Origin of the sequence: Janthinobacterium violaceinigrum (assembly GCF_009208555.1) — a bacterium.
Taxonomy (GTDB): Bacteria; Pseudomonadota; Gammaproteobacteria; order Burkholderiales; family Burkholderiaceae_D; genus Janthinobacterium; species Janthinobacterium violaceinigrum.
On sequence record NZ_WFLI01000003.1, the window covers coordinates 109594 to 165830 of the forward strand.

Consider the following 56237-nt stretch of genomic DNA (forward strand, 5'->3'; position numbering starts at 1 on the left):
CGTCGGCAACTACATGATAAGCAAGGTCTTCGACGGCGTCGCTGGCGAGACGGGCCTGGCCGGATTGAACACGGGCCAGGCCTTCGCCTACAAGCGCGCCGCCGTTGTGCCAGGCGATACGCCGGGTGACGTGATCTTTACCTTTGCCACGGCCAGCATCACGACGCCGGCCGGCAACGATCTGGCCAATGGCTGGTCGAAGAACATCCCGGCCGGTACGGTGCCGCTGTACGTGCGCGTCGCGTCGGCCAGCTCGCGCAATGCCACGGACAACATCGCTGCAAATGAATGGTCGGCAGCAGTGCAGCTGGCCAAGGACGGTGCCGACGGCTTAAACGTGGCGCCCGTGCGCATCTACCAGCGCGGCGCCACCAACATCGCGCCGTCGCTGCCGAGTGCGGCATGCACGTTCACCTTTGCCACTGGTGCGCTGACGGGCCTGAATAATGGCTGGTCGACGCAGGTGCCGACGGCGGGCGGCGCCTATCTGTTCACATCGGGCGCCACGGCAGCGTCGCGCGGCGCCACCGATGACATTCCGGCCAGTGAATGGTCGGCGGCCGCGCGCCTGGCTGCCGATGGCGCCACCGGCCAGCGCGGCACCGTCACCGTGACGGCGCCCGGCTATTCGACCTGGTCGGATGCCTCGGCCGTTTATGAGCTGGGCCACGCGGGCTACGGCGCGCCGATCAACCGCGACACTGTCACGCTGTACGACGCGACGCATGCGGTGACGAAGTATTTTGACAATGGAGCATGGCTGGTGCTTGGTACGGTGCTGAACGGCAATTTGCTGGTGGATGGGTCGGTGGCGGCCAGGGCGATGGCGGTGGACAAGCTGTCGTCGATCATAGCGGATTTGGGCAAGGTGACAGCTGGCGATCTCTACGGCACTACGCTGCACGGGGGCCCAGGCTACCCAACCAACACCTATGGTTGGCCGACAAACGGCGGCACTGGCTTTCATCTGAGCGAACGAGGCCTTTTGCTCGGGAATGCACGCACAGGTGGCTACGTCGAATTGGGGAGTGGGGGCTATGTGTCCATGCCTGGGTTGTTGATAGAAAACGGCAAGGCCTCGTTTTCAGGGCAGCTGTCGGCTGTTACTGGAACGGTTGGCCTGCTTCGCAGTCGGGACACGGGCGGACGAGTTGAAATAACTAGTGACAAGATCACGGTGTTTGACGATGCGGGTCGACCGCGCGCAATTATTGGGAGGCTCGACTGATGGCGTACGGCATTTTGCTCAAGAAAGAAAGTGGTGCCGTGCTGGTCAGTTCAGTGAGTTTCGGCATCGTTTTCGTAGATTTGATCAGTGTGGCACCCAATGCATCCACCTCAAAAAGTTATCCAGCTTTCGTCGGCCGGACCTTCAAAACCTTGAGCGGCGCACTGGCGGTCATCAGCTATCCAGGGGGCATCCCGACAGTTTCAGTCGATGCCAGCGAATTTGCTGAAACGAAAAAAATATACATATTCTCCTTATGACCTACGGTTTGCATATTGAAAACGACCTCGGGGGTTTGCTTCTGACCCCGGAAAGTCCCGGGCTTGCGTATATCGGGACTGCCGCATTTGTCGGGGCGGCCGACCCTGTGGGCTCGCCCAGCACCGCGAAAGTCCTCGGGCGATATCGGGTCACGTCGACCAAAGAGCCGCTTGCCTTCATCGAGCTACGAGGGGACCTATTATTTTCCGTCTATTCCGTCACGCTGTCGGCAGCCAGCACCTGGGATATCCTGGTCTATTGCTCGGACGTCTCTGGCGGAAACGGGGCTACTCCCACCGCCCGAGTGGCAGCGGTTCATTGTTTCGCCCCGCTGGCCGCGCCTGTTGGAGGTGGCTACGGTTTCCGTTTATTGGATGCCGCTGGTAACTGCACTTTTGATCTTGGCGCCAAGATGATCATGCCGCGCGCCATTGGTGAGTTCACCGCAGCGACTCCTCCGACGGGCTCGTTTGATTTGCAAAGCTATGCTCTCCCAAGTATGTCCCGACCGGCAATTTGCGGCCTTGCTGATGGCGTCGGCTCCCGAGGATTAGTTAATTCGCCCGGATCGGGAACCTCTACGGAACTTGATTTTGCTGGAGCTTTTTTGTTTCGGGCGCCAAGCACTTTGGACCGGACGCAAATGTGTGTCCGTGCGGAGCCTGTTGATATTCCGCCATTTGCACTGCGCATGCGCTATCGCGCCAGCACCGTCCTGCTTATTGATATGGCAGATTATTGAAACTGAATATCGGGAGATCGAGATGCCCCTCAAACAGCCGGCAACACCATGAGTAGCCTGCGCATCATTTATGACAACGCCGCTGACCGAGCGGTGCTGACCGCATCGAGCCAGACCGGAGATCTGGGCCCGGCCAACCTGCAGCTTGAAGACAAATTCTACCTGCTGCGCTCGATAGGCTTGGCGGTGACCATCACGGCCACTTGGCCGTCGCCGGAGATCGTCGGCTGCGTGGCCCTGCCATTTTGTAACCTGACGCCGACGGCAACCATCCGCGTGCGCGGCTACGTCGAGCCAGGGGATGCTGTGCCCGATTTTGATACTGGCACCGTGCCGGCCTGCGAGTACGCCAGGCTAGGTATGTGGGACTGGGGCGCACTGCCGCTGGGCGTGAACGCTTTCAGCTATGGCGGCGGGACGTATGCGCGCTGCTGGTTCCCCATGGTCAGCATCAAGAAACTGATTATCGAGCTGGCGGACCCGGACAATCCGGCCGGCTACATCGAGGCGGCGCGCCTGGTGGCCGGTCCCTACTGGAGCCCGGAGCAGAACGCCTCGTATGGTGCAGGCGTCACGTCGTTCGATAGCAGCACCCAGTACCGCACCGGTGCCGGCGGGCAAATGGTCGAGCGGGGCGCGATGTATCGCAAGCTGTCGCTCGCGCTCGAACATATGACGCCGCTGGACCGGGCCGAGTTGTGGCGCATTGTGCGGGGTAATGGCCTGACGCTCCCCTTGCTGGTCAGCCTGTATCCAGACAGCGACGACGGCGAGCTCGAGCAGGCGCACCAGGTGTATGGCCGCATCGCCAGCAATTCTGCCATCACTACTCCGTATTACCAGGCATATGCCACCAACATCGAAATCGAGGAAATCTGATGGGCGACTTTTTCTACTATGGCCAGAAGGACGCAATCCGGCGCCTGAATGAACTGGCCGGGCGCGGCGCTGTGGTGTCGTCGTATGCACCTGCCGTGGGGCGGTCCCCACTGGGCGGGCCGAATGGATATATGAATCCGGCGTGGCTTGATCCGAACTTACCGATACGCATGAACGCATCGATTCAAACGTCCCGCAGGCTTTGTTCAGGGCCAACTGCCAAGTACGCCTACTTATTCTCAAGCGCTGTAGGCCAGCGGAACTGGTACAAGCTGGCTACGTTTGCGCCGGATGACGCAGGGACGCAAGAGAATCTGCTCATACGCGGTACGATAAATGACTCATGGATTTCATCGCAAACGTCTGCAGTGACTTTGCTCATGGGTGTAAGGAACGGTTTGTATGTGGATTGGCATCTTGAAGGTATGGCACGTGGAAATGCACGCATCATTGTGATGAAGCACCCGGACTTATCTTATGGTGTCTACGCATTTTTGGATGGCTTTGCAAATGCATCATTTGATTTAATCGGGGTAAATACAGAAACATATGCTGATCCAGTATCCATAGGTTTCGGCCCACCGGCAGGAACATTGGTATTCGACACCTCTTCCGTAGTCGGAGCTCCATCTTATATTGCCCCTCGCTGGCAGGGATACGGCGTTGGCGGAGCCAGCACGCTATTTAAAGAGCTGGTTGGCGTGGGTGACGGGACGATAACAACTTCATTCTTGTCTCCAGGGGGCGCTGCTATGGCGCCCGGGCAGGAGCGGGATAGCTTGCGACTTGGTGTTGGTGGAGTGTCAGGATCAACCGCTGCGGGATGCTTCAGCTGGTTCACGTCTGCGGGAAATAACAATGGGACACCTAATAATCTGTATAAAACCAGTTATAAGATGACTCTGAGGGCATATGACACCCAATCAAATCAATTTACAAATAACCTAATTGAAATCAAGGGAACTGGCACAGTAGTGGTGCCGGAGTTTCTTGAAGTGGGCAGAGTTAATACGCAGCCACAGGGCACTAGAAAATTTAGCGTACCCAACTGCTTAGACGCGGTTGTCGTTAGTGGAAACTTTGGAAACATTGCCGGGTCGGCATTGAATGTGGCGACGCATACCGTAACAGGAAGTAGCATTCGAACTGGAGGAACGGTAAATACAAGCGGGAATGACTATGCTGAATATATTTCCAAATCCCTCATATGCGGAATCGTCAAACCAGGACAAATTGTCGGCATCACCGCAAACAACAAGATCACTGACCTGTGGGCGGATGCCGTTATGTTTTCGATCAAATCGACCGCACCCTCGTTTGTCGGTGGTGATTCCTGGGCTGACGATGTGGGGCCGCGGCCGTCCCCGCAGGCAGGCGCGGCCCCAGTCCAGCCCGTTCGGCGCGAAGACGTCGTTGCGCAGCAGGCAGTTCCCGACACCGACCCACAGGAATTCGAGGAAGTGGTTGCCGAGCCCGGCGACACCGACGACGAGTGGGCCGAAAAGCTGGCTGCCTTCGAAGCTGTCCTGGCCGCCCACGCGGCCGCCGTGCAGCAGGACGCCGATGCCATGGCCACCTTCGACGCGGCGCTGGAAGCCGAGCGCCAGAAGGTCGACCGTATCGCCATTTCTGGCCGCGTGCCGGTCAACGTGCTGGGCGCCCAGGCAGGCGATTACATCGTGCCGGTCCAAGACGGTGCCGGCATTAAGGGCATTTCCGTCCGCAAGGCAGACCTCACGCAGTCGCAGTACCTCGATGCCGTCGGCCGCGTTATCTCGATTGAGCCCGACGGCCGGGCGTATGTGATGGTCAAGGTCGTGTGATGAGAGCTCTAAGCACAGCCACTGGCCGAAGCTGCAGCCAAACCATCTCGGCCTCTGGTGCTGATTACGCGGAGTATCTTTACCCTCAATCAATTCTCATTGAGGCAGGGGGATTGGAAAATGCTCAATTTTCCGATCCTGAACCAGAAATCGAGACAGGCAAAACTTATCCATCGGAAGCTTTGAAAAGCGAAGAAATGTAGCGAGGCAATACTCTTTGCTCGGTAAGTTTAATTGAATTTTATGCAATAATTTATTGGCCTCGTCAAGGTAGCCACTTTCTCGTAAAACAGCCGAGGCTTGGGTAGTACCGTTCCATTGTGGCAGGCAAAAAGAGGTGACCATCCATAACCTCAAAAGATTACTTCTGCGAGCCAATATGTCCATATCATTGTCAATGCTTGAATTTGCTATTTCAGTAAGTTTTTCATCATAATATGAATGCCAATAATTGAACGACTCCGCTGAAAAGCTAGTTTCTTGAGGGATGATAAATAGATGTTCAATATCGTTTTCAATGGATGCTGCCAACCTGAATCCCGCCGCATCATCTTTGATCGGTTTCAACTGGGGAACGGCTAAGCATACGTTTCGATGCGCATGCAGGAGTTCGTGAAACATAATATGCATGGGAATTTTCTTATTTTTAGGCAGTGCAATTGCAACACTGGTAAACCCATCAATCATGCGACAGTCACATAGTGCAAGTCCCTCAGGCACATTCAGAGGATTGTCTGCCGCATTCCTAGTTTGTATCTCAATCGGTTTTCCAAGAACGGATTCTATCTCGTCTATCAATACAGCTACTTGAGGAGGAAAAGGTTGAAGAGGCGGATAGTTCATATTATTGCTCCGAAAAAATGTTAACAATACCACTACTTCACAAACCCGCTTCGGCGGGTTTTTTCATTTCCACCACCTGAAAGGCATCCATGGCCATCGAAACGACCGCCGCCGGCGGAGCACTGATTAAAATTTTTGGCATCCCGGTCCTGGCCGGCGCTGCCGCAACCTCACTGGGATTTATGTTCATGTGGCCAAAAACCGCCAAGGAAGCGGGCGTGCGCTTCTTCGTCACCATTCTCTTTTCCGCCTTGATGGGCCCGGCTCTGGTCGTGGTCGTGCGCAACTGGATGCCGGGACTGTTCGATAGCGCGCGCGCTGTCGCCGTGTTGTACGGCAGCGATCCGGCCCTGGGCTTCCTCTTTATCGCCACGCCGCTGATGGTCGCCGCCGGCTTGCCTGCCTGGTGGGTGCTGGGCGCCACGGTGCGTTGGCTCGACAAGCGCAGGGACAAGGACATTGGCGAGCTGGCGCGCGACGCGGCCGCTATCGTCAAGGACGTGCGAGGCGGCCTGTGAGCGCCGTCACGCTGGCCCAGCTGCTTGCCATCTTGCCCAATGCACGTGCGCGCGCGGCGGCCTTCCTGGCGCCGTTGAATGCGGCCATGGTGGAATTCGGCATCACGACGCCTGCGCGCCAGGCATCGTTCCTTGCCCAGGTGGGCCACGAGTCCGGGAGCCTGGTGTATGTGCGCGAGCTGGCCAGCGGCAAGGCCTATGAAGGCCGGGCCGATTTGGGCAACACGCAGGCCGGCGACGGCGTGCGCTTCAAGGGGCGCGGCCTGCTGCAGGTGACCGGACGCGCCAACTACGCCGCCTGCGGCAAGGCCTTGGGCCTGGACCTGCTGGCCCAGCCTGAGCTGCTCGAGCAGGCCATCAACGCCTGCCGCTCGGCTGGCTGGTTCTGGCAGACGAAGGGGCTGAACGCCCTGGCTGATGCTGGCGACCAGGTGAAGGTAACGCGACGCATCAACGGCGGCACGAATGGCCTGGCCGAGCGCCAGGCGCTGTTTGCCGTGGCGCAGCGGGTGCTGGCGTGATCGCGCTGGCCAAGCTCGCCGGCAAGGCGCCGGGCTGGCTGTATGGCGCCGTGTTGGTATGCGCGCTGGCCGGTGCCGGCATGCTGTACCAGCGTGCGCTGGGCGATGCCCAGGGCCGTGCAGCAGTTCGGGCTTTGTGGAATGCCGACAAGGAGATCCGCACGGCGGCGGAAACGAAAGCGGTGGCGCAGCGCGCCGCCGAAAACCTGGCGCAAGCCAGGCAACAGGCAGCCAAGGTGGCAGCCATTAAGAAAGTCTACGATGACGAAATCAACGATGTGCGCGTTCGTCTTGCTGCTGCTGAGCGCATGCGCAAGCCCGCCTTCTGTGCAAGTGGTGGACCTGCCGCCTCGGCCGGTGCCGGTGGCGCCGAAGGAGGCGCTGCAGCCGATCCCGCCAGCGGGCTACTTTCTGACGCGGTGGCGCGAGATATTCAAGCCTTGATCCTGCAGACGGAAGTGGTGGCAGCGACAGGACGCGCTTGCCAAGCGTTCATATCGGGGCGTTAAGCTAGAGCGGCGCCGTTGTGCCTGCAGTGGTTGCAGCAGGCACAACTGGCATCCTTGTCGATCAGGAGGGAAATACGGGTAGTAATTCTAGGAAATATGCGCCGAGTTCGCTGTAGTTTCGGCTGGGAGCAAGACGCTAATGGCGCCGCTATTGATTAGCTCGTAGGCCAATGCTGCAGCCTCAAGTTGTGCTGCGTGCGCTTTTTTGAAAGTTGAAGGTGTGGGGATTTCCACGGGAGGGATGTATAACGCGTTGTCGTGCGCAACTATTGTGATTATGCCTTGGTACTCGCCGGAGTGGACGGGGCGAGAGATCGCCTGATAGTGGTAGTTGCCATGGTGATGCATCGGTACAGTGTCCATGATGGCCTTCAACTTTCGTTTGTTATCTTGCTTTTAATTAAGTTTTCATTGTGAGTATAGGTCCTTAGAGGTCGATCGGTTTATTTAGTTCAATCGAAGCAGGTTGTTCCGGCAAAAAAAACTGATTGTCGCTGCGCTAACAGCGGCAATCAGCATCGGCCTTGGTGAAGCCATCGAACCAAGTAGGCTCGCGCTACCTCGGGGAGGTAATTCGACTCTAACACTAGGAGGTACACATTTTGGCATTACCCATCATCCCCTGGATCGGCGGCAAACGACGCCTGGCCGACCGCATCATCCCGCAATTTCCGCCGCACACGTGCTACGTCGAAGTGTTCGCCGGTGGCGCCGCGCTGTACTTCATACGGCCGCCGGCCGAGGTCGAGGTGCTGAACGACGTCAACGGAGAGCTGATCAATCTGTACCGCGTCGTCAAGAATCACCTGGAAGAATTCGTGCGCCAGTTCAAATGGGCGCTATCGAGCCGCGAGGTGTTCAAGTGGCTACAGGACACGCCGCCGCATACTCTGACGGATCTGCAGCGCGCGGCGCGCTTCTTTTACCTGCAGCAGCATGCCTTCGGCGGCAAGGTCGACGGGCAGAGCTGGGGCACGGCCACCACCGCGCCGCCGCTCAACCTGCTGCGCATCGAGGAGAATTTGTCGGCCGCGCATCTTCGCCTGTCTGGTGCCTACATCGAGAATCTGGACTGGTACAAGTGCATGGAGCGATACGACCGGCCGCATACCTTTTTTATCTAGATCCGCCGTACTGGGAGACGGCCGGCTATGGCGTGGAGTTTGAATTCGAGCAGTACGAGAAGGTGGCGGAGCTGATGGCCAGGCTGAAGGGCAAGACCATCCTGAGCTTGAATGACCATCCTGACATCCGGCGCGTCTTCGCGCGCTTCCAGATGGATACTACCGGCATCCAGTACAACGTGGGCGGCGGTGGTAGATCGGTGGAGCGCAAGGAGCTGATTATTTATAGTTGGGATAAGGTTGCCGAGCCAGTTGGCCTCTTTTGAGGTGATCGGCAACAGGTAGTTGTTGTATCTATTCAAATTTGAGTGACGTATACATCTCGACATCATCTAAATGGCGCGCAACCGGAAATACAAGTGTCTGAGAGCGCGCCCTTATATTTCGATTCAAAATTTTTATAATTTTTCGGCATTAAAAAAATAGATATTTTTGAAATGCGGTTTGATTTTTTTTAATTAATTTTTCAGTGTTTTTTGCTATCCGCTGTTGCTTTTATCGCTTTCATACGACTCTCTCTTTCGGCGCGACCAACATACCATTCAGTTAGCAAGGTTTCGATAAGAGAAATTAATAAATGGGCTTCTTCAGGGTCCACATCAAGGATGATATTTATATCTTTCTCCATATGAGCTCCGATATTTCCAATCTTCCTTATCGAATCTATTGCATCCCAGGTTAAACCATCCACCCTATCTTTAATTGATTCAATTTCCATATTTAGATTTTGTGGCTTTACCTTCCAAAAATCCCTTAGGATTCCTTGGAGAGCACGTCTCGATAGCGTGGCGGATGCCTTAGGGCTAAGCTCAACAATGGAGAATGCTTCTTCGTAATCCTTTATAATTACGGTCGGAATATAATCTGGAAATTTTTTTGCCTTTCCTTCAGGCACAAGATTCCAAGTTTGCAACTCCTCTTTTTCTTGAATGTATCCAAATTCCTTGAATGTGCGTGAAAGCTTGGCTTTAATGGTTATTTTCTGACATTCTTTATTTGGGCAAAGAATGAAAACTGAATAAAGGCCGAGCTCCCCAGCCGGATTATCGATATTAAAAACATGTACAGAATTTGATTCTCGCTCTCTCGATACTGTAATCGCTCTTTGGCAATGCGGGCATTCCATATTATAGTTATAATTTTCCATTTATTTACCTTTCTTTTTAATTTGTAAGACTGCAAGACTCTAACTACACCTTGTACAAGTATGTAGAAAAATGATATTGTGTTGCCGGTAATACTGACATCTTTAATGTGATTTTGTCAATGTGACTTTATGTGTTTTCATGCATAAAAGTGAGTTGAAGAATGTGCGCCGACTACACTCCCAGCCGTAACGATCAGATCGAAGAACGCTTCGGCGTTCGATCACCTCAGCTCGACCTGCCGCTTGAGGCATGGCCTGGCTATATGGCCCCAATCCTACGCGGATCACACGAAGCTCCGGGCGAACTGGAAATAGCCCCCGCGATGTTCGGAATGGTACCTCACTGGGCTGACCACAAGCTGGCCCGTCAGACCTACAACGCGCGCACGGAGACAGTAGCCAGCAAGCCATCCTTCCGCAGCGCCTGGAAGCGCAAGCAGTTTTGCATCATTCCAGCATGCAACTTCTTCGAACCCAACTACGAAACGAGCAAGCCTGTGCGCTGGCGCATCGAGCGCGCGGACGGCGGGCCGGTGGCTATTGCTGGCATATGGGAATTCCGGCCGGCAGACCAGCTGCTGTCGTTCTCGATGTTGACGATCAACGCCGACGGGCACCCGCTGATGCAGCGCTTCCATAAGCCGGACGATGAAAAGCGCATGGTGATGATCCTGGACCCTGACCAATACCAAGGCTGGCTGGATGGCTCGCTGGTGTTCGAAGAGGATGTTTATCGGCAGTATCCTGCTGACCTGTTGATCGCGCAGCCTGATCCCTTGCCCCCTCGAACAAGAGCGAAACCGGCTGCGAAGGCTGACTTGGCGCCGCCAGACTCACTTTTCTAGAAACAATTTTATACTTCCTGTTTCTTGCTTCGGCCGATATACTGTATAAAAAAACAGTATATCGGCCAGCCATGAACGCAACATTATCAGTATTTCAATCTAGCCAGCCCGGTGTATCGCAGGTGCCATTGCCTCTTGCGCAGTACCCGATCCCCAGTGCGCGGCCGGAAATTTCGCACCGGATATCCGCTGGGTTCCCGTCGCCGGCCGCCGACTACACAGAGGACGGCCTGGACCTGAACGCGCTGCTAGTGCAGCACAAAGCTGCCTCGTTCTTTTTCACCGTCGAGGGCGACTCGATGCGCGACGCCGGCATACTGGATGGCGACAAGGTGGTGGTCGATCGTTCCGTCGCCCCTTTGCACGGCCACATTGTCATTGCCGTCATCGATGCCGAATACACCCTCAAGCGCCTGTATTGCCAGCGGGGCAGGGTAGAGCTGCGTCCAGACAACCCGGCGTACAAGTCGATCTGCCTGGCTGAAGGTAGCGAGCTGCAGATATGGGGCGTAGTGACGGGCGTCGTGCGGAAGTTACGGGTGTGACATGGGCGACCCGACCAAGCAGATTTTTGCGCTTGTCGACGTCAACAACATGTACGTCAGCTGCGAGCGCGCTTTCAACCCCCGTTTGCGCGACCGCCCGGTAGTGGTTCTGTCAAACAACGATGGCTGTGCCGTGGCCAGGTCGAACGAGGTGAAGGCCCTAGGCGTACCGATGGGTGCGCCCTGGTTCCAAATGCGCGACCTAGCGCGCCAGCACGGCATCGTGGGTTTGTCCTCCAATTACACCCTATACGCGGACATGAGCAACCGCATCATGGCCATCCTGCGGACTTACAGCCCAAATGTCGAGGTCTATTCGATTGATGAGTCATTCCTCAGCTTAAATGGCCTGGGCGGCCTGTGGGCTTCGCCGACGGCGATGGGGCAGGATATCCGCGCCAAGGTGGCCCAGTGGACAAGCCTTCCTGTCTGCGTGGGCGTAGGCCAGTCAAAGACGCTGGCCAAGCTCGCCAATCACGTGGCAAAGAAATTTCCGCTGTTCGATAGCGTAGCTGACTTCACGACCATGTCGGATGCCCGCACCGCCTGGCTGTTGCAGCGCATCGACGTCGGCGAGGTGTGGGGCGTCGGCCGGCGCATCGGCGCCAAGCTGCGTGCCATGGGCATCAACACGGTGCAGGATTTGAAGGATGCGCCACCCAGCACCATGCGCGCGCACTTCGGCGTCGTGCTCGAGCGCACGTGCAATGAGCTGCGCGGTGTTTCCTGCCTGGAGCTGGAAGAGGTGGCGCCGCCGCGCAAGGAGATTGTGTCGTCGCGTTCCTTCGGCACCATGGTCATGACGGCGGCCGAGCTGGGCGAATCGCTATCCACCTATGCCGCGCGCGCCGGGGAGAAGCTGCGCGGCCAACATGCCGTGTGCGGCGCCGTCCACGTTTTTGTGCAAACTAACAGGTTCCGTGACCAAGACGACCAATACTCCAACGGCATCACCATCCCCTTGGTCGAGCCAAGCGCCGATAACCGCGTGCTGGCCGGCGCCGCACTGCACGGCCTGGCCATGATCTATCGGGAGGGGTTCAAGTACAAGAAGGCCGGGATCATGCTGATGGATCTGCAGCCGGATACGCAGCGCCAGGGCGTCTTATTTGATGCGGGGCGAGACCGGGCGCGATCGGTGGCCGCCATGGCCGCCTTGGATGCGCTGAATGAGCGATTCGGCCGGGACACTGTGCACCTGGGATCGGCGGGCCTGGTCAGGCGCTGGGCAATGTTGTCGGAAAACCGCACGCCGCGGTACACCACGAACTGGCTGGAGCTGCCGAAGGTGAGGGCGCAATAGCATCCACGGTTCTGGATTGGCGTTATTAATTGAAAATTTGGCAAAGGTGAAGGGGTATGAGCAAGCATCGAAAACCGCTAAGTAGTGCGGAGTTGACGGAAATCCGGATAAGAAGCGACTCGCCAGATATTCGCGCGTTGCTATGGGAAATTCATCGCCTGAGACAGGTGGCAGGAAAGGCGGACCAGTTAGATCGTAGCCTCGGGCCGCGTGTCGGTGCTTTGGGGCTTATCCGCGCGGAACTACGAGTGCTGCTCGATGACGAGCCGTGCATCGTGGAAATGCCGCGTATTGACCTGAGCACGAGGTAGTAGCGTTAAGGTGCCCAGTTCGCGCACATAGCGCCTGACGATGTCCAGCCGATCACATGCTGGGCCTGGTCGACCAATACGATGACCTTGCAGCCTGCCGCCTCGCTCCCGTAATTTAGTTGCAAGTACTCGTCCTGGTGCTGGTAACTGGCGGGCGTGCCGTAGCGGGCGGCGAGGGCGAAGCTGTTCATGCCAACTATTTCAACAGGTACAGGTGGGCTCGGTGTACGGCATGAGCACAATAGCAAAACCACAATCCAACTCGGTAGAAGATTCATATCCAAGGCCTCGCTTGGTGCATAGTGCTTTAACAGCAACATACACATTTATTGAAGGCCCCGTGCTGCGCAAACGCATACTTGGACCTTCGATGTTTCAGGCGAGATCGCCAAAGCGGGTGTAATTCCGGGTGTAATCGGGTGCAATTCAGCGCCATTTAATGATGGCCAGCAGTTAATTTCCCCTATGAGAGCACTGCAAAAACGTGCTGCCAATGGCATTCACACTGCAGGGGTCGCAAGTTCGAAACTTGCACTTCCCACCAAAATTTTCGTTTGTATTCAATGACTTAGGATTTTGCATCTGGTCGAAATACGAACTTGGGGCAAACTTGGGGCAATGGGATTTTTCTTCCGCCGCCTAGCCTCAGCAATACGGCCGCTTCCTGCGGCCGTTTTCACATCACGCTGGCGTAGGCCGCGCCTGACATTTTTCTCATTTGCTTTCTCAGCAATGGCCTCGTACACTTCGCTATTCTGATTGTCCTCTATCGGCCAATAGCTGACGTCACGGACAGCGTCGCTACTGATTAACATTGATGTCAGCGTGTACCGCTATGCCTTTACCTATCGAGCAACGTTACTACCAAGAATTCGAGTATTCGACCGCTGACGGTTGGCACTATCGGCTGTCGTTCGAGAAATTTGATCAACCGATTGATCAGTACAACCGGTTTCGGCGCCTGAAAGTCGAAGTGTCTACTGATGACAGACGTGCCTGGAGTGCTGTGCCGCTTGCTATCAGCTTAGCTTCAACGTTGCGATTGTGGTTGGGCGCGCAGCCTGAGTGGCCGCCAGAAATAGTGATGGCACTAGGCGGAGAGCAATCAACGGTTTGGTTCGACTATGAAGACGACATTGACGAAGGAAATTGGTTGGGACGAGCGTCCCGATGGCGCGCATCGTTCGACAGCCGCAAACGGCACTGGTGTTTGAAGCGGCTCTACATACTCGACAAGGACGCTAAAAAATTGGGGCATCGCCGCCATCCCAATTCGCCTATTTAGGGGCGTAACTTGTCAATGACGGCAACCGGCCAGAAGCGGTCTTTCGACAATTTCTAAATACATGAGTAAAGCACTGTCAAATGCGATTTTCTAATTCGGAGGCCAGAGAGCTGGCGATTGCACTTGCTAAATCGTTTCTGGAGTCACAACCGTTCAGACCAGGCTGGAAATGGAAAGTGGTCGACACTACTCCAGACCTGCAAGCCCCCCATGCACGAGACCGCAAAACCGCAATCGCTTGGGCGGTTGTTGTTGAGTGGTCGCTTAAAGGTAGTGTTTGCGACGGACCCACGATTTTGCGTGTAAACGTCGCTACGAAGGAAGTGTCAACTTAGAGGAATGGCGGCTTTGGGGTGCAGATTCAATCGTTCAACGCAACACTTTAACTTAAATGTATCGTAGCAGAGTGGAAATGATGCGAACGAGAACTCGAATTGATTGTGCCGCACCTCGCGAAACCCGAGATTAATGTCACAAGGCGTTTTGCGATGGGAACATCGCTAATGCAGTAATCCGCCGAAGCTTAAGCAGCTCTCTCTTGAGCCCGGCAGGAGTCTCTGCAGGGCAGGGAATAGGCAGGTCAGCCCTATCTTATCGTTGGATCAGGCAGCTATGAGATCGCGTACCAGGAGCCTGACAGCGCACCTAGGCTCCTGCTGGTAGCAAAGGCTGAATCAGCGCCCGCAGGTAGTCAGGAAGAAGTGCTTTGGCCATGTGATCGGCTCCCGAAAACGATGTCAGGTGAATTTGACCTGCATCGCGGCCGTTTGTTTCTCTGGAATACATTTTGTCAGGCGCTTTTATTCGCTGATCGGCATAGCCAAGCTGAACGGGATCGATCCCGACGCTTGGTTGCTCCCTGTGCTGGCGCACATCGGTGATCACCCCGTCAACCGCGTGGACGAGTTCCTGCCATGGCATTTCCTTCGGCATTCAAACCTTGCCTGACCAACACCCGCCTCCCAATGCCTGGTGAATGACTTTTCAAGACGGTTATGGTCCGACGCTTATACGACGGAAAGGACCGCCGGATCCCCAGAACGCCAGACGTTGTCGACAGTGGTCCGCGTGATGACCCAGACGTCGTCGCTTCTTTTTAGCTCAACATCGTAGCGGTTCTTCATCAGATAGTGGCGAGTCGGATCTTGCCGTGGGACATGCTGGGCCTCTACGAGCACATCCAATCGCGCTGTGTCGCCGTCGATGGTGACACGTGGGTTGGTCACGGAGTGAGTCGTATCCAACGTCGCGAGAGAGGCGGTGAGGGCAGCAACGATATAGTCTCTACCCTCAATCACCGGATATTCAAACCCGGCCTTGGCGGCAGCTGGGCGAAAGTCCGAAATGGCATTTTCTGCCAGTGCGGACGATAGCAGGTTCTTGTCTCGAAGGTCGATGCCAGCGGCGAACCGGTACAGGGTATCGACTACCGCAAGCCGGTCTGCGACCTCGTTGGCAAGTGATGGTGACATGGTCATAAGTAATTCCTTTGCTGAACCGGCGGCTTGCGAAATGCAGCCAGTCCCGGCATCGGCACCCTTGAAGGCGCCAATCATTGTTTTCTCTAATGGTTACTCGAGATCGGCGTCGATGCGTTCGATCAGACCGGCGGCGTTGGCCTGGATTCGGAGCGACCCAATCTCGTGGCCAAAGGTGCCGGTGAAGTCAACGCGAGCAAGCGCCACCAGGTTGTGTGGTTGCTCTAGCGACATCAGCTTGCTCGTGGTGCTATAACCAACGAAGAATTGTTCGAGGTAGCGACGAATACCTTCGATGCCGGCGAAAGCACTGCCAACCGAAACGTCTTCAATGACCGCATCGGGCGTGAAAAGAGCCAACGTTCCCTCGACGTCAAAGGCATTGGCGAGTCGTATAAATTGATTAACCAGCTTTTCCATGGAGTCCTCCTCAAGCATCGACGATCGTGGTGTCGGCAATGGTCTCGGCAAAACCATTGCCGAAAAGCATGGCGGGGGTTTGAAAACCAGAACGGTGCTCGCCGGCAAGAACGCGCCTTCCTGCCTCGGCGGCAGCGGTAGCGGTGAACGTGTAGCCGTTGACCGTGTCAAGCATCGAGCGGACAACACTGCCATCTGAACTGGTGACCTCGGCGACGGCCTGATAACGATGGTCCAGCCGTTCCTGCGCACTCGGCCCATCCGGCAGTGCCGAGAGATCACCTTGAGGGAATCCGTCACCGGTAACGTGGACGAACGTCTCAATGTCAGGAATGCCAGTTGATTTCCAGATCGTAATCAGATCGGGAAGGGTAACCTGAAAGCAATCCACTGCCCCCTTGCCAAAGTCGAGTTTTCGGACCGTTCCGTGCGGCCGCACAACCAGCCCTCCGCGGTGGCGCGCAAGCGTCTCGGCGGTGACGCTGCCCATGGCGCTGACGGCCGAGCCTCGCGACAAGCCACCTGATACATGCATGGCCACTTGAATGCTCGATGGATGATTTGCCTTTGCGACGGCGTGTCCGGCAAGGCAGCCGAGCATGGCCACGCTGCCGCCACTGCCCGGCAGTAGCATCACACCTGCGGCTTTAGCCTCGCCGTCGAGCATTTCGGCCAGACGATAGCTGTCAAGTTCTGCGGCGACGTCAAGATAGTGCACGCCTTGGCGGATACAGGCTTTCATCAGGACATTGGCGGTCCTTGCGAACGGACCTGCGCAATTGAGGAGGACACCGACATCGCCGAGTGATGAATCAACCACTGCGGTGTCTTCGAGTGCGAAGACCCGGTACTCCAGGCTGAGCATCGCGGACATTGAAACGAGCATCGCCTCATTACGTCCAGCAAGGATGAGCGGCGTTTCAGCCGCTGCGGCGTACTGCGCCGCCATGCGGCCGGTGTAGCCGGTCGCGCCATAAATCATTAATTTCTTCATATCAGTGCTGCCATTCTTTGTAGACGAATTCCAGGCTATAGCCATCCGGGTCGCGTACCTGCGCGGCGTAATAGCGTGGGTCATAGTGCAACTGCGGTCCGGGCGGATGGATTTCGGTGGCGCCGGCGGCCATCGCCGCCGCAAAGGCCGCGTCGACCATGCGCTGGCTATCGGCGACGAAGCCCACATGGGCGGCGCGGCCATCCACCGTACCTTCGCGCAGCCAGAAGAACACGCGGCCGTTGGCGCCGAAACCCTTCAGGTCCGGGTGGCCTGCCGGGCCTTGGCGGCCGTCGTAGTCAAGCGCATGGGCAATGCCCAGCGGCGCCAGTGCTTTTTCGTAAAAGGCAATCGAGCGAGCGATATCGCTGACGCAGATAAAAACGTGATCGAGCATGATGCGTTCTCCTTGATTCAGATGATGTAGCCACCCGCGACTTCGATGTTCTGAGCATTGATCCAGCGGTTCTCATTGGACAGCAAGCTGGCGATAACGCCTCCGACTTCTTCCGGCTCACCGACCCGGCCGAGCGCCGTTTGGTCCGCCAGCATAGCCTCGAATTCCGGTGTCAGTCCGCCGCCCAGCTCAGTGCGGATCGCACCCGGCGCGATCGAGTTGGCCCGAATGCGGCGCGCGCCAAATTCCTTGGCCATGTAGCGCGTAAGCACCTCCAAACCACCCTTGAAAGCGGCATACGGCGCCACGCCCGCCGTAGCCACCCGGCTCGTTGCGCTGGTGACGTTGACCACGTGGCCGCCGTCCTCGATGAGCGGCAGCAGCGCCTGAGTCAGGAAAAACGGCCCCTTGAGGTGGATGTTGAACAGACCGTCGAACTGTGCCTCGGTGACCTCAGCGATCGGCGCATACAGCCCGTGGCCGGCGTTGTTGACAAGGAAGTCGAAGCTGTTTCGGTCCCAGACGGCGGCCAGCTGGCCAGATAACGCCTGGCGGAAATCGGCGAACGATTGGCTGTTGCCAACGTCCAGCTTCAGCGCAACCGCCTTTCCGCCCGTCCCGGTGATGGCTTGCACGACCGCTTCCGCCTTTTCCGGATTGCTGTTGTAAGTGACGACCACGCCCATGCCGCGCTTGGCGCATTCCAGTGCAGTGCTGGCGCCGATACCACGGCTGCTGCCCGTCACGATGACAATCTTCATTCGATTCCTCCAGTAGATTAGTGAGATCCATGGTAAGACTGCCGCCAGCAACGGACTCACCCGATCCTCCTCAAAACTTGCCTATTTCTGCTTTCCCATTGCATCTGGGGATGGCCCCTGTTAGGGTTTCAACATGGAACAGCAAATGCAAGAATTGAGAGCACTGGCCGCAGGGGCCGAGAATCGCCGCACCGAAACCGGCATCCCACGTGTCGCTATGGTGCAGGGCGAGATTCCGGAGCATCTGCTTGCTGCTGTTTACGATCCAATGGTCAACTTGATACTGACGGGATCGAAAACGATGACGATTGGCGACCGCACTTTTCATTATGATCCGGCCACCTACTTTGTCATGTCAGTGGATCTCCCTGCCGTGGGGGCTGTACATCCTGCCGCGACAGGCGAACCGTATCTGGCTGTCAGCTTGACGCTTGATCCCGCTATCGTCGCTGCGCTTATCCGTGACTTGCCTGTACAAGTATGCAGCACGATGTTGGGTTCAGGATTCTCGGTTGCGCCGGTCAATGGGGAGCTGCTCGACGCGTGGATCCGTATGCTGCGCCTAATGGAACGGCCGGACGAGATAGCAGTGCTCGCTCCTGCTTATGAGCGTGAGATATTGTTTCGTGTGCTTCAGGGGCCTCTCGGTTGGATGCTACGAGACATTGCATCGCCTGACACGGCACTTGCACGTATTAGCGTGGCAATCAACTGGATACGCCGTAACTTTACCGAACAGATAAAGGTGGAGGCACTCGCTGAGATGGCGGCGTTCAGCGTTTCGGCATTCCATCGCCATTTTAAAGCGGTGACGGCATTGAGTCCGTTACAGTATCAAAAACGCATCCGTTTGTTACACGCGCGTTCACAACTGATCTCCGGCCAAGGCAGCGCGACTTCGATCGCGTTCAGTGTCGGCTACGAGAGCCCTAATCAGTTCAGCCGGGAATATGCTCGCTTGTTCGGCCTGCCACCTTCTCGAGACCTTGTGAAAGCCACTCGAGAGCTGCGGGGGGAATAGTAATCGAGCCAACACCCCTGGACGGTTCGCAAGCTTGGTCTATCAGGTGGTGATTTAAAATTGCTCTCACCAGGCGGTTAGTCTGGCACCAGCCATTTGAAGGCCGGATCAATACGGTGCTGGGCTGACGCTTTCGGTTAAGCGGCCATGGCAAGCTTCTGTTTTGGCGTGATACCGTCAGGTGCCATGGCGCGCGGGCCGTGATGGTAACGCCACCGCCAGCGTGCAAAGTCCCCGATCTGGCCGAGCGCACGAAGCAGATGATGGGCTAGTTTATCGTAACCAACTGTGCTGCTATAGCGCTTATAAGCAGGTGTTCCTTAGCGGCTGCCTCGGCCAGATACGACATCCCTCACCATTCATTGCGGTGGAGCAAGGTCAAACTTTGTACCGCATGGCTCAACAATCAATTCGCAGACATTCGTTTGCTATGCCAAGCGCAAGCAGATTATCAACGCCTTCTTGGTCGTCACAGTCAATTAATAGTTCGCCTGAATCGAGCACATCAATGATTGGAATCGTCATTTCAAATGTGGCGCTGAACTGGATACAGAGCGACATTCCCGGTGAAACGGACCCTGTCTGTAGCGAGCCTCGAACAATAGCCGCGTGTTGATTATCATAATTTTCAATCGAGGTGCAATGAAACTGGAGACTCATAAGGCCTTTTGAAGATAAACATCAGTAACGCGAAGGGCAGCTACTTGCTGCGGACTCAATCGATCAACGCAACACTTTAACTTAAATGCATCGTGGCATCATAAAAATGATACGAAAGAGAACTCGAATCGATTGCGCCGCCGCACGCGAAACCCGAGATTGCCGTCACAAGGCGTTTTGCGAGGGGAACATCGCTAATGCAGTAACCCACCGAAGCCCAAGCGACTCTTGCTTAAGCGCTGCCGGAGTCTCTGCCGGGCAGGGGATAGACATGTCAGACTCGATCTCGTCGTTGGATCAGCCAGCTACGAGTTTCGCACACCATGTGCTAGGCAGGGCGCCCGGGCTACTTATGCGATCCATCGGATTCTCATCTTCCAAGAACTATGGATCAGGAGAGTAAGCTACTGGCAGCGCCTCAGAGCACTAATCGGCTTCGTCCGCTTCCTCCCCAAAGCGGACGTCGTCGACATCAAGCTCGGCGATGTCAAGTCATATCCAGACATCATTCTGGGCCGTTTTCTCCCCGCCCTCGTGCCCCGTATTCAAAATGCCTCGTGGTTCGATCATCATCAATTTAGCTTCGCCCTGTGCAGCAGTTCTGTGCTCCACGCCACGTGGCACCACGTATAACTCCCCCGCATTCACATGGACGCAGCCTTCTGGCAAATCGATACGCAAAATACCTTCCAGCACAAGAAACGCCTCGTCGGTCTCCGGGTGAGAGTGCCATATGAATTCGCCTTCGATCCGCACAACCTTAATTTGGTAGTCGTTCATTTCCGCGACAACTCTAGGACTCCACTGCTGTTCAATAAGCGAAGCTTTTTGCGCCAGGTTGACGGGGAGCGATGCGTGTTGGTGACGGGTTTCAGACATGATAAAGCCTCAGTAGTTGAAGTTATCATGGTATCGAACTGGGAACCGCAGGTCTTGTACGATCCTGCAAGTTAGCGTGCGGCACGCAAGCGTTCCAACCAACGTACAGGCGATACGCCGTAGCAGCGCTTGAAGTGGCGGGTCATGTGGCTTTGATCGTGGAAGCCAGCAGCAAGCGTAGCATCAACCAGTTTGAATCCGGCCAGGAGTAGCCTGCGGAAGCGGTCCAATCGCCGTTGGGTCACGAAGCGGTAGGGGCTAGTGCCGTAGAGAGCCCTGAAATCTCGTGACAGGCTCCAGCGTTCACGCCCACTGGCATGTTCGAGCATCTCCAGGGTAATGTTTAGGTGCAGATGTTCCATGATGAACGCCCTAGCACGTTCGGCTGAGCGGTAATCCAGGTGTGTCCGGCCAACGTGCTTGCCCCCGACGGCACGCAAAGCCATTGCTAGGTCATAGAGAGCATCTTGTTCCTCCAGCATTTCCAATGGTTTATCCACCGCCTGCACGAAGGCTTCGCTGGCATGGTACAGGCGTGGATCGTTCGAGAGCCCACCCGTGATAAAGGGCAAAGGTTGCCCACCCAGAATGTTCTGAATTAATGCAGGGTCAACGTAAGCCATGCGGTAGCGAAAGCCTGACTCGGTACCAGCCATTCCGTCATGCAGTTCGTCAGGGTGAAGCGCGAGCGTGTTGCCAGGCACGCCATGGCACAGCGATCCTTTGTAGTGAAAGCTCTGCACGCCAGCAAGAGTGCGACCAATCGAGTAGGTGTCGTGGCGGTGCGGGTCGTAGCCATGGCTGCCGAACCACGCTTCGATACGTTCCACGCTGCCGGGTTGAGTGCTTCTGATTACCCAGTCGGTGACAGGCTGGTTTTGTTTTTTGTCCATAGTGCTTTTCCAGTATGGGCTACCAGTTGCGAGACGACTCCGGGGATTTACAATTACCAAGACTCCAATGCCCGCAGTCGGCTGCTGTCGTTGGCAGGATCCGCCTGCGGATTCAATCGATCAACGCAACACTTTAATTTAAATGCATCGTTGCAGAACGGAAATGATGCGAAAGAAGAAGCGAATCAATGGCGCTGTGCCCCGCGGAACCCGAGATTACCGTCGCAAGGCATTTTGCCACGGGAACGTTAATGCAGGAACCCGCCGAAGCTCAAGGAGCCAGTGCTAGCGCGCGGTAGGAGTCTTTGCGGGGCAGGGGAGGTAGACAGGCCAGACCCGATCTCGTCGTTGGCTCAGGCAGTGACGAGATCGCACACCAGGAGTTTGGCAGGACACCCAGACCCCAATGCGATCCATAGGTTTTTCATTTTGCAAGCACTATGGATCAGGAGAGCCTAAGCTACTGTCGGCGATTCAGTCCGAAAATGCCCGGTTCGCTCAGTAGTGAGGCGTCTCGCGGCCGGAGACGCCATGCGGTGTCTACATTGGCACAGTCTTTCAGAGGCGGTACAGACTGCCGGAGCCAACGCTGTCCACCGGCGTGCCGTCCGTGCAGCCGGCCATCGGCAAACCCTGCGCCCATCCTGCTGCCAAGGCATGCACGTCACGCAAGGGATCGGACGCCTTGGCGCGTTCATTGCGAATGCGGCAGGTTTCAGGATCAGTAGCGAACAGGCCGCGCGCGAAAACGCGACCCTGCTCGGCCAGCTTCGCGGTCTTCGGCCCGCGGATTTCGGCGAAGCGCAGCAAGGCTGCATCGAGGCAGCCGTCCGTCCCAACCAGACACCGCGCCAGATGCCAGGCGTCTTCCAGCGCCTGACAGGCGCCCTGGCCAGATGTCGGCAACGGCGCGTGCGCCGCATCCCCCACGAGCAGCACATTGGCCCGGCTCCACGTGTGCAGCGGCTCCAGGTCGTGCACGGCAATCAGTCGGATGGCATGCGCCGGTGTCGCCTGGATGATGCGGGTGACAGGCTCGGGCCATCGCGCGAACAGATCCTCAATCTCCTTACGCATATCCGCTGCGGGCGAAGCCACCGGCAATGGCCGTGCCTGCGCCGCTGCCCAGTAGACCAAATCCGGCCGGACGGCCACGCAACCGAAGCGATCACCTGAACCCCAATAATCCTGAATCGCGATATCGTCCACCAGTGCACTCTCTGCCTGCGCCACACCCACCCAGTTCACAAAGCCCTGATAAACTGGCGTGTTGTCCCCCGCGACGAACCGGCGTGCCACCGAGTCCATGCGGCCATCGGCGCCGATCAGCAGATCCGGACGAATGTTTGCCCCGTTTTCGAACCGCGCCACGGCTTTGCCGCCAGCATCGAGGTCGATCGCCACTGCCCGATGTCCGAATTCTACCGGGATCCCGGCCTGTGCCGCATGATCCAGCAGTACCGCCTGCAAGTCCCGGCGCAAAATCGTATGGGTCGGATGTCCCATCATCTGGTCCAGCAGCGCAATATCGATGCCCCCCAAAGAATTGCCTGCGGCATCCTGACGGTGCATTGCCACTGGCCGACCTGCCACTGCAGCGATGTCTTGCAGCAGCCCGAGTTCCTCTAGCACAAAGCCGGCGTTGGGCCAGAGCGTAACGCCAGCCCCCATCGTCGCAGGCCCCGTCCGGCGCTCATATACCCGGGGACTGTACCCCCGCTTGCTCAATGCAAGCGCCACGCTCAACCCTGCAATGCCGCCGCCAAGTATTCCGATTTCCATGCTGAAGCTCTCCTATTCAATCCGTCCCGACGCGCCGCCGACGGCGATACATCGGACGAGACGGCATCTTAAATTCCGCCACTGTGGAGCACTAGTATGTGAAAATGGGCGGCTTTCATACCTTAATCGGGATAATCATGCGCAATGCCCTCGACCTGAATACAGTCCGCGTTTACGTGGCGGTCGTGGATGAACAAAGCTTTGCCGGCGCGGCTCGCCTGCTGACCCTGCCATCCTCTAACGTCAGCCGCCACGTCGCCTCGCTGGAACGCATGCTGGGCGTTCGCTTGCTGGAACGCAGCACCCGCCATCTGCGCATGACGGAAGCTGGCAGGCTACTCTACGAACGCGCAAAACCCTTGCTCGACGCCTTACTCTCCACTGAGGAAGAGCTTGGCGCAGTGCAGCGTGAACTGCGTGGCCCCCTAAGGATGTGCATGCCAGGCGAAGCGCCAAGGCTGCTGGCTCCTATCCTGGCCGAATTCTGTAGCCTCCATCCCGGCATTGAACTGGAATGCGACACGCGCCTGACCGGTCTGGAAGCTCTCAGGGAAGACATGGACCTGTCCATCGTCTTTCACCGTGGGCGCCAAGACGACAGTACCTTCATCACCCGCGAACTCGCTACGCTGCCCAGCATCGTGGTCGCGGCGCCCGCCCTGCTGGCCAAAACTGGAATGCCGCGCCACGTGCGTGAACTTAGGTCATTGCCTTGCATTACCACCTTGAGTGCGTTAAAAGGCCAGCCCTGGCAGTTTCTCGACGCCACAGGCGAAATCGTGAAGGTAGCTGTGCGTAGCCGCTATCGTGTTAACAGCGGAGAACTGGCATTGGCGGGCGCGCGGCAAGGCATCGGCTTCGCGATCGTGGCGGCCTATCCATGCCAGGAAGATCTTGCCGCGGGCCGCTTGCAGGAAGTGCCGCTGGACCTGTGCCCTGCGCCGCTGCAATTGCTTGGCGTGTACAGCCATCGGCATTCCGTGACTGCGCGGGTTCGGGCTTTGCTTGAATTGATACAGCTGCGGTTGGAAGGAGTCGGGAGCGGCTCAAGATGAAAATCGAATTGAAGAACGCGGCCGAATAGCCGAATGTCTGCTCCGCAACTGCGGATTCAATCGGTCAACGCGACACTTTAGCTTAAATGCACCATTGCTGAGCGGAATTGATGCGAAAAATAACTCGAATCGATTGCGCCGCGACACGCGAAACCCGGGATTAACGTTGTAAGAGGTTTAGCCAGCCCAGCGTGCATTCGACCACCCAGCGCCATTTGCCCAGGCGATCGCGCGACTCGATGTGATTGCGCAACAACGCTTTACCCGAGTCCTGCCTCACACACATAAGCGATAGCAAACGATTCGTATGGCTGCAGGCTGAGGTGGTCGGTCCAGCTGTCACGCTGGGCATAGTTGCTGATCAAGCCTTGCCCGGCAACGCCGTGCAGCGTTGCCGGCAGACCCAGTTCGACGTGTTCGCCGGAGAAGTTGTTGACGACAACCAACTGCTGGCTACCCAAGCTGCGCCGGTAGGCGAATACCTGCGGGTGCTGCTCCAGCAAGGGCAGGTACTTTCCGTAAACCATGACGTCCCAGTGCTTGCGCAGTTCGATCAGCTTCTGGTAGTGGAAGAAGACTGAATCGGGTTGTTCCAGCGCGGCCGCGACGTTGATCTCGCGGTAGTTTGGATTCAGCTTCAGCCAGGGCGTGCCACTACTGAAGCCGGCGTTGTGTGTGCTGTTCCACTGCATGGGGGTGCGTGCATTGTCCCGCCCGTTGGCGTGGATGCCGGCCATCATCGTCTCCGGTGACACGCCGGCGGCCGTGCGTTCGTGATAGAGGTTGAGCGATTCGATGTCGCGATAGTCGTCGATGGAATCGAAACGGACATTGGTCATGCCTATTTCCTCGCCTTGATAGACGTAGGGGGTGCCCTTGAGAAAATGTAGCGCGGTGGCCAGCATCTTGGCCGACTCGACCCGGTAATGGCCGGGGTCGCCGTATTTGGATACGGCGCGCGGCAGGTCGTGGTTATTCCAGAACAGCGAATTCCAGCCGGCATCGGCCAGCGCGGTCTGCCACTTACCGATGATCTGCTTGAATTCGATCAGATCGAACGGCAGCGGCTTCCATTTCCCCTCCTTGGTATCGTGGGTCATGGTGATGTGCTCAAATTGGAAGACCATCGACAGTTCCCGACGCGCCGGGTCGGAATACAGCTTGGCGGTGTCCGGGGTGGCGCTCCACGTCTCGCCCACCGACAATACATCGCGTGCCGCCAAGGTCGCTTGGTGCATTTGCTGCAGCAGCGGGTGCAGTCGTGCGCCGTTGGCGATGATCTGCTGGTCGACCTGTTTGCCGATAAGATCGATCACATCCATGCGAAAGCCCCCGATGCCCTTGTCCAACCACCAGTTCATCATGCGATGCACTTCTTCCTGTACCTGGGGATTTTCCCAGTTCAGGTCCGGCTGTCGTTTCGAGAACAGATGGAAGTAATATTCCCCGCTGGCGGCGTCGTATTCCCATGCACTCCCGCCAAAATACGAACGTTGTTGGTCGGGCGGGGAGCCATCGGCGCCTGCCTTGCGCCAGATGTAGTAGTCACGGTAGGGGCTATCCTTGGATTTCTTCGCCTCGACGAACCAGGCATGCTCGTCAGAGGTGTGGTTGACCACGAGATCCATCAAAATACGGATGTCGCGCCTGGCCGCCTCTGCGATCAACTGGTCCATTTCGGCCAATGTGCCGAATTCAGCGGCGATATCCTGATAGTCGGAGATGTCATAGCCGTTGTCGTCCATCGGCGACCGGTACACTGGCGACAGCCAGATCAGGTTGATTCCCAGATGTTGCAGGTAGTCCAGTCTGTCGATGATGCCGGCCAGATCACCGACCCCATCGTGATTGCTGTCTTGAAAACTACGTGGGTAGATCTGATACACGACGGCGTTATGCCACCATTTCTTATCCAACATGATTATCTTTCTCGCTTATGGATTGGCGGCACTGTCTTGCAACGTGTCAAGGGATCGCCAGGGGGAGGGACTATCCGACCTCGTCGTTGGATCAGAGGCTACGAGATCGCACGGTAGGAGCCTGGTAGAACACCCAGGCCTCAACACGATCTATCGGTTTTTCATCTTCCAAGAACCATAGATCAAGGACCATGAGAGTAAGCTACTGGCAGCGCCTCAGTGCGGTAATCGGCGCCGTCCGCTTGCGCCCCAAAGCAGCCATTCGGTCCGGTAAAACAGCGCCTTTACCCGGTGAGAAGCATGACCGAGCATGTTAGTGCGTGAGGCGGCTTCTCGTCTGATTACAATCTTCAGTAACTAGGGCTGAGACGTTTGAAATCCAGGAAGGCTTTTTCGAATTGAGTGCGGTCAAAAATTGCACGCTGCTCTAACTCGGACCAGCGGACTGAAGTGACCACTCCATTGATGTGATTAATGGAGAGCCCAAATCGCCGCCACTCGACAGTTTTTTTATCAACAATTTGTTCGACAACAACGACTGTGCAGTTTAAATCCATGTCGTCGGGACAAACGAGCAAGGGTGCGACCGTGGCCCCCTCATGAGTAGGCTCAAGCAATTCCCAAGCGATCCTACTTTCATCTTGGTCGTAGAGCCACGTTTGCGCTGGAACTAGAGTGTGAGTGTCATCGTTGCCGTCTTCGTCAAAAATCTGCGACTTTACCCATTGATATACCGGGACACCGTCAATCGCTAACACAGGTTGTTCTGTCGACGCAAACTTTGGCTTTGAGATTATTGTTGAGATCGTGTTCATTTCTTTAAGTCACATGTTTTAAAGTTCGCGTCCGAAGTTCCACATTCGTCTCCTTAGAACATTACAGCCAACAATTCGCGCCACGGGCTGCTCTTGGCCGAAACCGAGCAGTCAACGACCATTTACCCAAATTGCGTTGGAGATGAGGACTACCGCTTTAAAGTCTGTAGGCTGCTTCGCACATCCAGACCATGGTCCATCAGCCCTAGGAGTTTTCACTGAATATTGCAACTCATTGTATTCGCCTTTAATGGTCCAGGTGTAGCTTTGGCCATCACTGTTGGTGGCGGGTGGCCGACCAAACTGAGATTGATAGAACTGCACTGTTCCCTCAGCCTCTTCATTCAGCCCAAACGCCTGCCAGTCGATGTGTACAGGCTTGCCGGAAGCTTCACCGACTACATGCTCGCCGCACATTAGCACAGCACCAGCGGGTAGCTCCTTATTGCCGATTCCATCCGAGCTTCCAGCGGCTGACGCGCATTCGATATAGGCAACAATGGACAGGAGTAACAGCTTTTTATTCATTCGGAAAATTTAGTAGGTTTGCTGAGCGACTGCTTGTGGCCGGTTGGCGACAGCCAGTTATGCTAAGTTACTGCGGAGCAGCGAATTGCAATACTCGTTACGATTTCTAAAAAATCTCATATTCTTTAGTGCGAATGCGGATTTGCATGCAGGACAGCTTCTGGCTATTTCATCAGTATATGTTTCATCGTCGCTGACTTCGTTGCATTCCTTGCACTTCCAAACCTGCGGAAATCTTGCTGGTAAGTCCATCGCATAGAGCTCTAAAAATTGGGATGCTGTTTTACGGATTGATTCAGAAGAATTTCTAAGGTCGAGCACATCGTTAAAAACAATCTCGTCCGGCGGATTCGATAGGTCTTTCGCTAGGTCGGTCCACACCGAAAAAATGAACGAATTCTCATCGTCTTCCGCGAACTCTATCATCTTTGATAGGCAATCAAGCGGCTGTATCTCGCGTTGCAAGACACGATTGCATATGTCGACGACGTAAGCAGAAAATGCATCTTCCCACGTCGAGGGAATGGTAAGTCCTAGTTCGCTTACGCAGGAACGAAATATGCGGTCGACCAGCTCTGCATCCGGATTCGGCTCCCAAGAGCAGCTCGCTAGTTCGGCGATGCTAGAAGCTTCGCTCCCAGCTACTAACAAACCATTCGCCCAATCGATGTAATCATTTGTGGCAAGCCTTCGGTCCAATCTTTTGAATGCGAGTTCGATGAAATCCATGCGAATTATTCATTTCGAGAAAAAATTGAACGGCTGCTAGTGGCCGGTTTCTGCCTTCTTTAAGTTGCGCCGTCAGGTGTCGGCTTGAATCCCTGCTCAGCTTGCATACTACGGTAGGTCTCAGAGTTTCGAAATAAGCCCATATAGAGTTCTGCCTTGCGTTTTCCTGCGCCGATGTGGGTCTCTCTTCCATCAATTTCAACAACCACGCCGGACGCAGATTCCTCATCATCCCAATCGCTGTCATAAGATACGGAGGTAATTACCCGTCCGCTTCGAGCATAGAAGGGTATCCAATAGAGTCTCCGCACAAATCGAACGCTATCTGACGTTACTGTAATTTTGCAGTCGAGTCCACATGCCAAGACTGCATAGGCAGCCGTACAGATCAAAAATGCATCGACACTCATAAACGGAGGTCCAAGCGTCGCTCCCCCTGGGATAAAAACGATAAAGAAAATCCAGAACATGGCAACTCCGTCTCTTGCCTTGAAGCTGAATAGCGTCACATCCGATTGTTCAACATTCATATTCAAAAGCGCGCCTCTCGAGCGCCATGTTGGATGACTGGTATTGGCCGTATCCGGCCTATAAGCAACGATACCATGTTGTCCAAATGAAAATCCAGTAAATTTCCACCTCACCTTCCTAACGCCGCCGATGCTCTTTAGACGCATAGTAGAGTTCCATTCAGGAGGTCTATCATGGAATATCAAGCACAATTTTTGGGTCAACCTACACCATGGAACAAAGGCAAATTAGTCGGGCAAAAAGCGCCGCTGCGCGTAAGCGAAATCTGGGCAATTCGCGTACGCCTAGAAATCTACCGGAGAGTGCGTGACTTGGCGCTCTTCAACTTAGCCATCGATAGCAAATTGCGTGGCTGCGACTTGGTCCAGTTGCGTGTCAACGATGTATGTCAGGGAGGGCATATAGCAGCGAGGGCCATTGTGATGCAGCAGAAAACGAAGCGACCTGTCCAATTCGAACTTACCGCAGGAACCAGGAAGAGCCTTGGGGAGTGGATTTCGGCCGCAGGTTTACGGCACGGCGACTTTCTATTCCCCAGTCGGATTTCCGAATCGCCGCATATTTCAACCAGGCAGTACGCGCGCATAGTTCACCAATGGTTCGACGAAATCGGATTGGACCCGACGGCATACAGTACACACACGATGCGTCGGACGAAGCCAACCCTCATCTACCGTCGCACAAAAAATTTGCGGGCGGTGCAGCTATTGCTGGGCCACACGCGCTTGGAAAGTACGGTGCGCTATCTTGGTATTGAGGTTGACGATGCGCTAGACATGGCCGAGCAAACCGATGCTTGAGAACAAGGGCGACGCCAGCAGTCGCCCCGAAGCAGACATAGATCTGACGCATTCGACATATGCCACCGCAGCCGATTAAGCGTCGTGATAAACAACGCCGTATGTGTCGAACATAGCTCCAGCTAGCTCGACCATGCTTAAGCCGCTGCGCTCCCAAAAAAACAGAAAGTATTCCAACTTGTCGTAAGGTGCTTCAGCGTCCATGCCGTGCAGCGCACAAATCGTGGTTCTGATACGCAACACCTCAGGGTCATCCGACATATCGCGTCCTCGGATGGTCTCCCAAAGCCTCACCCGGACAGCTATGGCCTCGCTATCCGTTGCCGCGCCCTCAAGATATCGTTTAGCAGCCAAAACAGAAGACTGCGCGGTAACGGGTAGACATTCGATTACCCGGGCCAGGGCGTTAACCATAAAGCGTTGAGCATCACCGTGCTCTACCGGATCATCCAGATCAACGGTGGATGAAATAACATCAAAAGGATCACGGTGAGACATGCTGACTTTCTGAGTAAAGCTTAATTGGTCAATTGCCGACTGTCCGCTTCATGGCCGATTTCAGTCATGCTGTTACCTTAGCTATTTAGTCTCCAACTCCTTACGAGCGTTCGCAGCGCTATCCAAGAATGGAGCAGCTAACGCACGCTCTTTTGGAAGTTCAAGCTTGGCAGCTTGTTTCTCGAACAAACTAATATTTCTAAGAGTGGCATCCCGATATTTCTGGCGTAAGACTTCAGCATCTTGAGCTGATTTTACGGCAGCCAACTCCGTGTAGAATCTTGAAGTGATCAGAACTGGCTCATATGATTGAAGCACCCGTTGAGTCTCCTGTGCTTCGAATACTGTCTGCACAGCGATGTTGCGAGCCTCCCCAAAACCCGCATAGAAGAGATATCCGCAAACGAACCCGAGGGACGTAGAAAGTCCAAGCGCAACTATAGTTGAAACGGTTAGTTTATTCATTCTTTTCTATAAATGAACGGCTGCTCCTGGCCGGCAGCGGAATTTTTACTCAATTGCTTCGACTTCGATACCATCGGAAAGATATCGGACATTCACTTCCGAGAGACCGTTCGGATTGAACAACCACCAACGCTCGGATTCACTTGATGGCTCCAGTAGCGCAGATATCTTCAGGAGACTCGATAGCTGTCCAAGAACCTCGTTTTGAACGATTTCTCGGGCAGTCTCGCGACGCCAAGAGATGAGAAATCCTTGCTCGAATCCCTCGGAATAGCAGGAAACCTGAGCGAATGCGCTTGCTCGTTCCGTCAGTAAATCTGTTGATTCAACCAGCACTCCCATCAAATCTCCGAGCAAACGCAAAGCCAAACCCTCATCAACAGCTGGGTACACAAAAAATTGGAAAGACTCAATATCTGACATGACGTTGCTTTCACCCCTTTATAAAGCCAGAGTGCTGATGCTGAACCTCCGGTCTTGGCCGGTAGCGGCACCAGAGCATAGCGGATTGCCAAGCAGAAAAACTCACACATTGTCACGCTGGAGCAGATCACCGTTTCGGGGCGACGGCCTCTTGCCATGGCATTCCCCGAATTTTCAGTTCGACAACATGCTATGCTGGCGCGACTGGCCGTGAACGGCCATGAGCGGACTCTGAAGCATTAACCGAAACCGACCTTTTAACTCGGGATAACGAACGATCACACTAATTATGGGACTAATCCGTGAATCAGCAGCAGGCCTAAGAATTTTCGGTGACGAACTCCAGCCGGCGGAAATCTCGCGCATGTTGAAATGCGAGCCAACCCAAGCAAGAGTAAAGGGAGAAGTGATCAAGTATCCATCTGGAAGGGAGCGAACAATTACCTGCGGGAGTTGGCTCCTTACGGCTAAGAGCACGGAGCCGGAAGACCTTGATGGTCAGATCAAATGGTTGATGGCCAAAATGACTGACGATCTTATGGTCTGGCAGGCCCTGACCTCTTCCTATGATGTGGATATGTTTTGTGGCGCGTTCATGCAGAGTACGAACGACGGCCTCTCGATCAGTCCGGAAACCATGCTTGCTCTTGGTTCACGAGGAATCGAGTTCGATCTGGACATCTACGGTCCTGACGACGATAGCGATGGCGACGTTTAGCTGAACAACGACTTTGAACTTGAGAGGTCAATCTGTAAACGTCCGCTTTGGGGCGGAACCTGCCGACGGCCGCAACCGGCCAGTTACAGACGTTCGTGGTCCTCAACCACACTGACCTACATTAAAAGCTGCATTGGCTCACGTGTCCCTTCCCCAATCTCCACCGACTCGCCGCAATATAGGCACGGGTCGTCGCAATTGACTCGACCGCCACCAGGCCATCACCTAAGGTCAAGGCTTCCCTATTTCTGGACCTTCCATGCGTGTATTGCTTGCTATTCGTTGGGTGATTGAAACGCTACAATTGCAGAATTGCATTTCTGGAAACCCAGCGTGAAAGTCGAAACCCCTTTGCTCGTTCCCGTGCTGGCCGCACTGCCGGTATCGGCCTGCATGGTCATTCTCGGCCTGCCCGCCGTCAGTGATCACTATATCGTAGCCTTTCGTACGCTGTTTCTGGTCGCCTGTCTGCTATGGCTTGTTCCGCTGACGCTGCTTCAGCGGGCCATGTGGCGTCGCGATTGGTCCTGGCTGCGCATGGGATCGATACTGCTGGCGACCACCTATGCCATGGCGATTACGAACGCCTTTCTGGGACAGAGCTTTGGGATCGCGATCGGACGGGAGACGGGCTACCAATGGGAATATCTGGCACGGGGCCTGGACAGCTGCTGGCTGGCGCTGGTCGCGTTCTGCGCGGTCCATGCGGTGGCGGCCTATTACCTGTCGCTGCAACAGGTCCGGCTGCATCTGGCCCAGGCGCAAAGCGCGGCCCGCGATGCCGAGTTGCGTGCGCTGCGCCTGCAGGTCAATCCGCACTTCCTGTTCAACTCGCTTAACGCGATCTCGGCGCTGGTGTCGGCCCAGTCCAACCGTGAAGCCAACCGCATGCTCGCGTGCGTGGCCGACTTCCTGCGCGCCACCCTAGTGCATGATGGCCGCCACGAGCACGCGCTGGCCGATGAACTGGCCCTGCTCGACGCCTACCTGGCCATCGAAAAAGCGCGCCTCGGCGAGCGCCTGCGCCTGACGATGAAAACCGGCCCTGGCCTGCTGGACAGCGTCGTGCCTTACCTCGTGCTGCAGCCGCTGGTCGAGAATGCGATACGCCACGGTATCGCGCCGCTGGCCGTGCCCGGCCAGCTCGATATTCTGGTCGAGCGCGCCGGCACGCGCCTGCTCATCAGCGTGCAGAACGACGGCCAGCCGTCGGCGCAAAAGGGGGCGGCATCGGCCTGGCCAACGTCCGGGAACGCCTGCGCCACCTATACGGCGCGGAGCAAGCGGTGGATGCAGGTTGGCATCCGGACGGCCGCTTCCACGTGCAGATTTCCATGCCGCTGCGCGGCATCGAGGTGGCGGCATGAGCATCAGGGTGGTGATCGTCGACGATGAACCGCTGGCCAGGCTGGCGGTCAAGGTCCGGCTGGCGCAGCGCGGCGCCTTTGAGCTGGCAGGAGAATTCGGTGACGGCGACAGCGCTTACCAGGGGATAGTGACACTCAAGCCCGACCTGGCATTCGTCGACGTCGAGATGCCGGGCAAGAGCGGACTCGACGTTCTGGCCGCACTGCCGCCGGCGCAGCGGCCGATGGCGATCCTGCTCACCGCCTACGAAGGCTTCGCCCTGCAAGCGTTCGAACTGGCCGTCCTCGATTACCTGCTCAAGCCGGTCGATGACGAGCGCTTCGACGAAGCCCTGGACCGCGCGCAGCAGGCGTTCCCCTACCGCTGCCAAAGTCGTGCCGCAGCACCGGCGGCAACGGCAATGCGCAGCTTCAGCGTGCGTGTGGGGGCGCGCACGGTGCTGGTGCCGGTGGCCGACGTCGAACGCATCGAGGCCGACGGCGACTACGCCTCCCTGCATGCGAACGGCAAGACCTGGCTGGTGCGGGAGCGCCTGCAGAACCTGGCCATGCAGCTCGATCCGCGTCAGTTCCACCGCGTGCACCGCTCATCCATCGTGCGGCTGGACATGATTGCCGAACTGCGTACGCTGACCAACCGGGACGCCATGCTGCGCCTGCGCGACGGCACGGTGCTGCGCGCCAGCCGCTCCTACATGCCGGCGCTGACGGAGGCGCTGCAACACCTCAACGCAAAAACCGATCCGTAGTCCAACCTGGAGGAACGTATGTTAGGCAGCAAGAAGCTTGTTTCAGCGGTCGTGTTGGGTGCGCTGTGGTCGTTGCCCGCCCTGGCGGCGGAGGACACCGCGCTGAGCGCGTCCGATCGCGCCGCAATCGTGCAGACGCTGGCGGCGAAAATCAACGCGAATTACATCGATCCAACGCGGGCCGAACAGGTCGGCGGTGCGATCATCAGGAAAAATGCCGAAGGAGGCTATGCGGCCGCCGCCAGCGCGACGGCGTTCAGTGCGGCGCTGAAGAAGGACTTGCGCGCATTCAGCGGCGACATGCATTTCAGCGCCGGGCGTTACGAGGGCTTCAGTGAGCCCAGCGCTACCGAGGAGCCGCCGAGCCGCGCCGAGATAGACGAATGGCGTAGCGCCGCCGCGCGGCGCGGCTATGACATCGAGAAGATCGAACGCCTTCCCGGCAACGTCGGCTACATCGAGTTGCGCCGCTTCGCCGGCGTGGAATTTGTCGGCGCGGCGTACACGGCAGCGATGTCGCTCCTGGCGGGCACGGATGCGCTGATCCTTGACCTGCGCCGCAACGGCGGCGGCGACCCGGCAAGCGTGGCTTACCTGATGAGTCATTTCCTCTCGGCGGGCAAAGTGCACCACCTGATCGATATCTATGATCGCCCGACCGACACGACACGGCAGATCTGGACGGTGCCGACGTTCACGCAGCGTTACGACAAGCCCGTATATGTACTGATCTCGGCTCGGACAGGTTCCGCCGCCGAGGACTGCGCCTATGACTTCCAGGTGCTGAAGCGTGGCACCCTGGTCGGCGAAACCACCATCGGCGCTTCCAATCCCAGTAGCTGGTACAGCCTGGGACACGACATCGCGGTCTCGATCCCGACGGCGCGCACGATCAATTTCGTCACTAAAACCAACTGGGAGCACGTCGGCGTGAAACCGGACGTCGCCGTGCCCGCAGCGCAGGCGCTGCAGGCGGCGCATGTCGCCATCCTGCGCAACCTGGTGTCATCCGCAAAGAAGGGCGATGAGCGCACGCAATTGCAACGCCTTCTCGTCATGGCGGAGAAGGGAGAAACCGAGAAGCCAGTCTATATCCTCAGGGGCGAGCGTTAGTCGATCGGCCTTGCCATCCTGGAAGCCGTCACGAACGACGGCTTCTGCGACTAATTCTTCCTTGTGGCTCTCTCTTGTGCCGCTGATTTGATGGCGTAGATGCGTGGACTGCCACCAGTCGCCAAGATCGCAGGCGCACAAGTGCGTGATGAACACCTGCCTGTCCGTTATGAGCGACGAGCGGACAGCATGTTGCGCTTTTCCTGGCGCTCGCAGGCCTTCAGAATGAGTTCCATCTCATCGATATTGAATGGGGCGGCCTTGAACTTGCTGACGCGCTGGTCGCGCGGCTGCAGCTTGCCCAGCTTGATGCTGTCGAAGGGATTGGACTCCGGGTCGCCGTCGGTCACGCCCAGTTCGATGGCGTTGCACATCGGCGTCAGGGTCAGCTGGATGGTCTTGCTCTTGCCGTTCAGGCCCATGATCCACTTGCGCAGGTCGCGTGTCCTCAGTTCCGCGGCCGGCTGGACTGTTATGCGGCGAAGACATGTAGCGCTGGTTTTCTTTAATTCGATGTTTACAAACAGTATTTCTGCTGCGTACTACAGGCCTTAGTTCAAGAAAATTCTTCCGTAAATCGTAATGTGCGCATCGCGCCACCGATAGCTGGAACTCGCGACAGTACCCGGTCCCAGCGCCGTACCTGCACACCATGACATTGCCGCTCATCACGCACTATGGTCGTGGGAGCAAGAAATGTAGCCACCTCTTGGGTGGCTTTTCATTTCTATGCTGGATTCTTGCTTCGCCGTACCATGAAACCCAGGAGGGCGAGCCCCGCCAGTAGCATGCCGTAGGTTTCTGGCTCAGGGACCGGTGTAACCGTGCCATCGTTGACGTTAAATGCTTGAATCAGCGTAGTGGCGTTGTTGGACGGGTTTCCCCAAAGAAAATGAATTTGGCCCGTGCCGGTGGGATTCAGCTGAGCATTACGCCACTCTACTCTAAAAGGAGTGCCGGAGAACGTAGCGGCGGCCAAGACATCTGGCCCAAAGAAGATCCACGTATAGTTGGGAAGTCTGTCGCCGTACCCGCCAGTGTTACCGTCCTCTGCTGGACCTCCTGCAGTAATGAGATTTCCGGTCAATAAGTTGCGGGCGATGTCCGTACTTGAAATATCTCCGGAGTACAGGACGGAAATATAGTCCGCGGCATAAGGCCCCGTTGGCGCTGTGTATCCGCTGAGGTCGCCAGTTGCTGTGAAGGTAATGGAATGGGCCGTGTAGCTCACGTCCGTGATAACTGCAGTGGCCTGGGCAGTGCTGATTTGTGACGCGAGCAAGACGAGTAAAGCAATGATTTTTTTCATAAGGTTCCAGAGCTTTCATTTTAATTGCTACAAAGGCAATTGCCTGTTGCAATTATAGTAATGAGGATTGGCATTGTCTAGAATTATAAAAATGTTATTTTTATCTGAGGCGTTTCTGCACGCAAGACAAGTGGATCGCTAAATCGCTGCGGAATCAGATAGCCCAGCACCCATCGAATAACGGCGTGCCCGGTGCACCAGCAGGCTGGGACCAGGCCGAGCTGCCATGTTGCGCGCTGCCGATCACCCGCACTGGGCTATCTGCCTGCCGTGGTGTCGTACCGGCGCCCGCGCGCTGAAGAGCTGGCCGTGTTGCACGCGGGTGCTTCCAGCGCGCTGTGGGGGCAGGGCGCGACCAGGTTGCCTGTCAATTTGAGCGTCGAAGGCGCTGGAGACACTACATTTAGTAGGTCGCAAGCAAAAGTGTCAAAAAACACGGGGATGAGACCGCCAGAAATACTGTCAAACACTACATCTAGTAGCTCGAAATGCAGAAAAGCCGCAATTAAGAGTGTGCCGGCGTGACCGGCCCCATGCTGATTCTGGTCGAGCAGCACGATGGGGCGACGGCCAGTTGCTGCCGTCTCATCATTCAGTTGCAGATGCTCGTCTTGGTGCAGGTAACCGGCGGGCGTATCGTCACGTACGTCGGGCGTGCCGCCGCGATCCACTAGTTGATCGGAACAGTCAAGCGCAAGTCTTTCCTATTGGCGCAAGTTACCTGGATCGCCTTTGGTGAGAGCGTCCTGGTTCAGGCCGAACCATGATGGCGAAAGGTCGGCAGCGATTGGCCGATGAGCGATGGCGATATTGTCACAGGTCCGTCGTTGCGCTTCCCTCGGGAATGACGAGTACAAAATCGTAGCCCTGAATCATGCCTTGGACACTGCTGTTTCCATTCGCCAGGGTTTTAGCCGATCCCAACAAGGGGCGCACGTCGAACAATGACCATTCCTTGTGCTCGCTCGCCGCGGCGAAGAAGGGCAATACGCCAGCCATGGCGGACTTGGCATCGACTTTTTCGATTTCTGTTGAGGCCGACGCGCGTGCAATGCCGGCAAATTGCGCCTGCTGGCCTTTGGCTGCCAGCACCAACACATGCAGCGATTTTTGTCCGCGGCCTTCCGCATATTCAGCCAAATAATTGCCGACCTCGCGGCTACCGGCACTCAGCGGGTTATAACCCCGGAATACATGAATGGCGCCCGCTTTCAGCAACATGCGCTGTGCAGGCGCAAGCGTCAAATGGCTGGCCACATGCCGCTTCATTAGCCTGGCACGCTGTGTATTGGATAAATATCCTTGTCCCGGAGTCATGTTTTTGCTGTAAATGCTGCGACTTTCAATCAACGCATTTAACATCGCCAAGGCGGGCATGTCCTTGGGTGTCGTGAGCAGCTTCTGTAACGCGAACAGTTCTTCTTCCTTGATTTTCACCATGAAAAGCTCGCGCGGGTCTCCGTTCTTTGACGCGCGGCTATAGTCGTCGCTTTCAAGCTTGCGGAAGGCCTCGATTTTTGATTTCGCCAAAGGACCAAGCGGTTGCTCAGCCATCTGGTCGAGCAGGTATTTCGAAGCGCCCATGAGTTCCTGATCCATTCCCACCAATTGGAACGAGGGTCCGGCAGCTTTGGCGATACGGGCCAAGAATTGCGCCTCATCCTGCCATTTGTAAAAAGCGGTAGCGACCGGATAGGCCTTATTAAATGCTGCTATGCCAGCGACGCCATTATCGGACTTCAATGTCTTTTCCAAGGCATCAGCAACAGCGGGCCCATTTTCGACAATCAGCGTCGTAAATCCTTGACTGGCCAATTCTTCAAAATACGCCGCTGAAAAATGCGCAATTTCTGCAATGCCATGGTCCTCGCCGATGAGCACGAATTGGCTTTCCAGACCCGCGTCCATCAATGCTGCCGCGCCGGAACCAACCATCTTTCCATGATCGAGTGCGATCGTCGTGCGCAGGGCAGCCAGGCGGTCTGGCAAAGATTGTGGCTGATCCGCCGACAATGCAGGCATGGCCAAGCTGGCCAAAATGATAGAAATAATTATGGAACGAGTTTTTCGCATTATTTTTCGCAAGAATTGTGTTCTGGTCGGCGATTTCAATCGCGGTGTATCAGCATGCTACGTGTAATCAGGGTGGGCTGACCTTGAAGGATATTTTCCTTTTATGGATTTTCCATATTGGCTGGAAGGAAGAATTTGCCAATGCTACGGTAAATCAGGTGACGCGACAACTATCCTGACGCAGGAAGAGTTGATAATTTTTTGCAAATGGTCGTGTGGCAGGGCCCTGCCGCCATCCAGCAGACGCCATGACCGTAGTACAGCGTAATGGGCGGGCCAAGCCTGATCACGAACTGCGCAAACCGGCTGACAGCCTGCCGGCCAACTGCCTGACGTGCAGATGACGGTAGCGGGCGGTTGGCAACACCAACCGCCGCCAGATGCTAATGCGACAGCACCGAATCGCGCGACCTGTGTCCCAGGTAAGGCAACAGGCTGATCAGGCCAAGCACTGCCAGCGCGACACCGATCCACAGCGGGGCGCGCAGGCCGTAGCCGGCGGCGATGCCGAGGCCGCCGAGCCATGATCCGGCGCCCAGGCCGATGTTGATGACGGAAGTGTGCACCGTGTTGACCAGCGGCCCTGGATGGGCGGTCCCCATCACGCGGGCGATGATGGCGGGATTCATCGACATGCCGACCAGGCCTGTGACAACCAGCAAGGCGACGCTGATGGTTTTGTCGTGCGCAAAGATGGCGAACAGTGCCAGGCTGATGCTCAGGATGACCATACCCCAGACCATGATGACGGTGGTGTAGCGGTCCGCATAACGGCCGACTACGGCATTGCCCACCACGTTGGCGACGCCGTAGACGCCCAGCAGCCAGGGGATAGCGGATGCCGGAAAGCCGGTAATTTCCGTCAGGATGGCCGCGAAGTAGCTGAACGCCGCAAAAATCGCGCCGATGATGAGGCCGCTGCTGGCATACGCTGCCCACAGGTGGCGGTTGCGGAATTCCCCCAGCTCATTGCCCAGGCTGACGACGTCCGACGGCCTGGTGCGCGGCACCAGCACGGTGATGAGGGCCAGGCACAAGAGCGCCAGCAGTACCACCAGCCAGAAGCTGGCGCGCCATCCCAGGTGTTGGTCGATGAGCGTGGCGACGGGGACCCCCACTACGGAAGCGAGCATGAGGCCGCCGATCACGACGGCCGCGGCGCGTCCGCGCGCGTTGGGGCTGACGATTTCGGCACAGATCGCCAGGGACAGGCCAAAGCAGGTGGAAGCGGCCACGCCCGTGACCACCCGCGCGATGGCCAGCATGTCATAGCTGGTGGCCGACGCGGCGACGGATTGGGCAACGATATAAAAGCCCAGCAGCCACAGCAGCCCCTTCTTGTTCGGCACGCGCAGCCTGAGCAGGGCGATGGTGCTCAGCGGGCCGCCGATGACCATGCCCATCGCGTACAGCGAGATCAGATAGCCGATCCGTGTCACCGGTTCGTCCATGGCCAGGGCCAGCGACGGCATCATGCCCGCCACCATGAATTCGGATGTCGTTAACGAGAAGATCGTCAACCCCAGAATGTAAACAACCAACGGCATATCAATATCCTTCAAGAGTAAAGACTAAAACCCTCGCCAGGCGTGGCGCGCGCCCTGGCCGCATGCGGCCCTTGCACGCGCCACGCCCTGGTCAGGTGTTGCAAGACGTAAAAACGCTGTCCGGAATGTCGCCGACAAACAGGTTGGGGAAGTCGCGCACGGACAGGTGCTGCGGGTCGTTGCCGGTTACCATGCGCAACAGGCGGTTGCCGCCGGCCTCCAGGTAAAAGACCGATGACGGCTTGCCTGTTCGCTCGACTACCCAGGCATCCGCCTCCTGGCCCAGCACGGTGTGGCGCCCGTCGTGGCGCGCACTGCCGTCAAGCAGCACCGCCTGCGGCAGGAACAGTGCATGGAACGGCGTGACTTCATCGGCCAGCGCCGTTGCCTGCAGCTGCTCGCCAGTTGCTTCCGCTTGCCTTGCGTACGCCACTTTCTGCTTGCGACTTTGCTCGCGCCTGGCGTCGCCGATTTCCGACATCCACAGCAGGTGTCCATGGACCTTTTCCGGCCAGGGGTTGAACAGGCCGTCGATGCGGCAGATGTTGCGCGCATAGTCGAACCAGCAATAGCCGGATGTGACCTGGTCATCGTCCTGCATCGGCGTCCAGTAGGAGATGTAGGCGCTGCTCCATTGCATCGGCAGCAGCGGCGGGGCGACGTGTGTAGACATGGCGGCTCCCTAGCGGCCCAGCGCGTAGCCAAGGCTGGCCATCAGCGCTTCCTGTAGCGACGGCAAGTCCTTGCGGCGCGCGTCGAAGCTGGCGGTCAGCTCTGCATTGCTCAGTCCGATACGCTCGCCCACGCTTTCAAACCACAGGCGGCTGCTGTTGGCGTGGTCCTTGAACAGTTGCATCAAGGGCACGGCGCGGGCATTGAAGCTGTCCAGGGCAGCGGCCGTGTCGGCTTCCGTATCGAGGATCTTGACCAGCAGCAGTGCTGCCACCACCGCCATGGTGGTACCATGGCCGATGGAAAAATGGCCCGATTGCAGCGCATCGCCCAGCAGGACGAACTTGCCGTCGCAGGCCCGGTCGTGGCTGAGGGTCATGAAGTTGCGCCAGCCCTGTCCCGGTTGGCTGAGCAGTTCGTGCTCGCCGAGTTCGGCCTTGAAGGTCTTGGCGACATACGCGGCGGCATCGCGCTCGGAAAGCGCTTCCAGCCCGGCCTTGGCGTACGTTTCTTCGCTGCATTCGACGATAAAGGTGCTCATCGTGTCCGAATATTTGTAGGCATGGCCGATGAAAATGCCATGCGCATTGCTGCGGAACACCAGGTTCATCTGGTCGAACAGCTGGGTGGTGCCATACCAGATGTATTTGTTGCGGCCGAAATCGATGTGCGGCGCCAGCGCTGGCGTTAATTCCAGCGATTTGTAATTGACGCCGTTCGATACGACCACCAGGTCGTACTCGGCTTCCAGCTGCGCCGTGTCCGCCGGCGGCGTTTCGTAGCGGATGGCGATGCCGGCCGCCACGCACTTGGCGCGCAGGGCTTGCACCAGGGCCTGGCGCCCGACGCCGCACAGGGTAACGCCCGTGCTCATCAGGTTGGGCTGGTCGTGATGCACGAGCTTGAATTCTTCCAGAAACTGCGGATTGAGCCGTTCCGGCTGGTCCAGGTAAGAAAGCGGGTTGGCGGGATGGCGCGGCGGCCGTCCCGGCAGCACCACGCCCCAGCCCAGCACTTCTTCCGGGGTGTTTTTTTCCGTAATGCTGATATTCCAGGCGGGCTGGGCCTGTTTCATCTGGCTGGCGAAGAGCAGGCCAGCGGGGCCTGCGCCGATGACGAGAATGTTCATTAGTTGACCCTCCCAAGTTTGTACCAAACGTTTTGCTTCTTCTGGATTTGCTGCAGTTCATCGTAAGGAATCGATGTAAAGAACAATTTATCCGCCATGTCCGGCGGATAAATACGGGGGAATTTCTGGTGCATGAAGCGGTTGTAGCGCGTCTGCAGGAAGAAAATCAGGCTGGGGTTGCTCAGCGCTTCGTAGTTGGCGATCGCCATATCCTGCATGGCGTCCGCCTGCACCTTGCGCTGCTGCGTGAATTCGGCCAGGGTGGGAGCGAGCGCATTGCCGTGCTTTTCCAGCAACGTGGCGAAGATATAGCTGTCTTCCAGCGCCATGTTCATGCCCTGGCCGAGGAACGGGGCCGTGGCATGCGCCGCATCGCCGATCAGCAGGACGTGGTCCTTGTAATGGAAGGTGCTGGAGCGGACATTGATGAGGTCATTGCTGGGCAGGGCGATAAACTGGTTCACCATCTCTTGCCGGCTGGCCGCCGGCAGCTTGTCGTAATAGCGGTCGAAGAAGGCCGCCATGGTTTCCCGGTTCAGCGTGTTCAAGCTGGGTGTGCCGGAATAGGGCAGGCAAATGACGAAGCTGATGCTGCCGTTCGGGATGGTGGCTGCGCGGCCGGCAAACTGGCCCTTGGAATCCATGCCGAAGAAATACAGCAGATCCTTCCTGAAACCCAGGCCCTCCGCATTCGGCAACACGAGGGTCTTGTAGCCATGGCGGAAGAAGCTCTGCTTGAACTCGAAGCGCCGCATGCCGCTCTGCATGGCGCGCCGCACCGCGGAATGGGCGCCGTCGGCGCCGATGATCAGGTCGCCATGCAGCTGCTGCACGGCACCATCCGGACCCTGGATCAGCACGACTTTCCTTTCCAGGTCGACATCCAGGCATTTATGCTCAAAGTAGTATTTCACTTCGTGCCTGGCGGCGTAGGTGTTTAACAGGCGCTGGAACGCGGACCGGTCCAGCGACAGCGGAAACAGGCCTTCGCGCAGGCTCAGTTCGCGCACCTTGAATTTGCCGCCGACGGAAAACGCCATGCCCAGGATACGTTCGCCGCACCGCTCCAGCTCCTGCCTGTCGATGCCGGCGGCCAGCACAGCCTTGACGCCGCGCACGGTCATGGTGACGCCGATGGCGCGCGAGTTGACGGGATCGGCGGTTGCGGACGCTTTCTGCAGCGGATCGCCCCGTTTTTCGACGACGTGGACGTCGTGTCCCCGTTGCGCCAGATAAATGGCGCTAAGGCTACCTGCCAGTCCGCCGCCGACGATAATGATTTTATGCATTTCAGGCCTCTCTTGACATCTTTCCCCGAGATAAATCGGTTAGTTGCTGATTAAAAAACTCCAACATTTCTATCGGCGCCATGCCGATGACATCGCTCTCCAGGCTGCGCGCGTACTGCGCCAGCGCCAGGCATTTCTGCGCCAGCATGTCGCAGCCCTGGCTGTAGTCGCTGCTGACCCGGCTGCTGACGGGCTCGGGCACGGGCGGCCCCGCATGGCGGCCAGGCAGGCCGGACGGCATGTTCATCAGGGCGGCGGACAGGGGGCGCAACAGGCCGGTCATGATGTCGATGGACGCATTCATCAGGCGCGAGCGGCGCAGGCTGCCCAGCGGCTGCTGCGCGAAATGGTGGGCCATCAACAGGAAGGTCAGCTCGTAGCAGCCTTGATACAGCTGCATCAGCGCGCGGGCCTTCCCGTCGGTCACCACCGTGCAGTCCGCGCGCGCTTCGAGCACGGGATTCTTCAGCGCCGGCAGCGCCGGCTCGAACGGCTTGCCGCAGGCGGAAAACCTGCCGGCGACGACGCGCAGCCGCTGGAAGTGCGACGAGGCGAAATGCGGCGAATCGACGGCCACGCCTTCCCCCTGTTCGGTGACGAAGTCGATGGCGAACAGCGCACTGTCGCGGCCGGACACTTCCAGCTGGTAGCCGGGATAGGCGCGGTTGGTCAGTTCCTTCAGGAACAGGTGGTGTTCGCCGCCGCGCTTGCCGCCGCCGCTCTCGAACAGGCCGGGCAGCTCGGCCAGCGCCCGGCGGATCGCGATATAGAAGGTGGCGATGGACTTGCCGGGCGTGGGAATGTAGTCGGGCCATTCGAAACGTACGAAGCGGGCCAGCACGTGTTCGGAAAAAGGCTCGAATGCAAATTCCGTGTCCAGGCCGAATCGCCGGCGCGCCTGCTGGCCCAGTACCGGGGTGCCGCTATGGAACGGTTCCCCAAGCGCCATCAGTACATTGTTCACTAGCAGGTAGTGAATCATTTCTTCATGGGCGATTTCCAGCAGCATGCCGCGCGTGCCGCTGTTGCGGCGCCGGTCGTCGGTGCCGCAGGCCAGTTCCAGCTCGGCCGGGAGCCAGCGGCCGGCCTGCACCAGCGCCGCTCCCTGCGCATAGTTGGGAATGGAATACGCGGCATACAGGTATTGCAGCATGAGCGACAGTTCCAGGTCGATGGCCTTTTTCAGCTCTTCGATCAATTCTGCCCTGCAGCCGATGACATGCGGCACGGCCGGTTCCGGCACCGCCGCCCTGGCCTTTGCCTCGACCTGCGTCAGGTATTTCAGGAACAGGCGCGACTTTGGCAGCGACAGTTCGCGCGTGCTGGGCATGTAATAGCTCTTGTCGCGGTTCTGCGGATCGCACATCTGCCACATCAGGCGTGAATACGTTTCGCACTTGCACTGGTCCGCCAGGCTGAAGACCTTGTCCGACATGAATGGATAGACGAGCTCGTAATAGCTCATCACGTGCCGGTACAGGAAGGCGTAATCGACCTGTTCGGCCGGCACGTCGTCCAGATGCCAGTCGTCGGGCAGCACGCGCACGCCGAGGTACTGTTTGTGCTTGCCTGTGCCCAGCGCGATGCGGGTCGCGCCCGGCTGGCGCCCCGTCAGGGTCAGCGCCGTGTAGCCATGCCCGAGCGGCGACGGCTGCTCGCGTATGGCCAGCAGCGCGCCGTCCTCGGCCTGTGCCGGCAGGGCCGCAGGCGCCGCCAGTTCGCCGCGGTAGCGGCTTTGCACGGTGATGGTCTGCGGAAAATCCTCGTGCTTGCTCCCGTTCGGCGCTTCCAGATACAGCTGGTTGCTGTCCGACTGCAGCACCCAGTCGGCTTCGTCCCACTGCGTCAGCGCGTTGCCCAGGCTGAGCGAACCCGAAGCCGTGCCGGCGTGCTGCAGCGGCACATCGAAGACGCCGTGGTGGCGCCAGTAATCGCTGTACAGCCGTTCGGGGATGCATGCCAGCAAGGTGCCGGCGCCGTCATGCAGCAGCAGGTCGCCCAGCGTCTGCTTGCCGCCCAGGGCGTGCGTGGGATGCTGTTCCGAGACGGCGCCCGCGTCGCGCGTGGTGAAGGGGATGGCGGTCGGCATGTTGAACGCAACGCGGTCCGCATGCACTTTCACCAGCACCGGCCCCAGGCTGCCCTGGCGCGGCTGCAGCAGGCGGCCGGACGGATAGGTGGCCAGCTCGTCGCGCCGCCACAGGCCGATGCTGCCGGCCAGGTCGTAGAACACGGGCGAGTCCGGTTTTTGCGGCGTCGACATGTTGAACAGCGCGTATTGCACCGTCAGGCCCAGCACCTCGTCGTCGTCCAGCGCTTGCCGCAAGGCAAGCATGCTGGCCGGCAGCGGCAGGTCCCCATTGAACAGGAAATGCGGGTCTTGCTTTGCCACCGAAAACTGGAACAGCCTGGAGCGGCCAAAGTCCTCGTCCAGGAAATGCCCGCTGCGCTCCGTGATGTGGCCGCTGCCGAGCCAGCGCACCGAGTGCGCCTGCCCGATGTCGGCCGTGAACAGCGTGGGCGTGTTGGGCGTGGCCAGCTTGTCGCTCAAGGTGAACTGGCCGGCGTAGATCAGCGTGGTATCCGGCCGGGCCGGGTTGTTGTCGATCCACCTGGCGCGGTTGAAGGTCGTCCGCAGGTACTCGTTGTAGTGGCCCCACAGGGCCAGCTTGGCGCCCACCAGCGCATCCTGCGTATCGACCTCGCCATCGCGCAGCTGGACGCCCGTGATCCTCGCGTTTTCCCACGAGAAATGGTTGTTCCCGCAAAAATTATAGCCTGCCGCCTGGCTGAAGATGCCCTCCGGATCGGGCTTGCCCTCCGCATTGAAGCGGGGGGCAAGCTGTTTCAGGTGCGCATGGAATTCGGCTGGCGGCCGGTTCAGGTCGACAGGCTCGCCCGCCATCGATACCGCATTCGTGGCGATATCGATGTTGCCGTGCGTATTGCGGTTCCCCGTCGGCACATTGGCGCGGGCAAATCCCCGAAAATGCAGGCGGGGGAAGTCAAGTAGGCTCATGCGCGCTCGGTCGAGGAAGTGATGAAGGTATCGTTGGCAGCGGCGACGTCTTCCAGTTGATCCAGCCGTTGCAGCAACAGGCCGCTGGCCTGCTTGGCGCTGATCAGGCTGCCTTCCATCCAGCCGCAATGCGCGGTATAGGCATCCGAGCAGGAAATGATGCCGTCCTGGTGCAGCAGCACGGCCGGGTGCTCGGCCTCCGGCTCCACGCAAAACTCGACGCCATGGGGCCAGAACTTGTGGAAGTGCGCCTTGATCGGCGGCAGCGGCTGGCCATCGAGCGGCAGGACCTCTTCCAGGTGGCGGCGGACACGCTCCAGGTACGCGGTTTCACCGAGTTCCAGGCTGTCGCGCCAGTAGGTGGCGCTTTTGCTGTCGTTGTAGAACAGCACATACTTGTCGCCCTTGAAGTAGATCTTGCGCAGGGGATTGGCCGCCATCAGCACCTTGTCGGTCAGCCCCAGCGCGTCCCACCAGGCCGTGTCGAACGTGAGGAATCCCTTGAACAGGGGCAGCGAGTCGTACTGGAACGGACTCCAGGCGTTCGGGAAATCCAGGTTCAGGCGCGGCATGGCGGACGGCGGGATGGTCATCACCAGATGGCGTGTCCGGTGCATATGCGTGTCGCCCTGGTGGTTGAAGGCGAGCACGTGGTGGTCGTCGCCGGATTTCTCGACGGACAGCAAACGGTGCTCGAGCCGGAATTCCACGCCGGCGGCCTGGGCCCGGTGCTGCAACTGGCAGAGCAGCTCGTGGTAGCCATCGGTGGCATAGCGCCACTGGTTGGCGGCATTTTCCGTAAAGTGCTGCGTTTCCGGGTGCTTCTTGATGATGTCGTAGGCCATGGCCGCCGACACCATCGGCAGCAGCAGGGCGTCATAGCCGGTCGCCTTGATGATGTGGGTGGCCTTGGCGGTGCCCAGGTAATGGCTGATGAACTCGAGGAAGGAGTCGTTCGGATGCTCCTTCAGCATCGGGCTCAGGCCATGCAAGGTTGCCTTCAGTTCTTCCAGCACGCTGTCGTGGGAAATGACCTCGGTGAACGGATAGACCGCATGCGGCAATCCGCTACCCTGCATCAGTTGCTGGAAATGCGGATGCAGCTGCGGCGAGTAGCGGGCTGCGCCGAGTTCGGCGATTTCCTCGCCATCGATCTTCCGCGACTGGATGCGGCCGCCGACGGTGGCATTCAGGTCGAATACCCGGATGCGCAGTTTCCTGTTGGCGGCGGCCTCGATCAGGCGGTTGGCACAAGTCAGGCCGCCGATGCCGGCGCCTACGATGCAAATGTCAGAATACGTGCTCATACGAAATTCCTTTTTAACGTTCATTAATCAAAAGCTGCAAAATCGCTAGCAAAAGTTTCCCCTGCACGTGTAGGCAAGGGAGGGGGACGCTGCGTGTTACCGCACTTGGCAAGCGCTATCGGCTGGGGAATGAAGAGCCTGGCGAGAACTGGCGTTGTTTCTGGAATGGTCGATTCTTGGCCGCAGAGTTTCTGTTTCAAATCAAAGATGGCACCGACAGTAGCCCAGGCATCGGGCAGTCAATTTGATAAATATCAATGTAGTTGTCGTTTGCGGTGGCGCCGCTGTGGACGCGGCGACGCTTGCGGACCGCTTGTGCTGAAGTGCCGGATCGTGACGCTTGCCCGTGGCGCCGGCGTGACGGCGCGCCTGGCGTGGCGGAAAAGCGCGATTGCACGGGGCAGTCTGCCGGGCCGTGGCAGCGGGGAAGGCGCGGGAATGAAATGCGGAAGGTGGAATGCGGAATGTGGTGGGGCTTCTGCCGCCACTGCACTGGTCGGTCAGGCAGCAGTCATGGCGGGCGTTCCGCCGTGTGCCGGTGGCGGCAGGGCCGGCAACGGGGCCTGCCGCCATCGGCGGTGGGTTGGTCTACTTTTTGCTGTTATTTTTCACGCGATTGATTTTGCTGCCGGCGCGCAGCGCACGCCGGCAGCCGCTGCCCGTCAAAAATCCACGGCGGCAGACAGTTGCAGCGTGCGGGGCGCCGACTGCGAGATCGTGCCGTACGAGGCCACGCCGGCCCAGTAATGGCGGTCGAACGCGTTCATCAGCCCGCCGCGCAAGGTGGTCGCCTTGCCGGCGATGGCCGTGCGGTAGCGCAGGCCCAGGTCCACCTTGGTCCATGATGGCACCGACTGCACGTTCGCCTGGTCCACATACTGCTTGCTGGTGTAGCTGACGGCGCCCGTGGCCGTCAGGCCGGGCCAGTAGGGCAGGTCCCATTCGCCGCCCAGGTTGGCCATGGACGTGGGGACGCCCACGGGGCGCTTGCCCATGGTGGCGGCGCTGTTGGTCTTTACCAGGCGCCCGTCGAGCAGGGTGATGCCGGCCAGCAGGCGCACGGCCTTGCTGGCGGCGCCGGACAGGTTCAGTTCCAGGCCCCGGTTGCGCTGTTCGCTGTCCATGCTGTACACCTTGCCATACAGTGCGCCGCTGGGTTTGCTGACCTGGAACACGGCCAGGGTCGCCAGCACCACGCCCAGGTCGGCCTTGGTGCCCACCTCGTACTGCTTGCTCTTGTACGGGGCGAAGACCTGGCCCGCGTTGTCGGCGATGTTGGGCGCGATATCACCCTTGCTCAAGCCCTCGATATAGTTCGCATACAGCGACACGTTGCGCAGCGGCTTGACGACGATGCCGGCCAGCGGCGTCAATGCCCCCTGCTTGTAGCGGGTGGTCAGCGCGCCCGTGGTGGCGTGGTAGTTTTTCGATTCGACCAGCTGGCGGCGCACGCCCAGGGTCAGCTGCACGCGCTGGTCCAGCATGTCCAGGGTGTCGGCCACGGCCAGGCTGGACAGGGTGGAGGCGGACAGTTTCGGCGCGCGGACCGGCGCGGCAATGCCGGGGTCGGGCACGGCCACGGGACGGTAGATGTTCGAAGAAATAAGCTTGCCGGAATTGCTCACGCTGCCAAATTCGTCCTGGTAGACATTGCCCATCACGACCAGCGCATGCTCGATGCCGCCCGTGCGAAAGCGCGCGCGCACGCCCGTGTCCGCGCTGGCGCGGCGCACGCGGAATTTCCAGTTCATGGGCGTGACCGTCATGTCGCCCGCCGCGCTGGTGATGGTGGGTGTCTGGTCCGAATAGCGCGAGACATCGGAACGGGTGCCGCCCACGTCGGCAAACACGGTGACGTTGTCGTTCAGGTCGTATTCGACCTTGCCCAGGGTGGCCAAGTCGTTGGACTTCCACCAGCCCCAGGACTGGGCGATATTGCGCCGGCCATCGGGCGCTGCCGGCACGGGCAGGCGCGCGGCCACGAGGAAGGGGCGCGTGGGCGCGTCGATCCACTGGTATTGCTCGATCACGTCGAGCGAGGCGCGCAGGCGCTGGCCCTGGTAGTCGAGGGCGACGGCCGCCACTTCCGCGCGCGAACGCTGGTGGTCGAGCGGCGTCTTGCCCTGGCGGTGCAAACCATTGAAGCGGATGCCGAAGCGCCGCTCCTCGCCGAAGCGGCGGCTGACGTCGATGGCCGCGCCCAGCTGCGCGCTGGAACCGTAATCGACGGTCAGCCGTGTCAGGTCGCGGGGCAAGGAGCGTTTCGGCACGGCGTTGACGACGCCGCCCACGCCGCCATTGGGCGACATGCCGTACAGCAGGGCAGCGGGTCCCTTGAGCACTTCCACGCTCTGCAGATACTCCGTGAACAGGTGGTAGTTGGGCGAGACGCCGTACACGCCGTCGAATGCCACTTCGCTCAGGTTGCCCTCGTTGAGGGGAAAGCCGCGGATGAAGAAGGAATCCGTGACGCCGCCGATCTGGCCCGTGAAGCGCGTGGACGGGTCGCCGCCCAGCACTTCGGCCAGGGTCAGTGCCTGCTGGTCCAGCATGCGCTGGCTGGTGTAGCTGTTGACGCTGAACGGCGTATCGAGCAAGTCTTTTTCGCCCAGCATGCCGGCACGGGCGCTTTTGGCGATCTGCCCGCCGGCGTCCGCTTCGGCTTGTCCGTTGACAAGCACGGTGGCAATTGGAGTGGAGGCATCGCTTGTCACCTGGGCGATAGCCTGCGGCGTCACGCTGGCAACGAGCAGGCCGGCGAGGATCAAACGGGTGGTGAGATGGGGAAGGGCGAGTCGGGAATGGGGAATGGGCATCAGGGGCAAGCGTATAAAGTTGATAGGGAGGAATTGCACTCAGGGCATTATAAATGAGAATCATTAAGATTTATAAAGATTAAATATCCATTGCTGCCACGATCGCGTACATGCCGCGCGCATACCAGGAGGGCATTTCCGCGCGGAAAATGGCCATCCTGGGCCTTCAGACCCGGATATTTGCTGTCTTATATAAGATTCGTCGCCATCGGATACACAAACAGCGGCAGGACAGTCTAAAATACGTGGTGGGCAAGCACGGCGTCACCGCCGGCACACTAGCCGTCCAAAGCAAGGCTAACCGTCCTGTGTTTGGAATGAAGAAAGTTAACCACCAGGCATCACCGCATACAAGGGAATGAACATGGCAACACAAAAATCCAAAATCATCTACACGCTGACTGACGAGGCGCCGCTGCTCGCGACGTATTCCCTGCTGCCAATTATCAAAAAATTCACCGCGCCGGCTGGCGTGGACGTGGTCTCCAGCGATATTTCGGTGGCGGCCCGTGTACTGGCTGAATTTCCCGAATTCCTGACGGACGCGCAAAAAGTCCCGAACACCCTGGCTGAACTGGGCAAGCTGACCCAACTGTCCGACACCAACATTATCAAACTGCCGAACATCAGCGCCTCGCAAGGCCAGCTGATCGCCTGCGTGCGCGAATTGCAAGGCCGTGGCTACAAGCTGCCGGACTATCCGGAAGACGCGAAGACGGACGAAGAAAAAGCCCTGAAAGCGCGCTACGGCAAGTGCATCGGCAGCTCGGTCAATCCGGTCCTGCGTGAAGGCAATTCCGACCGCCGCGCACCGAAGGCCGTCAAAGAGTACGCACGCAAGCACCCGCATTCGATGGGCGAGTGGAGCCAGGCTTCGCAAACCCACGTTTCGCACATGCATCATGGCGACTTCTACCATGGCGAAAAATCGCTGACCCTGGAAAAGGCCCGCGACGTCAAGATGGAACTGGTCACAGCGTCGGGCAAGACCATCGTGCTGAAACCGAAGGTTTCCCTGCAAGCGGGCGAAATCATCGACAGCATGTTCATGAGCAAGAAAGCGCTGCTGGAGTTCTACGAGAAGGAAATCGACGACGCCTTCAAGACGGGCGTGATGTTCTCGCTGCACGTCAAGGCCACCATGATGAAAGTGTCGCACCCGATCGTCTTCGGCCACTGCGTGCGCATTTTCTACAAGGACGCGTTTGCCAAGCACGCCGAACTGTTCGACAAACTGGGCGTCAATGTCAACAACGGCATGAGCAACCTGTACGACAAGATCGAAACCCTGCCAGCGTCGCAAAAGGATGAAATCCTGAAAGACCTGCACGCTTGCCACGCCAACCGTCCTGAACTGGCCATGGTCGATTCGGCCAAGGGCATCACCAACTTCCACTCGCCGAACGACATCATCGTCGACGCGTCGATGCCAGCCATGATCCGTATCGGCGGCAAGATGTGGGGTGCCGATGGCCGTCCGAAAGACGTCAAGGCAGTCATGCCGGAATCGACGTTCGCGCGCATCTACCAGGAAATGATCGGCTTCTGCAAATGGCATGGCAACTTCGATCCGAAGACCATGGGCACCGTGCCGAACGTGGGCCTGATGGCACAGCAAGCGGAAGAATACGGTTCGCACGACAAGACGTTTGAAGTGCCGGAAGGCGGCATCGCCAACATCACCGACCTGGAAACGGGCGAAGTGCTGCTGACGCAAACGGTGGAAGAGGGCGACATCTGGCGCATGTGCCAGGTCAAGGACGCGCCGATCCGCGACTGGGTCAAGCTGGCCGTCACGCGCGCGCGCAACTCGGGCATGCCTGCCGTGTTCTGGCTCGATTCCTACCGTCCGCACGAGAACGAAGTCATCAAGAAGGTACAGGTTTACCTGAAGGATCACGACACCAAGGGCCTGGATATCCAGATCATGTCGCAGACGCGCGCCATGCGCTACACCCTGGAACGCGCGTTCCGCGGCCTGGACACCATCTCCGTGACCGGCAACATCCTGCGCGATTACCTGACCGACCTGTTCCCGATCCTGGAACTGGGCACGTCCGCCAAGATGCTGTCGATCGTGCCGCTGATGGCCGGTGGCGGCATGTACGAAACGGGCGCTGGCGGTTCTGCACCGAAGCACGTCAAGCAGCTGGTGGAAGAAAACCATCTGCGCTGGGATTCGCTGGGCGAGTTCCTGGCCCTGGCCGTGTCGCTGGAAGACATGGGCATCAAGACGGGCAATGCGAAGGCCAAAATCCTCGCGAAAACCCTGGACGAAGCGACGGGCAAGCTGCTGGACAACAACAAGTCGCCATCGCCACGCACCGGCGAGCTGGACAACCGCGGCAGCCATTTCTACCTGGCCATGTACTGGGCGCAAGCTCTGGCGGCACAGAAGGATGACGCGGAACTGGCGGCCCACTTTGCGCCAGTGGCCAAGGCCCTGGCCGACAACGAAGAAAAGATCGTTGCCGAGCTGAAAGCGGTACAAGGCAAGGAAATGGATATCGGCGGCTACTACCTGCCAGATCCAGCGAAGACGGAAGCAGTCATGCGTCCGAGCGCCAGCCTGAATGCCGTGTTGGACAGCATCTAAGGCAGTCCTGACAGGCAGTCAGTTCCTGACTGCTGCCTGATAAAAAAAACGCCGCCGGAAGCGATTCCGGCGGCGTTTTTCATTTGCGTTCAGTCTTACTTGTAGTGCTTGTAGACCTCGGTGCTGCCATTGTTTTTGACCAGCAGGACGTCATACGCATCCTTGCGCGGTCCTTCCATGCCTGGCGAGCCCATGGGCATTGCCGGCACGGCCAGGCCCTTGGCCTTGGGTTTGTCGCGCAGCAGCTGCTTGATGTCGCTGGCCGGTACATGGCCTTCGATGGCGTAACCGTTGACGAGACCCGTGTGGCAGGACCCGAGCGCATCGGGAATGCCGGCCAGCTTGCGGTATTGCGCCGGCATTTCCACGTTTTTCGCGCGCACCGTAAAGCCGTTCGCTTCCAGGTGCTTGATCCATTCGCTACAGCAGCCGCACGAGGCGCTCTTGTAGACTTCAATGACGGGCAGGGCCGCCATGGCGAACGTGGGCAGGCCCAGCATGGCGGCGAAGGCGCCGCGCAGTAAGAGATGTTTGATCATGGTGATGCTTTCATACAAATAATGTCTGTCGTGGCCGCCTTGGCGGCCTGTTTTTTGAGGGGGAGTTGCGCGCGCGCAGAGGACCAGCTGCGCTGGCTGCGCTCAGGCAGAAAACTGTCTCGGGGGCCGGCGTGGGCCGTCGGGAATGAATCCCGCCCGCAAGGGGGTGTTTGTGGCAGTGACTTGTTGCGTGCCGGTGCAGGCGGCGGGCGGCAGGGCGAGGCAGGGCGGCATCAGTGCGCCCAGGCAAAACCCCGAACAGGCGCCGCAGGCGGGCGGCTTGGCAGGGGCCTTGCCATCTTCCGGCGTGCCGTCGCTGTCCGCGATGGCGGATGGCAGCGTACCGTGATGCCGGCAAGCCGCGGCCATGGCGGCGGCAGGCGATGCAAGTACGGGGGCGGGCGGCGCGCACAGCTGCATGGTGCCCGCAGCGGCCGCCTGCAGCGGCACTGCCGCGATCAGCAGCAGGATCAACCATGTTTTGAAGAGTCTTAGCATCGCCGGAAAGTATAGCATAGGGGCAATTTCCTCCGGGTACGGCCACCCGCTAGCGCGACGCCGCGGCGAGCACCTTCGATGCATACATGGCCCGGTCCGCATGGCGCAGCAGCAGCTGCATGGTATCGCCATCTTCCGGATAGTGGGCCACGCCGATGCTGACGGCGATCTGCAGCTGGTGTCCGTTGCCCAGGTGCAGCGGCGCGGCCAGGGCCGCGTGGATCTTTTGTTCGATCAGGCTGACGTCCACGGGAGTGGCCGTGCTTTCCAGAAGCACGACGAATTCATCGCCGCCCATCCTGGCCAGGGTGTCGGTTTCGCGCATGCAATCCCGCAGGCGGCTGGCCACCGTCTGCAGCAGCAGGTCGCCACAGGCATGGCCGTGGTCGTCGTTGACGCGCTTGAAGTTGTCGAGGTCCAGGAACAGCAGCGACAACCGGCCTTCCTGGCGGTGCGCGCGCGCGAACGCCGTGTGCAGGCGGTCGTGGAACAGGCGGCGGTTCGGCAGGCGGGTCAGTTCGTCGTGCATGGCCATGAACTGCATCTGCGTCTGCAGTTGCTGGCGCTCGATGGCGGTGGCCAGCTGTTTGGCGACGAATTGCAGCAGATCCTGGTCTTGCTCCGTGCCGATGACGGCATTCTGGTCGCCCTGCAAGGCCAGCACGCCGATGCTGCCCAGCGAGGAATACAGCGGCACGGCGAGCCAGCACGAGGACAGGCCGCAGGCAGCCGTTTGCAGCGCCAGGGGCAGGCCAGCCAGCTGTCCCGCCTGCAGCAGCAGGGGGCGGCCGCTGCGCAGCACTTCGTCGCACAGCAGGCTGGCCAGCGATGACGTGGGCTGGGGCGTGCTGTCGTCCGCATGGCAGGTCATGGGCGCTTGCGCGCCGTGCTCGCCATGTAGCAGCAAGGTCAGGCTGCGCGTGGGCAAGTGTTCGCCGATGATGTGCTGGATGCGGTGCAGCAGGGCGGGCAAGTCCTGCGTCGCCTGCATGGCTTCGGAGATGGCGTACAGCGCCGCCTGCTTTGCCTGCGCCTGTTTCAGCAGGGTGATGTCGCGCGCCACGGCCACGCGCAGCTGGTCGGCCGCGGACCAGCGGGCGGACCACATGATGTGCGCCAGACTGCCATCCTTGCGCAGGTAGCGGTTTTCAAAGTGCGTCTGCGCATGGCCATCCATGATGGCGCGCGCGGCGGCCAGGGTGCGCGCGCGGTCGGCGGGGGCAACCATGTCGAGCATGAGCTTGCCGATCATTTCCTGCTGCGTGTAGCCGAAGATGCGTTCGCAGGCCGTGCTGACGAACACAAAACGCCCGTCCACGTCGACCATGCACACGGCATCGAGCAACAAGTCGGTAAAGCTGGACAGCGGGGCGCGCAGAATCTTGTGTTCCATACTGGCATTTTAATGGACATTCCCGGCAGTGATTCAACTTGTTGGGGGTAGGCGAGGTGGGCGGCATGAAAATGTTTCATTTCCCCGACGCTCATGCTTTGCCGTTTATTGCCGTTAATGCAGTATTGCCATGCAGTACTTGCCACCACCTTGGAAAAGGTGACGCAAGATTTGCCTGGCGCCAGGTAATTGCGAAAAATCCAACCATATCGATATTTTATGATGCCCCTACCCGCCACTTGCAAGGTTACAGCGCCATGACCTCCATTTCTCCACTGTCCAGCTGGAACAGCGCCCCGTCGCGCACATCCTCCGCCACGCCGAACCGCGCGGACGCCGCGTCGCCGTCGCCCGTGTCCACACCATCGTCCATCGTTGCTTTCAGTCCCGAGAGCGTGAACGGCAGCAGCGGGGCAGCGCTGCCGAAACCGCCGATGGTGTGGGAAAGCGCCTCGCGCGACAAGGTGAGCGAGGCGATGACGAAAAGTTTTTCCTCGTATGCGTTCGGCGGCCGCTTCAGCGGCCTGGGCGCGGCCATGCTGGGACAGGCCAAGCTGGGAAACTACAATTTCTCGCAGGCGATGCGGCAACCGCCGCCCAGTACCACGCCCAATGTCTACGGGGCGGCCGGCATCGCGCCGGGCAGCCTGCATGGCAATGGCGAAGACAATGTTTCCCTCAGCATCACCACTAGGAGCGGCGTGGAAGTCAAGCTGTCGCTCGACAGCCAGGGCGACGGCCTGGCCGTGCGGATGACGACGAGCGGTGAGCTCAGCGACGCTGAAACGCGCGCGCTGGGCGAGCTGGCGAAGGGCTTCCAGGACGCCATCGACGGCATGGGCCAAAGCACGCCGAAAATCAAGCTGGAAGGCCTGATGCAGTTCGACCAGCAGGTGCTGGAGTCGGTGAAGCTGCATGCGGAAGTCAAAGTGCGCGGCGAGCCGGAAAGCGTGCAGACGCTGGACTTCCAGGCCGATGGCGCGCAGCGCAAGGTCGCCTTCAGCGGCGCGGCCGGTTCGCTGGACCTGAAGGTCGACGCCAGCGCGCTCAATACCCTGGGCAGCAAGGAGCGGCAGGCGAAGGCCTTGGGCAGCTACATGAAGCAGTTCGACCAGGCTGCCTCGCGCGGCCATGGCGACGCCGGCCTGATGGCCATGCTGAAGGACAGCTT

The 56237-nt window shown here is 58.3% G+C and carries 54 protein-coding genes and 2 pseudogenes (2 of these 56 only partly in view); 24 read left to right on the forward strand and 32 right to left on the reverse strand.

The window, feature by feature from the left end; translation table 11 throughout:
* The 5 genes in view from GCN75_RS03515 to GCN75_RS03535 are tightly spaced (at most 48 nt apart) and all read left to right on the forward strand, a layout consistent with a single transcriptional unit that may run on beyond the window.
* On the forward strand, positions 1 to 1228 hold the 3' portion of the coding sequence (locus GCN75_RS03515; RefSeq protein ID WP_152281373.1) for a hypothetical protein. 314 nt of this gene lie to the left of the window's left edge; the window shows 1228 of its 1542 coding nt (coding positions 315-1542); the start codon falls outside the window, past its left edge; its stop codon occupies positions 1226 to 1228.
* Entirely contained in the window at positions 1228 to 1488 is a 261-nt protein-coding gene (locus GCN75_RS03520; protein WP_152281374.1) for a hypothetical protein, read from the forward strand. Before GCN75_RS03515 ends, GCN75_RS03520 begins: the two co-directional genes overlap by 1 nt.
* Positions 1485 to 2231, forward strand: coding sequence for a hypothetical protein (locus GCN75_RS03525; protein ID WP_152281375.1), 747 nt, complete (start codon positions 1485 to 1487; stop codon positions 2229 to 2231). Before GCN75_RS03520 ends, GCN75_RS03525 begins: the two co-directional genes overlap by 4 nt.
* Positions 2232 to 2279: 48 nt before the next feature.
* Entirely contained in the window at positions 2280 to 3110 is an 831-nt protein-coding gene (locus GCN75_RS03530; protein WP_152281376.1) for a hypothetical protein, read from the forward strand.
* Complete coding sequence (locus GCN75_RS03535) at positions 3110 to 4933, forward strand: hypothetical protein (protein WP_152281377.1); 1824 nt, start codon at positions 3110 to 3112, stop codon at positions 4931 to 4933. The genes GCN75_RS03530 and GCN75_RS03535 overlap by 1 nt, the downstream gene beginning before the upstream one ends.
* Before the next feature lie 96 nt (positions 4934 to 5029).
* Here GCN75_RS03535 and GCN75_RS03540 read toward each other — a convergent pair whose 3' ends face one another.
* Positions 5030 to 5776: a hypothetical protein gene (locus GCN75_RS03540; RefSeq protein ID WP_152281378.1), complete on the reverse strand. Its 747-nt coding sequence runs from the start codon at positions 5774 to 5776 to the stop codon at positions 5030 to 5032.
* Positions 5777 to 5964: 188 nt separating this feature from the next.
* Here GCN75_RS03540 and GCN75_RS03545 point away from each other — a divergent pair, with 188 nt between their 5' ends.
* From GCN75_RS03545 to GCN75_RS03560, 4 genes and pseudogenes are all read left to right on the forward strand, one after another.
* Complete coding sequence (locus GCN75_RS03545) at positions 5965 to 6294, forward strand: hypothetical protein (RefSeq protein WP_226941055.1); 330 nt, start codon at positions 5965 to 5967, stop codon at positions 6292 to 6294.
* Positions 6291 to 6815, forward strand: coding sequence for a glycoside hydrolase family 19 protein (locus tag GCN75_RS03550; RefSeq protein ID WP_226941056.1), 525 nt, complete (start codon positions 6291 to 6293; stop codon positions 6813 to 6815). The genes GCN75_RS03545 and GCN75_RS03550 overlap by 4 nt, the downstream gene beginning before the upstream one ends.
* Positions 6812 to 7324, forward strand: a complete 513-nt coding sequence (locus GCN75_RS03555) for a hypothetical protein (protein WP_152281380.1) — start codon at positions 6812 to 6814, stop codon at positions 7322 to 7324. The genes GCN75_RS03550 and GCN75_RS03555 overlap by 4 nt, the downstream gene beginning before the upstream one ends.
* 602 nt (positions 7325 to 7926) lie before the next feature.
* Positions 7927 to 8714, forward strand: a pseudogene (locus tag GCN75_RS03560) (DNA adenine methylase).
* 200 nt (positions 8715 to 8914) lie between these two features.
* Here the strand turns inward: GCN75_RS03560 and GCN75_RS03565 are convergent.
* Entirely contained in the window at positions 8915 to 9595 is a 681-nt protein-coding gene (locus GCN75_RS03565; RefSeq protein ID WP_152281381.1) for a DUF4145 domain-containing protein, read from the reverse strand.
* A 161-nt stretch (positions 9596 to 9756) separates the two neighbouring features.
* Here GCN75_RS03565 and GCN75_RS03570 point away from each other — a divergent pair, with 161 nt between their 5' ends.
* From GCN75_RS03570 to GCN75_RS03580, 3 genes are all read left to right on the forward strand, one after another.
* Complete coding sequence (locus GCN75_RS03570; RefSeq protein ID WP_152281382.1) at positions 9757 to 10440, forward strand: SOS response-associated peptidase; 684 nt, start codon at positions 9757 to 9759, stop codon at positions 10438 to 10440.
* A 71-nt stretch (positions 10441 to 10511) separates the two neighbouring features.
* A complete protein-coding gene (locus GCN75_RS03575; protein WP_152281383.1) occupies positions 10512 to 10985 on the forward strand; it encodes a LexA family protein in 474 nt (157 codons plus the stop codon).
* A gap of 1 nt (position 10986) precedes the next feature.
* Positions 10987 to 12288: a Y-family DNA polymerase gene (locus GCN75_RS03580; RefSeq protein WP_152281384.1), complete on the forward strand. Its 1302-nt coding sequence runs from the start codon at positions 10987 to 10989 to the stop codon at positions 12286 to 12288.
* Positions 12289 to 12604: 316 nt separating this feature from the next.
* On the opposite strand, the gene GCN75_RS03585 is transcribed toward GCN75_RS03580, so the two are convergent.
* Positions 12605 to 12790: a hypothetical protein gene (locus tag GCN75_RS03585; protein WP_152281385.1), complete on the reverse strand. Its 186-nt coding sequence runs from the start codon at positions 12788 to 12790 to the stop codon at positions 12605 to 12607.
* Between the two features lie 644 nt (positions 12791 to 13434).
* On the opposite strand from GCN75_RS03585, the gene GCN75_RS03590 reads away from it, so the two are divergent.
* Entirely contained in the window at positions 13435 to 13884 is a 450-nt protein-coding gene (locus tag GCN75_RS03590) for a hypothetical protein (RefSeq protein WP_152281386.1), read from the forward strand.
* A gap of 798 nt (positions 13885 to 14682) precedes the next feature.
* Positions 14683 to 14832 (forward strand): annotated as a pseudogene (locus GCN75_RS03595) (transposase domain-containing protein); the annotation flags it as partial.
* A gap of 59 nt (positions 14833 to 14891) precedes the next feature.
* Here the strand turns inward: GCN75_RS03595 and GCN75_RS03600 are convergent.
* Genes GCN75_RS03600 through GCN75_RS03620 form a run of 5 tightly spaced genes read right to left on the reverse strand, consistent with a single transcriptional unit; the run spans position 14892 to position 17934 of the window.
* The gene (locus tag GCN75_RS03600) at positions 14892 to 15440 is read right to left on the reverse strand and encodes a nuclear transport factor 2 family protein (RefSeq protein WP_226941057.1); all 549 of its coding nucleotides are present in this window, start codon (positions 15438 to 15440) and stop codon (positions 14892 to 14894) included.
* A 15-nt stretch (positions 15441 to 15455) separates the two neighbouring features.
* Positions 15456 to 15782: a nuclear transport factor 2 family protein gene (locus GCN75_RS03605; protein WP_152281387.1), complete on the reverse strand. Its 327-nt coding sequence runs from the start codon at positions 15780 to 15782 to the stop codon at positions 15456 to 15458.
* Positions 15783 to 15792: 10 nt separating this feature from the next.
* A complete protein-coding gene (locus GCN75_RS03610; RefSeq protein WP_152281388.1) occupies positions 15793 to 16776 on the reverse strand; it encodes a saccharopine dehydrogenase NADP-binding domain-containing protein in 984 nt (327 codons plus the stop codon).
* Between the two features lies 1 nt (position 16777).
* A complete protein-coding gene (locus GCN75_RS03615) occupies positions 16778 to 17173 on the reverse strand; it encodes a VOC family protein (RefSeq protein ID WP_152281389.1) in 396 nt (131 codons plus the stop codon).
* A gap of 17 nt (positions 17174 to 17190) precedes the next feature.
* The gene (locus GCN75_RS03620; RefSeq protein ID WP_152281390.1) at positions 17191 to 17934 is read right to left on the reverse strand and encodes an SDR family NAD(P)-dependent oxidoreductase; all 744 of its coding nucleotides are present in this window, start codon (positions 17932 to 17934) and stop codon (positions 17191 to 17193) included.
* A 133-nt stretch (positions 17935 to 18067) separates the two neighbouring features.
* Here GCN75_RS03620 and GCN75_RS03625 point away from each other — a divergent pair, with 133 nt between their 5' ends.
* Positions 18068 to 18955: an AraC family transcriptional regulator gene (locus GCN75_RS03625; protein ID WP_152281391.1), complete on the forward strand. Its 888-nt coding sequence runs from the start codon at positions 18068 to 18070 to the stop codon at positions 18953 to 18955.
* 1152 nt (positions 18956 to 20107) lie between these two features.
* Here GCN75_RS03625 and GCN75_RS03630 read toward each other — a convergent pair.
* The 3 genes from GCN75_RS03630 to GCN75_RS03640 form a co-directional block, all read right to left on the reverse strand.
* On the reverse strand, positions 20108 to 20494 hold the full coding sequence (locus GCN75_RS03630) for a cupin domain-containing protein (RefSeq protein ID WP_152281392.1): 387 nt from the start codon (positions 20492 to 20494) through the stop codon (positions 20108 to 20110).
* Between the two features lie 71 nt (positions 20495 to 20565).
* Positions 20566 to 21387, reverse strand: coding sequence for an AraC family transcriptional regulator (locus GCN75_RS03635; RefSeq protein ID WP_152281393.1), 822 nt, complete (start codon positions 21385 to 21387; stop codon positions 20566 to 20568).
* Between the two features lie 558 nt (positions 21388 to 21945).
* Positions 21946 to 23169, reverse strand: a complete 1224-nt coding sequence (locus tag GCN75_RS03640) for an FAD-dependent monooxygenase (protein ID WP_152281394.1) — start codon at positions 23167 to 23169, stop codon at positions 21946 to 21948.
* Between the two features lie 137 nt (positions 23170 to 23306).
* On the opposite strand from GCN75_RS03640, the gene GCN75_RS03645 reads away from it, so the two are divergent.
* A complete protein-coding gene (locus GCN75_RS03645) occupies positions 23307 to 24224 on the forward strand; it encodes a LysR family transcriptional regulator (RefSeq protein ID WP_152281395.1) in 918 nt (305 codons plus the stop codon).
* A gap of 260 nt (positions 24225 to 24484) precedes the next feature.
* On the opposite strand, the gene GCN75_RS03650 is transcribed toward GCN75_RS03645, so the two are convergent.
* The 5 genes from GCN75_RS03650 to GCN75_RS03670 all read right to left on the reverse strand — a co-directional run bounded on the left by GCN75_RS03650 (position 24485) and on the right by GCN75_RS03670 (position 28892).
* A complete protein-coding gene (locus GCN75_RS03650) occupies positions 24485 to 26143 on the reverse strand; it encodes a glycoside hydrolase family 13 protein (RefSeq protein WP_193317368.1) in 1659 nt (552 codons plus the stop codon).
* 350 nt (positions 26144 to 26493) lie between these two features.
* Positions 26494 to 26958 carry a hypothetical protein gene (locus GCN75_RS03655; protein ID WP_152281397.1) on the reverse strand — a complete coding sequence of 155 codons (465 nt, stop codon included), beginning with the start codon at positions 26956 to 26958 and terminating at the stop codon, positions 26494 to 26496.
* A 111-nt stretch (positions 26959 to 27069) separates the two neighbouring features.
* On the reverse strand, positions 27070 to 27486 hold the full coding sequence (locus GCN75_RS03660) for a hypothetical protein (RefSeq protein ID WP_143451544.1): 417 nt from the start codon (positions 27484 to 27486) through the stop codon (positions 27070 to 27072).
* Between the two features lie 57 nt (positions 27487 to 27543).
* Positions 27544 to 28215: a hypothetical protein gene (locus GCN75_RS03665; protein ID WP_152281398.1), complete on the reverse strand. Its 672-nt coding sequence runs from the start codon at positions 28213 to 28215 to the stop codon at positions 27544 to 27546.
* 59 nt (positions 28216 to 28274) lie between these two features.
* Entirely contained in the window at positions 28275 to 28892 is a 618-nt protein-coding gene (locus tag GCN75_RS03670; RefSeq protein WP_152281399.1) for a hypothetical protein, read from the reverse strand.
* Between the two features lie 27 nt (positions 28893 to 28919).
* Here GCN75_RS03670 and GCN75_RS03675 point away from each other — a divergent pair, with 27 nt between their 5' ends.
* Positions 28920 to 29546 (forward strand): tyrosine-type recombinase/integrase, encoded by a 627-nt coding sequence (locus GCN75_RS03675; RefSeq protein WP_152281400.1) that lies wholly within the window; start codon positions 28920 to 28922, stop codon positions 29544 to 29546.
* A 75-nt stretch (positions 29547 to 29621) separates the two neighbouring features.
* Here the strand turns inward: GCN75_RS03675 and GCN75_RS03680 are convergent, their stop codons facing one another.
* From GCN75_RS03680 to GCN75_RS03690, 3 genes are all read right to left on the reverse strand, one after another.
* Complete coding sequence (locus tag GCN75_RS03680; RefSeq protein WP_099667459.1) at positions 29622 to 30044, reverse strand: hypothetical protein; 423 nt, start codon at positions 30042 to 30044, stop codon at positions 29622 to 29624.
* 81 nt (positions 30045 to 30125) lie between these two features.
* Complete coding sequence (locus tag GCN75_RS03685; RefSeq protein ID WP_152281401.1) at positions 30126 to 30509, reverse strand: hypothetical protein; 384 nt, start codon at positions 30507 to 30509, stop codon at positions 30126 to 30128.
* 45 nt (positions 30510 to 30554) lie between these two features.
* A complete protein-coding gene (locus GCN75_RS03690; protein WP_152281402.1) occupies positions 30555 to 30932 on the reverse strand; it encodes a hypothetical protein in 378 nt (125 codons plus the stop codon).
* A gap of 289 nt (positions 30933 to 31221) precedes the next feature.
* Here GCN75_RS03690 and GCN75_RS03695 point away from each other — a divergent pair, with 289 nt between their 5' ends.
* The 4 genes from GCN75_RS03695 (at position 31222) to GCN75_RS03710 (ending at position 34879) form a co-directional block, all read left to right on the forward strand.
* Positions 31222 to 31650 carry a DUF4279 domain-containing protein gene (locus GCN75_RS03695; RefSeq protein ID WP_152281403.1) on the forward strand — a complete coding sequence of 143 codons (429 nt, stop codon included), beginning with the start codon at positions 31222 to 31224 and terminating at the stop codon, positions 31648 to 31650.
* A 333-nt stretch (positions 31651 to 31983) separates the two neighbouring features.
* Complete coding sequence (locus tag GCN75_RS03700) at positions 31984 to 33045, forward strand: sensor histidine kinase (RefSeq protein ID WP_226941061.1); 1062 nt, start codon at positions 31984 to 31986, stop codon at positions 33043 to 33045.
* The gene (locus GCN75_RS03705) at positions 33014 to 33766 is read left to right on the forward strand and encodes a LytR/AlgR family response regulator transcription factor (RefSeq protein WP_152281404.1); all 753 of its coding nucleotides are present in this window, start codon (positions 33014 to 33016) and stop codon (positions 33764 to 33766) included. The genes GCN75_RS03700 and GCN75_RS03705 overlap by 32 nt, the downstream gene beginning before the upstream one ends.
* A gap of 18 nt (positions 33767 to 33784) precedes the next feature.
* Positions 33785 to 34879: a S41 family peptidase gene (locus GCN75_RS03710; protein ID WP_152281405.1), complete on the forward strand. Its 1095-nt coding sequence runs from the start codon at positions 33785 to 33787 to the stop codon at positions 34877 to 34879.
* Positions 34880 to 35046: 167 nt separating this feature from the next.
* Here GCN75_RS03710 and GCN75_RS03715 read toward each other — a convergent pair whose 3' ends face one another.
* Complete coding sequence (locus GCN75_RS03715) at positions 35047 to 35301, reverse strand: hypothetical protein (protein WP_152281406.1); 255 nt, start codon at positions 35299 to 35301, stop codon at positions 35047 to 35049.
* A 305-nt stretch (positions 35302 to 35606) separates the two neighbouring features.
* Complete coding sequence (locus GCN75_RS29500; RefSeq protein WP_226941063.1) at positions 35607 to 36188, reverse strand: PEP-CTERM sorting domain-containing protein; 582 nt, start codon at positions 36186 to 36188, stop codon at positions 35607 to 35609.
* A 533-nt stretch (positions 36189 to 36721) separates the two neighbouring features.
* Between GCN75_RS29500 and GCN75_RS29095 the strand changes: the two genes are divergently transcribed.
* A complete protein-coding gene (locus GCN75_RS29095; RefSeq protein WP_193317369.1) occupies positions 36722 to 36862 on the forward strand; it encodes a hypothetical protein in 141 nt (46 codons plus the stop codon).
* A 139-nt stretch (positions 36863 to 37001) separates the two neighbouring features.
* Here GCN75_RS29095 and GCN75_RS03730 read toward each other — a convergent pair whose 3' ends face one another.
* From GCN75_RS03730 to GCN75_RS03765, 8 genes are all read right to left on the reverse strand, one after another.
* Positions 37002 to 38210, reverse strand: coding sequence for a TraB/GumN family protein (locus GCN75_RS03730; RefSeq protein WP_152281407.1), 1209 nt, complete (start codon positions 38208 to 38210; stop codon positions 37002 to 37004).
* 434 nt (positions 38211 to 38644) lie between these two features.
* Entirely contained in the window at positions 38645 to 39808 is a 1164-nt protein-coding gene (locus GCN75_RS03735; protein ID WP_152281408.1) for an MFS transporter, read from the reverse strand.
* Between the two features lie 91 nt (positions 39809 to 39899).
* Entirely contained in the window at positions 39900 to 40481 is a 582-nt protein-coding gene (gene vioE / locus GCN75_RS03740; RefSeq protein ID WP_152281409.1) for a violacein biosynthesis enzyme VioE, read from the reverse strand.
* Positions 40482 to 40490: 9 nt separating this feature from the next.
* Positions 40491 to 41609, reverse strand: coding sequence for a tryptophan hydroxylase (locus tag GCN75_RS03745; protein ID WP_152281410.1), 1119 nt, complete (start codon positions 41607 to 41609; stop codon positions 40491 to 40493).
* On the reverse strand, positions 41609 to 42898 hold the full coding sequence (locus GCN75_RS03750) for an FAD-dependent oxidoreductase (RefSeq protein ID WP_152281411.1): 1290 nt from the start codon (positions 42896 to 42898) through the stop codon (positions 41609 to 41611). The genes GCN75_RS03745 and GCN75_RS03750 overlap by 1 nt, the downstream gene beginning before the upstream one ends.
* A 1-nt stretch (position 42899) precedes the next feature.
* Positions 42900 to 45917: an iminophenyl-pyruvate dimer synthase VioB gene (vioB, locus tag GCN75_RS03755; RefSeq protein ID WP_152281412.1), complete on the reverse strand. Its 3018-nt coding sequence runs from the start codon at positions 45915 to 45917 to the stop codon at positions 42900 to 42902.
* Positions 45914 to 47224 (reverse strand): FAD-dependent oxidoreductase, encoded by a 1311-nt coding sequence (locus GCN75_RS03760; RefSeq protein WP_152281413.1) that lies wholly within the window; start codon positions 47222 to 47224, stop codon positions 45914 to 45916. Before GCN75_RS03760 ends, vioB begins: the two co-directional genes overlap by 4 nt.
* A gap of 662 nt (positions 47225 to 47886) precedes the next feature.
* Entirely contained in the window at positions 47887 to 50040 is a 2154-nt protein-coding gene (locus GCN75_RS03765; protein WP_152281414.1) for a TonB-dependent receptor, read from the reverse strand.
* A gap of 364 nt (positions 50041 to 50404) precedes the next feature.
* Between GCN75_RS03765 and GCN75_RS03770 the strand changes: the two genes are divergently transcribed.
* Positions 50405 to 52636 carry an NADP-dependent isocitrate dehydrogenase gene (locus GCN75_RS03770; protein ID WP_152281415.1) on the forward strand — a complete coding sequence of 744 codons (2232 nt, stop codon included), beginning with the start codon at positions 50405 to 50407 and terminating at the stop codon, positions 52634 to 52636.
* Positions 52637 to 52731: 95 nt separating this feature from the next.
* Here GCN75_RS03770 and GCN75_RS03775 read toward each other — a convergent pair whose 3' ends face one another.
* The 3 genes from GCN75_RS03775 to GCN75_RS03785 all read right to left on the reverse strand — a co-directional run bounded on the left by GCN75_RS03775 (position 52732) and on the right by GCN75_RS03785 (position 55066).
* Complete coding sequence (locus GCN75_RS03775; RefSeq protein ID WP_152281416.1) at positions 52732 to 53175, reverse strand: DUF411 domain-containing protein; 444 nt, start codon at positions 53173 to 53175, stop codon at positions 52732 to 52734.
* A 102-nt stretch (positions 53176 to 53277) separates the two neighbouring features.
* On the reverse strand, positions 53278 to 53649 hold the full coding sequence (locus tag GCN75_RS03780) for a hypothetical protein (RefSeq protein WP_152281417.1): 372 nt from the start codon (positions 53647 to 53649) through the stop codon (positions 53278 to 53280).
* A gap of 73 nt (positions 53650 to 53722) precedes the next feature.
* A complete protein-coding gene (locus GCN75_RS03785; RefSeq protein ID WP_152281418.1) occupies positions 53723 to 55066 on the reverse strand; it encodes a sensor domain-containing protein in 1344 nt (447 codons plus the stop codon).
* Positions 55067 to 55323: 257 nt separating this feature from the next.
* On the opposite strand from GCN75_RS03785, the gene GCN75_RS03790 reads away from it, so the two are divergent.
* A protein-coding gene (locus GCN75_RS03790) for a hypothetical protein (RefSeq protein ID WP_152281419.1) crosses the window boundary here: on the forward strand, positions 55324 to 56237 show its 5' portion. The gene runs 700 nt beyond the window's last position; the window shows 914 of its 1614 coding nt (coding positions 1-914); it begins with the start codon at positions 55324 to 55326; the stop codon falls past the right edge of the window.

Excerpts from the sequence above, each read along its gene's own strand:
- GCN75_RS03625 (WP_152281391.1), top strand. The coding sequence starts at position 18,068 with ATGGAACAGCAAATGCAAGAATTGAGAGCACTGGCCGCAGGGGCCGAG.
- GCN75_RS03575 (WP_152281383.1), top strand. The coding sequence starts at position 10,512 with ATGAACGCAACATTATCAGTATTTCAATCTAGCCAGCCCGGTGTATCG.
- GCN75_RS03570 (WP_152281382.1), top strand. The coding sequence starts at position 9,757 with ATGTGCGCCGACTACACTCCCAGCCGTAACGATCAGATCGAAGAACGC.
- GCN75_RS03525 (WP_152281375.1), top strand. The coding sequence starts at position 1,485 with ATGACCTACGGTTTGCATATTGAAAACGACCTCGGGGGTTTGCTTCTG.
- GCN75_RS03665 (WP_152281398.1), bottom strand. The coding sequence starts at position 28,215 with ATGGATTTCATCGAACTCGCATTCAAAAGATTGGACCGAAGGCTTGCC.
- GCN75_RS03690 (WP_152281402.1), bottom strand. The coding sequence starts at position 30,932 with ATGTCAGATATTGAGTCTTTCCAATTTTTTGTGTACCCAGCTGTTGAT.
- GCN75_RS03745 (WP_152281410.1), bottom strand. The coding sequence starts at position 41,609 with ATGAACATTCTCGTCATCGGCGCAGGCCCCGCTGGCCTGCTCTTCGCC.
- GCN75_RS03705 (WP_152281404.1), top strand. The coding sequence starts at position 33,014 with ATGAGCATCAGGGTGGTGATCGTCGACGATGAACCGCTGGCCAGGCTG.
- GCN75_RS03615 (WP_152281389.1), bottom strand. The coding sequence starts at position 17,173 with ATGCTCGATCACGTTTTTATCTGCGTCAGCGATATCGCTCGCTCGATT.
- GCN75_RS03695 (WP_152281403.1), top strand. The coding sequence starts at position 31,222 with ATGGGACTAATCCGTGAATCAGCAGCAGGCCTAAGAATTTTCGGTGAC.
- GCN75_RS03660 (WP_143451544.1), bottom strand. The coding sequence starts at position 27,486 with ATGAATAAAAAGCTGTTACTCCTGTCCATTGTTGCCTATATCGAATGC.
- GCN75_RS03735 (WP_152281408.1), bottom strand. The coding sequence starts at position 39,808 with ATGCCGTTGGTTGTTTACATTCTGGGGTTGACGATCTTCTCGTTAACG.
- GCN75_RS03765 (WP_152281414.1), bottom strand. The coding sequence starts at position 50,040 with ATGCCCATTCCCCATTCCCGACTCGCCCTTCCCCATCTCACCACCCGT.
- GCN75_RS03645 (WP_152281395.1), top strand. The coding sequence starts at position 23,307 with ATGCGCAATGCCCTCGACCTGAATACAGTCCGCGTTTACGTGGCGGTC.
- GCN75_RS03540 (WP_152281378.1), bottom strand. The coding sequence starts at position 5,776 with ATGAACTATCCGCCTCTTCAACCTTTTCCTCCTCAAGTAGCTGTATTG.
- GCN75_RS03710 (WP_152281405.1), top strand. The coding sequence starts at position 33,785 with ATGTTAGGCAGCAAGAAGCTTGTTTCAGCGGTCGTGTTGGGTGCGCTG.
- GCN75_RS03635 (WP_152281393.1), bottom strand. The coding sequence starts at position 21,387 with ATGGACAAAAAACAAAACCAGCCTGTCACCGACTGGGTAATCAGAAGC.
- GCN75_RS03640 (WP_152281394.1), bottom strand. The coding sequence starts at position 23,169 with ATGGAAATCGGAATACTTGGCGGCGGCATTGCAGGGTTGAGCGTGGCG.
- GCN75_RS03760 (WP_152281413.1), bottom strand. The coding sequence starts at position 47,224 with ATGAGCACGTATTCTGACATTTGCATCGTAGGCGCCGGCATCGGCGGC.
- GCN75_RS03750 (WP_152281411.1), bottom strand. The coding sequence starts at position 42,898 with ATGCATAAAATCATTATCGTCGGCGGCGGACTGGCAGGTAGCCTTAGC.
- GCN75_RS03605 (WP_152281387.1), bottom strand. The coding sequence starts at position 15,782 with ATGGAAAAGCTGGTTAATCAATTTATACGACTCGCCAATGCCTTTGAC.
- GCN75_RS03670 (WP_152281399.1), bottom strand. The coding sequence starts at position 28,892 with ATGCGTCTAAAGAGCATCGGCGGCGTTAGGAAGGTGAGGTGGAAATTT.
- GCN75_RS03715 (WP_152281406.1), bottom strand. The coding sequence starts at position 35,301 with ATGGGCCTGAACGGCAAGAGCAAGACCATCCAGCTGACCCTGACGCCG.
- GCN75_RS03650 (WP_193317368.1), bottom strand. The coding sequence starts at position 26,143 with ATGTTGGATAAGAAATGGTGGCATAACGCCGTCGTGTATCAGATCTAC.
- GCN75_RS03530 (WP_152281376.1), top strand. The coding sequence starts at position 2,280 with ATGAGTAGCCTGCGCATCATTTATGACAACGCCGCTGACCGAGCGGTG.
- GCN75_RS03785 (WP_152281418.1), bottom strand. The coding sequence starts at position 55,066 with ATGGAACACAAGATTCTGCGCGCCCCGCTGTCCAGCTTTACCGACTTG.
- GCN75_RS03545 (WP_226941055.1), top strand. The coding sequence starts at position 5,965 with ATGTGGCCAAAAACCGCCAAGGAAGCGGGCGTGCGCTTCTTCGTCACC.
- GCN75_RS03770 (WP_152281415.1), top strand. The coding sequence starts at position 50,405 with ATGGCAACACAAAAATCCAAAATCATCTACACGCTGACTGACGAGGCG.
- vioB (WP_152281412.1), bottom strand. The coding sequence starts at position 45,917 with ATGAGCCTACTTGACTTCCCCCGCCTGCATTTTCGGGGATTTGCCCGC.
- GCN75_RS03590 (WP_152281386.1), top strand. The coding sequence starts at position 13,435 with ATGCCTTTACCTATCGAGCAACGTTACTACCAAGAATTCGAGTATTCG.
- GCN75_RS03585 (WP_152281385.1), bottom strand. The coding sequence starts at position 12,790 with ATGAACAGCTTCGCCCTCGCCGCCCGCTACGGCACGCCCGCCAGTTAC.
- GCN75_RS03775 (WP_152281416.1), bottom strand. The coding sequence starts at position 53,175 with ATGATCAAACATCTCTTACTGCGCGGCGCCTTCGCCGCCATGCTGGGC.
- GCN75_RS03730 (WP_152281407.1), bottom strand. The coding sequence starts at position 38,210 with ATGCCTGCATTGTCGGCGGATCAGCCACAATCTTTGCCAGACCGCCTG.
- GCN75_RS03600 (WP_226941057.1), bottom strand. The coding sequence starts at position 15,440 with ATGATTGGCGCCTTCAAGGGTGCCGATGCCGGGACTGGCTGCATTTCG.
- GCN75_RS03620 (WP_152281390.1), bottom strand. The coding sequence starts at position 17,934 with ATGAAGATTGTCATCGTGACGGGCAGCAGCCGTGGTATCGGCGCCAGC.
- GCN75_RS03655 (WP_152281397.1), bottom strand. The coding sequence starts at position 26,958 with ATGAACACGATCTCAACAATAATCTCAAAGCCAAAGTTTGCGTCGACA.
- GCN75_RS03535 (WP_152281377.1), top strand. The coding sequence starts at position 3,110 with ATGGGCGACTTTTTCTACTATGGCCAGAAGGACGCAATCCGGCGCCTG.
- GCN75_RS03680 (WP_099667459.1), bottom strand. The coding sequence starts at position 30,044 with ATGTCTCACCGTGATCCTTTTGATGTTATTTCATCCACCGTTGATCTG.
- GCN75_RS03685 (WP_152281401.1), bottom strand. The coding sequence starts at position 30,509 with ATGAATAAACTAACCGTTTCAACTATAGTTGCGCTTGGACTTTCTACG.
- GCN75_RS29500 (WP_226941063.1), bottom strand. The coding sequence starts at position 36,188 with ATGAAAAAAATCATTGCTTTACTCGTCTTGCTCGCGTCACAAATCAGC.
- GCN75_RS03610 (WP_152281388.1), bottom strand. The coding sequence starts at position 16,776 with ATGAAGAAATTAATGATTTATGGCGCGACCGGCTACACCGGCCGCATG.
- GCN75_RS29095 (WP_193317369.1), top strand. The coding sequence starts at position 36,722 with ATGCTGATTCTGGTCGAGCAGCACGATGGGGCGACGGCCAGTTGCTGC.
- GCN75_RS03520 (WP_152281374.1), top strand. The coding sequence starts at position 1,228 with ATGGCGTACGGCATTTTGCTCAAGAAAGAAAGTGGTGCCGTGCTGGTC.
- vioE (WP_152281409.1), bottom strand. The coding sequence starts at position 40,481 with ATGTCTACACACGTCGCCCCGCCGCTGCTGCCGATGCAATGGAGCAGC.
- GCN75_RS03580 (WP_152281384.1), top strand. The coding sequence starts at position 10,987 with ATGGGCGACCCGACCAAGCAGATTTTTGCGCTTGTCGACGTCAACAAC.
- GCN75_RS03565 (WP_152281381.1), bottom strand. The coding sequence starts at position 9,595 with ATGGAAAATTATAACTATAATATGGAATGCCCGCATTGCCAAAGAGCG.
- GCN75_RS03675 (WP_152281400.1), top strand. The coding sequence starts at position 28,920 with ATGGAATATCAAGCACAATTTTTGGGTCAACCTACACCATGGAACAAA.
- GCN75_RS03630 (WP_152281392.1), bottom strand. The coding sequence starts at position 20,494 with ATGTCTGAAACCCGTCACCAACACGCATCGCTCCCCGTCAACCTGGCG.